General features: G+C 67.4%; 46 protein-coding genes and 3 pseudogenes (1 of these 49 only partly in view). 32 read left to right on the top strand and 17 right to left on the bottom strand.

Translation table 11 applies throughout. The features are described from left to right. Window positions 1-991: 991 nt before the first annotated feature. The 3 genes from ADL03_RS47480 to ADL03_RS27495 all read right to left on the bottom strand — a co-directional run bounded on the left by ADL03_RS47480 (window position 992) and on the right by ADL03_RS27495 (window position 3,469). On the bottom strand, window positions 992-1,303 hold the full coding sequence (locus ADL03_RS47480) for a hypothetical protein (RefSeq protein WP_157529354.1): 312 nt from the start codon (window positions 1,301-1,303) through the stop codon (window positions 992-994). 925 nt (window positions 1,304-2,228) lie between these two features. Continuing rightward, window positions 2,229-2,456, bottom strand: coding sequence for a hypothetical protein (locus ADL03_RS27500; protein WP_157529351.1), 228 nt, complete (start codon window positions 2,454-2,456; stop codon window positions 2,229-2,231). 383 nt (window positions 2,457-2,839) lie between these two features. Next, the gene (locus tag ADL03_RS27495) at window positions 2,840-3,469 is read right to left on the bottom strand and encodes a transposase (RefSeq protein WP_157529348.1); all 630 of its coding nucleotides are present in this window, start codon (window positions 3,467-3,469) and stop codon (window positions 2,840-2,842) included. A gap of 424 nt (window positions 3,470-3,893) precedes the next feature. Here ADL03_RS27495 and ADL03_RS27490 point away from each other — a divergent pair, with 424 nt between their 5' ends. Together ADL03_RS27490 and ADL03_RS27485 are read left to right on the top strand one after the other, a co-directional pair. Further along, entirely contained in the window at window positions 3,894-5,042 is a 1,149-nt protein-coding gene (locus tag ADL03_RS27490; protein WP_157529343.1) for a DUF6042 family protein, read from the top strand. A 534-nt stretch (window positions 5,043-5,576) separates the two neighbouring features. Next, on the top strand, window positions 5,577-5,765 hold the full coding sequence (locus ADL03_RS27485) for a hypothetical protein (protein WP_053736448.1): 189 nt from the start codon (window positions 5,577-5,579) through the stop codon (window positions 5,763-5,765). 174 nt (window positions 5,766-5,939) lie between these two features. Here ADL03_RS27485 and ADL03_RS27480 read toward each other — a convergent pair whose 3' ends face one another. The 3 genes and pseudogenes from ADL03_RS27480 to ADL03_RS27465 all read right to left on the bottom strand — a co-directional run bounded on the left by ADL03_RS27480 (window position 5,940) and on the right by ADL03_RS27465 (window position 9,516). Then, the gene (locus tag ADL03_RS27480; RefSeq protein WP_053736461.1) at window positions 5,940-6,374 is read right to left on the bottom strand and encodes an Imm10 family immunity protein; all 435 of its coding nucleotides are present in this window, start codon (window positions 6,372-6,374) and stop codon (window positions 5,940-5,942) included. A 585-nt stretch (window positions 6,375-6,959) separates the two neighbouring features. Then, window positions 6,960-7,824 (bottom strand): annotated as a pseudogene (locus ADL03_RS45840) (IS5 family transposase). A 231-nt stretch (window positions 7,825-8,055) separates the two neighbouring features. After that, entirely contained in the window at window positions 8,056-9,516 is a 1,461-nt protein-coding gene (locus ADL03_RS27465; protein ID WP_231642313.1) for an NF041680 family putative transposase, read from the bottom strand. 3,346 nt (window positions 9,517-12,862) lie between these two features. Here ADL03_RS27465 and ADL03_RS27460 point away from each other — a divergent pair. From ADL03_RS27460 to ADL03_RS50295, 5 genes are all read left to right on the top strand, one after another. Continuing rightward, window positions 12,863-15,319 (top strand): CRISPR-associated helicase/endonuclease Cas3, encoded by a 2,457-nt coding sequence (locus tag ADL03_RS27460; protein WP_053736444.1) that lies wholly within the window; start codon window positions 12,863-12,865, stop codon window positions 15,317-15,319. Beyond that, on the top strand, window positions 15,316-17,514 hold the full coding sequence (gene csx17, locus ADL03_RS27455; RefSeq protein ID WP_063798725.1) for a type I-U CRISPR-associated protein Csx17: 2,199 nt from the start codon (window positions 15,316-15,318) through the stop codon (window positions 17,512-17,514). Before ADL03_RS27460 ends, csx17 begins: the two co-directional genes overlap by 4 nt. Then, window positions 17,511-18,467, top strand: coding sequence for a type I-U CRISPR-associated RAMP protein Csb1/Cas7u (gene cas7u / locus ADL03_RS27450; protein WP_053736442.1), 957 nt, complete (start codon window positions 17,511-17,513; stop codon window positions 18,465-18,467). Before csx17 ends, cas7u begins: the two co-directional genes overlap by 4 nt. Before the next feature lie 4 nt (window positions 18,468-18,471). Then, the gene (gene csb2, locus ADL03_RS27445) at window positions 18,472-19,890 is read left to right on the top strand and encodes a type I-U CRISPR-associated protein Csb2 (RefSeq protein WP_053736441.1); all 1,419 of its coding nucleotides are present in this window, start codon (window positions 18,472-18,474) and stop codon (window positions 19,888-19,890) included. 943 nt (window positions 19,891-20,833) lie between these two features. Further along, a complete protein-coding gene (locus ADL03_RS50295; protein WP_255353413.1) occupies window positions 20,834-20,965 on the top strand; it encodes a hypothetical protein in 132 nt (43 codons plus the stop codon). A gap of 82 nt (window positions 20,966-21,047) precedes the next feature. Here the strand turns inward: ADL03_RS50295 and ADL03_RS27440 are convergent, their stop codons facing one another. Together ADL03_RS27440 and ADL03_RS47470 are read right to left on the bottom strand one after the other, a co-directional pair. After that, window positions 21,048-21,968 (bottom strand): hypothetical protein, encoded by a 921-nt coding sequence (locus ADL03_RS27440; RefSeq protein ID WP_157529341.1) that lies wholly within the window; start codon window positions 21,966-21,968, stop codon window positions 21,048-21,050. A gap of 59 nt (window positions 21,969-22,027) precedes the next feature. Further along, on the bottom strand, window positions 22,028-22,354 hold the full coding sequence (locus ADL03_RS47470) for a hypothetical protein (protein WP_157529339.1): 327 nt from the start codon (window positions 22,352-22,354) through the stop codon (window positions 22,028-22,030). Between the two features lie 406 nt (window positions 22,355-22,760). On the opposite strand from ADL03_RS47470, the gene ADL03_RS27435 reads away from it, so the two are divergent. Next, the gene (locus ADL03_RS27435) at window positions 22,761-23,792 is read left to right on the top strand and encodes a hypothetical protein (protein ID WP_063798727.1); all 1,032 of its coding nucleotides are present in this window, start codon (window positions 22,761-22,763) and stop codon (window positions 23,790-23,792) included. Between the two features lie 358 nt (window positions 23,793-24,150). On the opposite strand, the pseudogene ADL03_RS49815 reads toward ADL03_RS27435, so the two are convergent. The 3 genes and pseudogenes from ADL03_RS49815 to ADL03_RS27425 form a co-directional block, all read right to left on the bottom strand. Next, a pseudogene (locus ADL03_RS49815) lies at window positions 24,151-24,312 on the bottom strand (peptide-methionine (S)-S-oxide reductase); the annotation flags it as partial. A gap of 21 nt (window positions 24,313-24,333) precedes the next feature. Next, window positions 24,334-24,816 carry a hypothetical protein gene (locus ADL03_RS27430; protein ID WP_053736438.1) on the bottom strand — a complete coding sequence of 161 codons (483 nt, stop codon included), beginning with the start codon at window positions 24,814-24,816 and terminating at the stop codon, window positions 24,334-24,336. Between the two features lie 135 nt (window positions 24,817-24,951). After that, a complete protein-coding gene (locus tag ADL03_RS27425) occupies window positions 24,952-25,302 on the bottom strand; it encodes a toll/interleukin-1 receptor domain-containing protein (protein WP_053736437.1) in 351 nt (116 codons plus the stop codon). A gap of 67 nt (window positions 25,303-25,369) precedes the next feature. Between ADL03_RS27425 and ADL03_RS27420 the strand changes: the two genes are divergently transcribed. From ADL03_RS27420 to ADL03_RS27410, 3 genes are all read left to right on the top strand, one after another. Beyond that, entirely contained in the window at window positions 25,370-25,663 is a 294-nt protein-coding gene (locus ADL03_RS27420) for a hypothetical protein (protein ID WP_053736436.1), read from the top strand. 92 nt (window positions 25,664-25,755) lie between these two features. Further along, complete coding sequence (locus tag ADL03_RS27415) at window positions 25,756-26,160, top strand: hypothetical protein (RefSeq protein WP_053736435.1); 405 nt, start codon at window positions 25,756-25,758, stop codon at window positions 26,158-26,160. Between the two features lie 291 nt (window positions 26,161-26,451). Beyond that, window positions 26,452-27,198, top strand: a complete 747-nt coding sequence (locus ADL03_RS27410; RefSeq protein WP_157529337.1) for a hypothetical protein — start codon at window positions 26,452-26,454, stop codon at window positions 27,196-27,198. A 302-nt stretch (window positions 27,199-27,500) separates the two neighbouring features. Here the strand turns inward: ADL03_RS27410 and ADL03_RS27405 are convergent, their stop codons facing one another. Beyond that, window positions 27,501-29,132, bottom strand: coding sequence for a pentapeptide repeat-containing protein (locus tag ADL03_RS27405; RefSeq protein ID WP_197288693.1), 1,632 nt, complete (start codon window positions 29,130-29,132; stop codon window positions 27,501-27,503). Window positions 29,133-29,969: 837 nt separating this feature from the next. Between ADL03_RS27405 and ADL03_RS27400 the strand changes: the two genes are divergently transcribed. The 8 genes from ADL03_RS27400 (at window position 29,970) to ADL03_RS27370 (ending at window position 40,022) form a co-directional block, all read left to right on the top strand. After that, window positions 29,970-30,923, top strand: coding sequence for a hypothetical protein (locus ADL03_RS27400; protein WP_053736432.1), 954 nt, complete (start codon window positions 29,970-29,972; stop codon window positions 30,921-30,923). Window positions 30,924-30,951: 28 nt separating this feature from the next. Further along, entirely contained in the window at window positions 30,952-31,296 is a 345-nt protein-coding gene (locus tag ADL03_RS47465; protein ID WP_157529335.1) for a hypothetical protein, read from the top strand. A 243-nt stretch (window positions 31,297-31,539) separates the two neighbouring features. After that, a complete protein-coding gene (locus tag ADL03_RS27395; protein WP_053736431.1) occupies window positions 31,540-32,091 on the top strand; it encodes a hypothetical protein in 552 nt (183 codons plus the stop codon). A 68-nt stretch (window positions 32,092-32,159) separates the two neighbouring features. Beyond that, window positions 32,160-33,557, top strand: coding sequence for a triacylglycerol lipase (locus ADL03_RS27390; protein ID WP_053736430.1), 1,398 nt, complete (start codon window positions 32,160-32,162; stop codon window positions 33,555-33,557). 13 nt (window positions 33,558-33,570) lie between these two features. After that, on the top strand, window positions 33,571-35,493 hold the full coding sequence (locus ADL03_RS27385) for a hypothetical protein (RefSeq protein WP_231642311.1): 1,923 nt from the start codon (window positions 33,571-33,573) through the stop codon (window positions 35,491-35,493). 14 nt (window positions 35,494-35,507) lie between these two features. Further along, the gene (locus ADL03_RS27380; RefSeq protein ID WP_053736428.1) at window positions 35,508-36,422 is read left to right on the top strand and encodes a MoxR family ATPase; all 915 of its coding nucleotides are present in this window, start codon (window positions 35,508-35,510) and stop codon (window positions 36,420-36,422) included. A 4-nt stretch (window positions 36,423-36,426) separates the two neighbouring features. After that, on the top strand, window positions 36,427-39,702 hold the full coding sequence (locus tag ADL03_RS27375) for a tetratricopeptide repeat protein (protein WP_053736427.1): 3,276 nt from the start codon (window positions 36,427-36,429) through the stop codon (window positions 39,700-39,702). Then, a complete protein-coding gene (locus ADL03_RS27370) occupies window positions 39,675-40,022 on the top strand; it encodes a tetratricopeptide repeat protein (protein ID WP_197288692.1) in 348 nt (115 codons plus the stop codon). The genes ADL03_RS27375 and ADL03_RS27370 overlap by 28 nt, the downstream gene beginning before the upstream one ends. Before the next feature lie 169 nt (window positions 40,023-40,191). Here ADL03_RS27370 and ADL03_RS49810 read toward each other — a convergent pair. Together ADL03_RS49810 and ADL03_RS27365 are read right to left on the bottom strand one after the other, a co-directional pair. Continuing rightward, a pseudogene (locus ADL03_RS49810) lies at window positions 40,192-40,451 on the bottom strand (IS701 family transposase); the annotation flags it as partial. A 1,286-nt stretch (window positions 40,452-41,737) separates the two neighbouring features. After that, entirely contained in the window at window positions 41,738-43,126 is a 1,389-nt protein-coding gene (locus ADL03_RS27365; RefSeq protein WP_053736425.1) for a KamA family radical SAM protein, read from the bottom strand. Between the two features lie 129 nt (window positions 43,127-43,255). On the opposite strand from ADL03_RS27365, the gene ADL03_RS27360 reads away from it, so the two are divergent. Together ADL03_RS27360 and ADL03_RS27355 are read left to right on the top strand one after the other, a co-directional pair. Beyond that, window positions 43,256-43,720 carry an FxsA family protein gene (locus tag ADL03_RS27360; RefSeq protein ID WP_053736424.1) on the top strand — a complete coding sequence of 155 codons (465 nt, stop codon included), beginning with the start codon at window positions 43,256-43,258 and terminating at the stop codon, window positions 43,718-43,720. Further along, window positions 43,717-44,277 carry a GNAT family N-acetyltransferase gene (locus ADL03_RS27355; RefSeq protein ID WP_053736423.1) on the top strand — a complete coding sequence of 187 codons (561 nt, stop codon included), beginning with the start codon at window positions 43,717-43,719 and terminating at the stop codon, window positions 44,275-44,277. Before ADL03_RS27360 ends, ADL03_RS27355 begins: the two co-directional genes overlap by 4 nt. Window positions 44,278-44,306: 29 nt before the next feature. Here the strand turns inward: ADL03_RS27355 and ADL03_RS27350 are convergent, their stop codons facing one another. From ADL03_RS27350 to ADL03_RS27340, 3 genes are read right to left on the bottom strand one after another with little or no spacing between them, the layout of a single operon-like run. Then, window positions 44,307-45,578, bottom strand: a complete 1,272-nt coding sequence (locus tag ADL03_RS27350; RefSeq protein ID WP_053736422.1) for a glycosyltransferase — start codon at window positions 45,576-45,578, stop codon at window positions 44,307-44,309. 50 nt (window positions 45,579-45,628) lie between these two features. Continuing rightward, window positions 45,629-46,024 carry an SsgA family sporulation/cell division regulator gene (locus tag ADL03_RS27345; protein ID WP_053736421.1) on the bottom strand — a complete coding sequence of 132 codons (396 nt, stop codon included), beginning with the start codon at window positions 46,022-46,024 and terminating at the stop codon, window positions 45,629-45,631. A gap of 59 nt (window positions 46,025-46,083) precedes the next feature. Then, window positions 46,084-46,566, bottom strand: a complete 483-nt coding sequence (locus tag ADL03_RS27340; protein ID WP_157529329.1) for a DUF4232 domain-containing protein — start codon at window positions 46,564-46,566, stop codon at window positions 46,084-46,086. A gap of 93 nt (window positions 46,567-46,659) precedes the next feature. Here ADL03_RS27340 and ADL03_RS27335 point away from each other — a divergent pair, with 93 nt between their 5' ends. The 11 genes from ADL03_RS27335 to ADL03_RS27285 form a co-directional block, all read left to right on the top strand. Then, window positions 46,660-47,619: a TIGR03885 family FMN-dependent LLM class oxidoreductase gene (locus ADL03_RS27335; protein ID WP_053736419.1), complete on the top strand. Its 960-nt coding sequence runs from the start codon at window positions 46,660-46,662 to the stop codon at window positions 47,617-47,619. After that, on the top strand, window positions 47,616-49,124 hold the full coding sequence (locus ADL03_RS27330; protein ID WP_197288691.1) for an alpha-amylase family protein: 1,509 nt from the start codon (window positions 47,616-47,618) through the stop codon (window positions 49,122-49,124). The genes ADL03_RS27335 and ADL03_RS27330 overlap by 4 nt, the downstream gene beginning before the upstream one ends. 71 nt (window positions 49,125-49,195) lie before the next feature. Next, a complete protein-coding gene (locus tag ADL03_RS27325) occupies window positions 49,196-50,206 on the top strand; it encodes a hypothetical protein (protein ID WP_063798724.1) in 1,011 nt (336 codons plus the stop codon). Window position 50,207: 1 nt separating this feature from the next. Continuing rightward, complete coding sequence (locus ADL03_RS27320; RefSeq protein WP_231642296.1) at window positions 50,208-51,749, top strand: amidohydrolase; 1,542 nt, start codon at window positions 50,208-50,210, stop codon at window positions 51,747-51,749. Further along, on the top strand, window positions 51,749-52,501 hold the full coding sequence (locus ADL03_RS27315; protein ID WP_053736417.1) for a toll/interleukin-1 receptor domain-containing protein: 753 nt from the start codon (window positions 51,749-51,751) through the stop codon (window positions 52,499-52,501). Before ADL03_RS27320 ends, ADL03_RS27315 begins: the two co-directional genes overlap by 1 nt. A gap of 4 nt (window positions 52,502-52,505) precedes the next feature. Continuing rightward, a complete protein-coding gene (locus ADL03_RS27310) occupies window positions 52,506-54,077 on the top strand; it encodes a lysine 5,6-aminomutase subunit alpha (protein ID WP_053736458.1) in 1,572 nt (523 codons plus the stop codon). Then, window positions 54,070-54,822 carry an OAM dimerization domain-containing protein gene (locus tag ADL03_RS27305; RefSeq protein ID WP_053736416.1) on the top strand — a complete coding sequence of 251 codons (753 nt, stop codon included), beginning with the start codon at window positions 54,070-54,072 and terminating at the stop codon, window positions 54,820-54,822. Before ADL03_RS27310 ends, ADL03_RS27305 begins: the two co-directional genes overlap by 8 nt. After that, window positions 54,819-55,217, top strand: a complete 399-nt coding sequence (locus ADL03_RS27300) for a hotdog fold domain-containing protein (RefSeq protein WP_053736415.1) — start codon at window positions 54,819-54,821, stop codon at window positions 55,215-55,217. Before ADL03_RS27305 ends, ADL03_RS27300 begins: the two co-directional genes overlap by 4 nt. A gap of 101 nt (window positions 55,218-55,318) precedes the next feature. Further along, window positions 55,319-55,669 carry a GntR family transcriptional regulator gene (locus ADL03_RS27295; RefSeq protein WP_053736414.1) on the top strand — a complete coding sequence of 117 codons (351 nt, stop codon included), beginning with the start codon at window positions 55,319-55,321 and terminating at the stop codon, window positions 55,667-55,669. Between the two features lie 276 nt (window positions 55,670-55,945). Beyond that, entirely contained in the window at window positions 55,946-57,112 is a 1,167-nt protein-coding gene (locus ADL03_RS27290; protein WP_053736413.1) for an acyl-CoA dehydrogenase family protein, read from the top strand. Further along, window positions 57,109-57,671: the 5' end (the start) of an acetate--CoA ligase family protein gene (locus tag ADL03_RS27285; protein WP_231642294.1), read on the top strand. It continues 1,510 nt past the right edge of the window; 563 of the gene's 2,073 nt are visible here — the first part of the coding sequence; it begins with the start codon at window positions 57,109-57,111; the stop codon falls past the right edge of the window. Before ADL03_RS27290 ends, ADL03_RS27285 begins: the two co-directional genes overlap by 4 nt.

Raw genomic sequence — 57,671 nt, 5'->3', positions numbered from 1 at the left:
ATGGAAGGACCAGGCAGCAAGGTTGCGGCGCAACCATTCGCCGTGAATTACACCCTTGTGCATAGTCGAACGCAAACGACCCAACGCTCGGACGCGCCTTTGCTCGTCACACCTTCGGGTGGTTGTGGATAATTTTGTTGCGAACACCGGGTGAAACACTTCAGCAGCAACGGGGACTACCCGCCACAACGGGTGTCATTGAGTGCGTACGCAAGCGATAATGAGCATCACTAACGAAATTGGTTCAGCCATTACCGCGAAGTTATCCACAGGCTTCATGGTGATGCAAATCACAAGCTCCGGGTAACCTTTCGATACGTGGTCGCGGGAGCGCCCCAGCAGCTCCGGGTCTAGGCCCACGGCCCCTAGGTTGGGCTGTGGGCCTTAGACAGCCGGAACGGTAGGAACCTGCCGACTAGGACTACTAGGGGCGGAGGCTGAGGTAAGGACGGCGGCAGCCGGAGGGGCGATGTTGAACCGTCGCGGTGACCTAACTCCGGTTAGTGGTCGTGGCGTGTCTCCCCGCCTCCTGGGTAAGCGTCTGCTTTGGTCAACGCGCAGAAGCAGCGCGGGAGTCCAGGTGGGGAGAGCTCCCCACGCCGTGGCGGCCTCCCGCCGTCTCCCCTGATCGCTGAAGGGGAACGTAGGGTTGCCGAAGACGCTGCTTTGGGCCGCCACAGCGACATCGGCACAGCAGTCGAGGCAGGTGCGGCGTCATGCTGGCGCCGGAAGACGCCAACACCAAGTTCGCCTCAGCCACTGAGCGGTTGATCGCCCAGTGCGCTGCGCTGACCGACGAGGACAACCTGCCGCAGCGGTGATGCACGGCGGCGACTTGGCTCGATCTGCGCAGGTCAGGGGTATCCTCCGGATTCTTACTGGATGCTACGTCGACCCTTGTGGGTTGCCGGTGGTTCCGAGAGATCGGCCGCAGCTTCGGCGACGTCAGCGGGGATGCGGGCGCTGCGGCGGCGACGCGGACGGGCTCGGTTCAGCGCAGCAGCGTGGAGTCGAACGTCAGGCCAGGCATGTCCATGCCGGCCTTGCGACGAAACACGTCCTGCGCGGTCGGGCCGCCGAACACCTGGTCGATGACGTCGAGCGCCGGCCGGGAGAGAGCGTCATCGTTGATCTTGAAGCGTACGGGTGCGACCTCCCGGTTGGCCCACCGCTTGGCCGGATCGCCGACCTTGCCGGTGCGGTACTGGCGGCGGGGGTTGGCATCCGGTCGATCAGCCGGTACCTGTGCAGGAGGGGTCGGTGGCCCGCCAGGTGGCGCGCGCGATCCGGAAGACCTCCTCACGCGTCTCGGCGGTCACGAACACCCCCTGCTCGAGGTGGCGTGACGGAAACCGCCAGCGCAGGAACGACCGTCTGCGCCGCGGGCGGTTAAGAAGGTCTAAGCGCGACGGTGCTTTGTGAGCAATGACAGTCGCTCGGGTAGCGCGCGTTCCACTGCGGCGATGGTGTCATCGTCGAGTGGTCGCCTGGCGTGCCAGTGGCTGAGCTGCTGATGCAATCGCAGGTCCTCACCAGCTTCTCGCGGGATTCCCCATCGGAAGGTCCCTGTACGGATCTGCCACGCGCCATCGACCACCACCTCCTCCCCGGTGCGGTCGAGCCCGGAGGGGCTCGGTCCACCGTCACCGGATCCGTCGTGACGGGTGCCGGACAGGTGAGGAGGATCAGTTCGCGCTAGGCCGATCCGATCGAGAAGACTCTAACCGGTAAGCACATCCCCCAGAAAAACCAGCGGTCCCACCGAGAGCCCCGGCTGCGTCCTCCATTACGCCGATTCCAGCCGGATATCGGCAGTTCAGGGCAATTGGGGCCTGATGCCTACGTGGTGTCGGCGACTCTTCGGAGCCGATCATGTCGTGCTGAAATTTGGGCCATTCGAGTGGTACAACGCCGCGTCCCGCAGATCGACACCGGGGTTTCTTCACTCGAATGGCGCAAGAATGTTGTGCCCCGACCGAGGGCCGCCAGGTCGAGGTCACTGCCTTGATGGAAGGCTTGCGGCGGTACGTGCGCGGCGAGGTGCTTGTCTTGGCTCACCGAACGATGCACTTCCCCGCCTGAACGATCGGGGCGTGCCTTAGGTGTGCACTTTTGTCGTGTCGCGCATCCGGTGCGCGCCTGGCGCTGTGCGGATGGTCTCCCATGATCCAATGATCACCGTCGGCACTGTTGACGAGCGGCCGCTGTCGCACCCAAGTAGGTGAACTTCACGCGCGACCTCGATCCCCGCCGTGTCGGCGGCGCGCTGGGCGCTTCTGCTTCTGGGACAGGGGTGTCGGTGGTTCGGTGGGTTGCTCGGCCTGCTCGGCACTCGAGCTCTTCACGTCCATCTTGAAGACCTGACCGAAGAGCGAGACAGAGATGTCTTTGTCCGCGGGCATCTTCCGAAAGATGAGCCACGCGATCACGCACGGCACGGCGAAGATCCCGATCACCGCTAGAGCTGTGATCCGAGGACCAGCCGTCGCCACGAACTCCAGAAAAGTGGGCAGCACGCACGCGCACCTGTCCGGCAACTAGCCCGAAGTCCTAGCCACCTTGCCAGGTGGGTGGATTCTCGTTAGCCCTCAGGGCCTTCACCGGCTTACCGGCTGTGGGGCGAGGAGTACCGCCCCGTAGTGCTCCAACTTCGGGTGGCCCCCGCTGACGTAGAGGCCTTGGTGCACCGCCGTAGTCGATCTCGGGAGTCGCTATGGGCGCTGGGTCTGCTGCGTCCCCTTGGACGACTTACGCTATCCGCTGGCCGCTGGAGTCGCGGTTGATCGGCACTACGTGTCCGAGATGGTAGCAGACCGACTAGGGCGTGTCCTGCGGATCTTCACCGTAGGTGGAGCACGATGCAGGCCAGGATGATCTCGGCGCGGTGGTAGGCGGCTCGTTTCGCGAATCGGGTTGCCAGGCCGCGGAATTGTTTGAGCCGGTTGAAGCAGCGCTCGGCGACGTTGCGCAGCTTGTAGATGTCGGGGTCGAAGGCCGGTGGCCTGCCACCGGCCAAGCCCTTGATCTTGCGGCGGGCGATCTGGTCAACGCGTTCGGAGATGGTGGCTTTGATCCGCCGCTGCCGTAACCCGATGCGGGTGCAGGGGTGAGCGTAAGCCTTGTCCGCGATCACCCGCCCGACCCGTACTCGCTGTCCGTCGACATCGATGTCGCAGATGTCATCGAGCAGTGGCAGCGGTTGCGGATTGCCGCCGGCTGCCCTGGGGTGAGGATCACCGCGAGCGGCAGGCCGGCGGCGTTGACGGCCAGGTGGAGCTTGGTGGTCAGTCCTCAGCGGGAGCGTCCGAGGCATTCGCCGTCGATGGCGAGGTCGTCGATCCAGTCCGCGCAGCCCCTTTTCCGGGCACCGGTGGCGTGTTGGTGGGGCCCGGATGCTCGTGGAGTCGATGCTGACCACGAACGCGATGTGGTCCTCGAGTGCGCCGAGGGAGTCGTCCTTGACGATCACGTGCTCGAGGATCCGGTCTCAGGTGCCGTCCGCGGTCCACTTGCGCAGCCGCTCATGCGCGCTCTTCCACGGCCCGTAGCGTTCGGGCAGGTCACGCCGCGTAACCGGCCATCGGCCTCGCGGCCGGTCACTCGGCCACCGCGGTGCTGGTGATCGAGTTGGTCGGTGCTGGCCGAGCCGAGTCCAGATGTCTAGGCAAACCCGCGCGTCTGGGCGACTCGCGGGAGACGCGAACGTGATGCTGGTTTGGGGTGGCGCTAGCATGTCCGGCGGCAGAGGTACCTGCCTGTTCCCCGAGCTCTGTGCGGCCCACGCGGCCAGGGCGTTGACGGCCAAGAGTCTCTGACTTGTACCAGCGCGGCAGCACACCGGTGCCGTTGACGAACTCCTCCCCGCGGAGGCGTGGGATCCGCCGGAGGTTGTCGTGCGCCATGACCGTGCTCGCCAGCGGAAGATCCGGGTGCTCGCCGAGCGCACCGGGCTGCCGTTCGGTAAAGCCGCCCGGCTTCACGATGCCGGCGGGGTGAGTTGCACGCGGGCCGACTGGACGGCCTCGGGGTGGCACCGGCTCCTGCCACCCATCGCGTTCTCGCTGGAGATGCTGATCGCCACCGCGACCCAGGACGACGCAGACGGCGACCTGGACGACCTGATCGCCGCACATTCCGTGCTCGCCGAGCAGCTGCCCGATCGCGGCGCCACGCCACTGCGCTGGCACGAGGCGGGAAAGGAAAGCGTCGACCTGGAGCGCCGACGCGAGCAGGCCCGCGAAACCCTGAGTCACGCGCTCGCCGGCCGCGGTCTTCCAGTGCCCACCACACTGCGGGAACTAGCGGACCTGTTGGCCCAGTTGGGGGTCTATCACCACACCCGTGGCACCGATGGCCGCCACCGGTGGCGTGCGCTGCAGTTGCCCGTGGTGGACCTGCTGGACCTGCCCGCCGAGTGGCTCTGCGCCGAGAACGACGCCCGGTGGCTGATGGTGACCTCCATGCCTGCGGCGCGTCTGCACAGGGCGCTGGTGCACAGCGAGCGGGTGCCGACGATCCCCACTTCCATCGACCGGCTGGCCTCCGACGTCGACGCGACCGCGGCCGAGGTCCGGCTTGGTTTGGAGGGCCTGCTGTACCAGGGTGTGCTCTCCATCGAGCGGCGCGGCGCCGCACTCGACTCGCGGCAGGTGCGGGAGGTGCCGGGCCATGCGCGCATCGACCTGCGGATGGACTGGGAGCGAATCCCGGCACCGGACATCAGCACCGACATCGAACAGGAGATGACGTGCTGGAACGGCAGCCCCTGGTCGGTGTATCGGGCCGTGGCCGCGGATAGGCGCATCGCGAAAGACACGCTCGAGGTGCTGTCGTTCGTGCCGTTCGTGAAGAGCACTCCGGATGGCCGGATGTCGGAGACGTGCCTCGCAGAGTTCGCGGCTTCCAGCGGCGGCCCCATGTCGGATGTCGTCGAGTCCCTGTTCGCGCTGGAAGCCAGGGGGTTCATCCGGTGGAACAACAAGAAGCAGCGTGTCGAGGGCTACTACCTGCCGACGACAGCGGGCGAACCCGACGCGCTATGACGACGCCGCCAGCCCATCCACAGTGGGAGTCACGGGACGTCACCGTTCAGGAGGACGGTGACGTCTCGGACTACCTGCGGCAACGGTGCCCGAGGGGCCAGATAGGACAGTGACGCCTCCCCTCAACGCGCAGCACGTGATGCCCGCGGTCCGGGGATTTCGCTGCCAAGTCAGCGATCCAGGCGCCGTCCGCGGACCAACCCGCTGATGGCCGCCGGTGGGGTGGTCACCGGGTCCACTCCGACGGGCGACCGGTACGAGTCCATTCGGACGGGCGTGCGGGCCGGGGCGTGCGAGTGCGAGTGCGAGTGATCATGTCTGCCTTCTCGAGACGTTGTTGCTGTTCATCACCCGTGCGGAGCTGCGACGCTGCGTGAGCAGCCGCTCACAGTGGAAGGCTCCGCCGGAGTTGGGGGGTGTCAGCGTGCGCCGGCTTGACCCACGCTCGTGGGCTCTATGGTCTCTGCCGGGCGGGCTGCTGGCTTACCTGCTGGTCGTGCAGGCGGCGACGGCAGCCGTCGTGGTCGCGACCATGTGGCTGACCCCGATCACGTCGTCGGCCTGGTCGTGGTCCGGTGTGTGCTGCTGGCCGGGTCGGTGATCCACGCCGAGGCCGCCCAGAGCATCGAGCGGTACCGCGAGCGAGCCGCCGAAGGCGCGCCCTACACCCACCTGCAGTCGGTCTGGTACTTCGCGCGGTGCTGGTCCTGCCGGTGCCGTTGATCGCCCTGCTCGTCGCGGTCAGCTTCGTCTACACCTGCTGGCGGGTGCACAAGGGCAAGGTCCGCGTGTACCGGCGGGTGTTCTCCGCGTGCACCGTGGTGCTCGGCGCTGCGGCCGCCGTGCTGCCCGTCGCTGGGCGTCCTACATCCCGTCCGCCTTCGACGACCGGGAACCTCACTCCGGGAGGGGCGGGCCAGCAGCGCTCAGCCCGATCAACTCCGGTCGCTTCTCAGGAGCACCCCAGTCAAGGATCTCGCGGAGCCGTCCGGTCAGGTCCACGCCATCAACCCCTGAGCCGCTCAGGTCTACTTCCACAGGAGTCGCGACGTCCAGGACCTCCGCGTCCTCGACCGTGAACTGCAGGGTGAGCAGTGCGCCGGTCAATCGCACACTGCGCAGACAGCCGTACACCGTGAAGCCTCGTTCGGTCGAGACGCAGTAGGAGTCCATCCCTGACCGGACTTCCTGGTCATCGGGCTCATAAGTCGACCGCTGGATCGAGAACGACCTCCGAACACCGGCACCGTCGACCCCGGCGATCCCCACCTCCAAGGCCTCATCGTCCTCGTAGTCCTCGAAGAACCCGACCTCCGCAGCGGTCAGCCTCATGATCGGCAGCCTCTCCCCGCGACCCAAGGTCGCGCTCTAGCCTCGACTTGTAGCCCACCAGCTTGCCTGTCGTGGTCGTCCACCAGCGCCCATCGTAGGGGCGTTGCCCCGCGAACGAGGGACACCCGCGCACCGGCGCACGCTTCGAACGGCACTGACCAGCCCTCGGTTAACGCGATGCGCTTGCTCCCGCGCCCATCGGCGTACGCGAACTCAACCTGCTCAGCTGGCTTCCCTGCTGTTCGATCGCCGTGGCGCGCTCGGTCTCGCTCTGCTGCGCGGCCATCATCTCGTCCAGGCGCTTGGTCTTGCCGCGGTTCTCCCCGCGCGGTGGTCTTGGCCTTGGGCAGCTTGGTCTGCGTCTGCTCGTAGAGCGCCTTGTAGTCCGGCGCCGCGCCGGCGGCTAAATCGGTGCCGTACGGGGCGGGTGGCGGTTCTGGTGGGGTTCCGCCGTACAGGACGCCATCCCGGTTACCCGACCCTGGTCCGCCGACACGCATCGCGATCAACCACCGCCCCTGCCGGCCGCCACACCTCAGCAGCTATGCGTCGACCAGCACAAAAAGGCCCCAGGTCGTGATGCCCCTAGTGCCTGTCCTCAAAGCCAGAGGTGAGGGTGGCCAGGTCGATCATGGCTTGGTAGGACAGGGCGGTCTTGTCGTAGCGGGTGGCGATCGCACGGAATTGCTTGAGCCGGTTGAAGCAGCGTTCGACGACGTTGCGGCGCTTGTAGATCATCGAATCGAAAGCCGGTGGCCGGCCGCCCGCCCGGCCGCGGCGGGCCCGGTTGGCGCGTTGGTCGCGGCGTTCGGGGATGGTGGCCCGGATGCCGCGGCGGCGCAGGTGAGCGCGGATGGACTTGCTGGAGTAGCGCTTGTCCGCGATCACCCGCGCCGGCCGCGTCACGCCCGCCAGCACCGTCTCGAACATGGTGCAGTCGTTGATGTTGCCGCCGGTCAGCACCGTCGTCAGCGGGCGGCCGTGCCCGTCGCAGGCCAGATAGATCTTGGTGGACGGGCCGCCTCGGGACCGGCCGATAGCATGATCATCTGGTTCGGTCTGCCCGCCACACGACCCGCTCGCCCCCTGTGTGCGCAGACGTGCGGCCGCGGCGGGCGCCCGCCGCGTGCTGATGAGCGCGCACAATGCTGGAATCGACCGAGACCTCACGGTCCAGCTCGTCGATCGCCTCCGCGATCACCCGCACCTTCGACACCAGCATGGTCAGAGTGCCGTTGCGTGACCAGCGCCAGAACCGGTTGTAGACCGTCTTCCACGGCCCGTACCGCTCCGGCAGATCACGCCACGACACCCCGGTCCTCGCTTTGAACAACATCCCGTTGATCACCCGCCGGTCATCCACCCGAGGCCGGCCCTGCGCCCCCGAGACCGGCAACAACGGCTGCAACGCCTGCCACTGCTCATCAGTCAGCTCATGCCTGCGCACCACGACACAAGATCAAGTCACGTGAGAACAACCAGCTTTGAGGACAGGCCCTAGCTGCCTTACTTGGACCGTTCGACCTACGGCCCGACCGCACCATCCGTCTAGCGACGCCATCGTTCATCGCACGGATGATCGCGGCTCGCTCCGAAGGCTTCGTGCCACGCAAGGCAATCAAGAAGACAAGGACGAGGGTGACCGCGACACCAAGCAAAGGCGTTGCTGCTAGCTTGAGTTTTAACCAGTTCGGCGTGGTCGTGGGTTGCTGGGTTCGGTCTTCTTGCCGTGCTTGGGTTTCTGTTTGTTTGTTCTGGTGACGGTGTGGACGTCGTGGCGTGCTGCTGGGTGGTGGTTGGGTAGTCCCGCAGGGCGTCCTGGGTCGGGTCGTGAGGGTTTCGGGACACGGGCTGGACATGCCAGTTGTGGGCGCAGGTTCCGAAACCCGCGCCGGACCCTGGCCGGGGTGAGCCGCTGGGCCGGGCGGGGCTTTTCCCAGGGACGGCGCAGATCGATGGTGAGTTCGCGGGCGAGGCGGAGCTGGGTGTAGGCGGTGATCAACAGCCAGGTCCAGCGGTCGGCGGCCTCGGGTGAGCGGAGTTTCGGGGCGGTCCAGCCGAGGGTCTGTTTGAGCATGCGGAAGGTGTGCTCGATGTCGAAGCGGCGCAGGAACGCCTGCCAGGCCAGATCGACCTCGAGCTGGTCCAGGCCGATGCGGGAATGCCAGAGCCACACGGGTTTCGGGATTGCGCCGGAGGGCAGACGGTCGACGTGCAGCCGGATCACGGTGCCTTCCAGGATCGGCAAGTCCCCGTTGTGGGTGGCCCAGGCGATGCGGTGGGTCAGCCGTGGATGCAGCCGGTCCCAGGCCCGGACCGGCACCGGGCCGTAGAGCCGGGTCGTGGTCTGGACGGTGATGCCCGGCTCGCCCCAGGTCCCGGGATCACCGAAGACGAACTCGTCACCGTGGCGGCGGGGCCGGCCTTGTGTGATGCCGGAGATGTAGGCGGGTGCGGGGCGGCGCAGGACTCGATCCGACCGCATCCGCACCAGCACGGCGATCGGCAGGTCGGCCAGCACGTGCGCCAGCCGCGGTCCGTCGTAGCCGGCATCGGCGACGATCACGATGTCCGGATCCCCCGGTGACCAGTGTCCGGCGGCGATCAGCCGGGTCACGACGTCACGGATCTGCCGGGCGGTCACGCTGGCGGCGTCGTCGCCGGGTGCGAGCCGGACCGCGTCCAGCGGCGCGGTCCAGGAGTGACGCCCGGTCTCCAGGGCGACGACGATCGAGTAGGGCCAGCCCGGCACCATCATGTGCTGGTCCTTGCCTCGGCCGTAGGTGTGACACAGGATTCGCTGCGAACACGTGTGTGCTTCCGGGCGCAGCCAGCACGTCACATCCACCGCCAGCACCAGTCGCCCGTCCGCGGCACGAGGCAGGGACACCGCCGTCAGCGCGATCCGTAATCGATCGACGTCGAGGTGTCCGCGTGCCAGCGCGGCATAGCCGCTGCCATGGCCACGGCGATGTTCACCGGTCAGGGACAACTCCGCGATCGAACGCACTGGACCGTCCGCGCACAACACAGCATCGGTCAGCTCGAACAACGCGTCCGCCCGTCGCGTCAGGCACCGGTGGAACTCCTGACGCAACGCCGACAACTCCCCGGACGCCGCAGCATCCCGGGCATGGTGCACACTGATCAACTGAAGCCCTTGGTCTCGATCTTCGTCTGTCGCAAGAAGAAGAATCGACCAAGGGCTTCACTCGTGATCAACCGGGGTCTCGCCCAGCCACTCTGAGGTTAAAACTCAAGCTAGAGCAACCTCGATCGGTACGGGCATGGCGGCATCCTTGTCTGGTGTGGAGTAGCGGTTGGTGCCGGATCCTCCTCCGATGGCGCGCCAGAACACACTGCACCTAACCGACCGGTCCGTTCCCTTCCAGGTGCTGAGGCTGCGCGAGTGGATCCAGAGAATCCAGGCGTTCCGTCCCGCGATCCCGAAACGTGACGCTGTCCGGTCACCCAGACAGCGGCTGGCCGCGCCACAGGAGCGCAACATTCGCCGATATGAATCGAGCCTGAGCCCCGGCCTTGGTGCCGCGATTCACCGGCCGACCGAGCATCCGTAGGGGGAGGCATAGTCCGAGTGACGGGCTTAGCCGTCGCTGCAACACCTCAACGGAGCCCGGTCGTACCGACCGGGGTGACGTAGGATGCTCGCGGGCCTGTTGCATGCCTTGTTGGCCTCAACGGAGCCCGACCGGGGCAACCGGTGCCGCTGGCTCACTGGGCGGCGGACTCCCGTGGCGCGCCTCAACGGAGCCCGGCCGCTCGGACCGGGGCGACCGCGGTCGTCGGTGAGGATGACCGTGCCGGTGTCGCCTCGACGGAGCCCGGCCCTTCCGACCGGGGCGACGCTCTACGCGATCAAGCGAATCCTACGCGGCATAGGCACGCCTCAATGGAGCCTGGTCGTTCTGACCGGGGCGACGCGTCGAACACGGAACCGAGGTTGGGGTCGATCTGGGAGCCTCAACGGAGCCCGGCCGTTCCGACCGAGCAGTGTGCTCGCTGAGCTCGATGGCCGAGCGGTTGCGTTGCCTCAGTGGAGCCCGGTCGTTGCAACTGGGGCGACAACGAGCTGCAGGTGGTGCTCGCCGCGACGTCGGAGGGGCCTCAACGGAGCCCGGTCATTCCGGACCGGGGCGCTGACATCCTGTCCGCGCCAGGACCGGTGGTGGCCACCTCGCCTCAACGGAGCCCGGCCGTTCTGACCGGGGCGACCCATGCACGCGCTGGGCTACACCAGCCAGGAGCTCTACCTGCCTCAACGGAGCCTGGCCGTTCCGACCGGGGCGACTTGGCCGCGACTCCCGCGCTCGGGTTCCTGGTGATCGTGCCTCAACGGAGCCTGGCCGTTTCCGACCGGGGCGACAGGTCGCGCGCCGACTACCAGAAACCTGGTAGCTCATAAGGCCTCAACGGAGTCCGGCCGTTCCGACCGGGGGACGACGACGTCCTGGCGCTGCGCCCACCACCGCTGCCGCCGGCCTCAACGGAGCCCAGTCGTTCCGACCGGGGCGACCGTACGCCAACCCGGTGCTGGTGGCGCAGGAAGTCCTGCCTCAACGGAGCTTGGCCGTTCCAACAGGGACGACCGCGCCCTCGTGGTCGAGAAGGTGCGCAGGCTGTTCGCGCTTCAACGGAGCCCGGCGGTCCTGACCTGGACGACGCTGTCGAGCTGCTGATCGAGCACGACACGTGGCTGCGGCCTCAACGGAGCCCGGCCGTTCTGACCGGGGCGACCAGATCCAGGCGCTGTGGCCCACGACCGGGAACATCATGCCTCAACGGAGCTGGGTCGTTCCGGCCAGGGAGCCAGGGGTCGGAACGACCGAGGCGACCAACTCGGATCCGAGCCGTGTGGGCGTCTACTTCACGCCTCAATGGAGCCCGGTCGTTCCGACCGGGACGACGGTGGATGTGGGTGCTCGCGAGCATCGCCGCCGCCATGCCTCAACGGAGCCCGGCCGTTCGGACCAGGACGACACGGTAGGGGGCCTGGATCGGGGGTACGGGCTGTGAGGCCTCAACGGAGCCCGATCGTTCCGACCGGGGCGAACCGTCGGCGACTATGACAGCACCGAAGAGCTCTACTGGCCTCAACGGAGCCCGGCCGTTTCCGGCCGGGATGACTCTGTGAATAAATGGACGCGCTTCGCGCGACGCATCGAAGCCTCAACGGAGCCCGGTCATTCCGACCGGGGCGCCTAGCTCGGCAACTGCTCGCCGTTGATCAGCGCGTCACGGCCTCAACAGAGCCCAGTAGTTGCGACCGGGGCGGCCGCCGCCGAGATGGACGGCTATCCGCTGATCATCACGCCGCCTCAACAGAGCCCAGTAGTTGCGACCGGGGCGACATGTTTCCCCTGTTCGCAGGCCTGAGCGGCATGGGCTGGCCTCAACGGAGCCCAGTCGTTCCGACCGGGATGACACACGGCTTCGCTGCATCGAGAGAACGCTCCACCCTGCCGCCTTAACGGAGCCCGGTCGTTCCGACCGGGGTGACTCGATCTACCGCCAGGCACGCGGACTGCGCGACACCGTGGCGCCTCAACGGAGCCTGGGTCGTTCCGACCGGGGCCACGATGCTGCGTGGTGTCGATGGCATCCCTCTCGCGATGCCTCAACGGAGCCCGGTCGGTTCGACCTGGGCGACATACGACCAGGCCCCCACGCCGCCATGTTTCGACGTGCCTCAACGGAGCCCGATTGTTCCGACCGAGGCGACACTGGCCTGTGCCAGGACATGACGTCGGACGGTGCGCCTCACGGGGCCCGGTCGTTCCGACCGGGCGACGGCGATCGCGGACGGCACTGTCGTCCTGCACTTCATCGACCCGCCTCAGCGGAGTCCGGTCGTTCGGATCGGGACGACCTGCGGTTGTCTAAAGCGACTAGCTGGGACGGATGGCCGATCAGGGCCTGCTGATCGAGAAGCCTCACGTCGAGGCGGTAGGCGCCTCAATGGAGCCCGATCGTTCCGTGACCGGGGCGACGACACCGTACCGACGAGCGCACTGCCACCGCTGGCGATGCCTCAACGGAGCCGGTCATTCCGACCGGGACGACGTGGCGCGCAGTCGGTGGCCGGGTTCGGACCGGACTCGGTGTCTCAACGGAGCCCGGCCGTTCCGACCGGGGTGACTCCAGGCCGCCGGGCTGTCCATCGACCTGGATCGGTACGCGCCTCAACGGAGCCCGATCGTTCCGACCGGGGTGCCCATGGGCCCGGACATAGTGTGGGCCATGGCTGAGCAGCCTCAACGGAGCCTGGTCGTTCCGACCTGGGTGACTGCTCGTTGTATTCGTAGGGTGTGACCTGGGGATTCTAGATCGCTGTCCGACCGGCTCTGATTCGATTGCTGGACGGGCCGCCTGGGGTCGTGGGCCTGTTGTTCACTCGATCGGGTGATGTGGCGTCGTGGAGTCGGTCGGATGGGCCGAAATTGTCAGACCCCGTCGTAACACTGCGGGCTATGTCGGCAGAGAAGGAAGTGACGGTGCGTCCCAGGGTCGGATGCAGCTTCGATGAGTTCGTGGCGCGGGTGTGCCGGAACGGTCCGGATGAGGATCCGTTTGTGCCGTACGACTATCAGCGTCGGCTGGCGGTGAACGGGTTGCCGGAGTTGTTGCGGGTGCCGACGGGTACGGGCAAGACGCTGGCCGCGGTGTTGCCGTGGCTGTACCGCCGGCGCTTCCACCAGGACGAAGAGGTTCGTGAGGCCACGCCGCGTCGTCTGGTGGTGGTGTTGCCGCAACGAGCGCTGGTGGAACAAACGGCGCGTTCGGTGCGGGCGTGGCTGGTCGGCGCGGGACTGGCGAGCGAACCGGATCTCCTAGAGGAGCTCGATGACGCGGTCGGGTTGCATGTGTTGCTGGGCGGGGCGTCAACCGATGACCGGTTGTGGAAGATGTATCCGGAGCGTGAGTCGGTCATCGTCGGTACTCAGGACATCGTGTTGTCGCGGTTGCTGATGCGTGGGTATGCCGAGCAGCGGGCGTCGTGGCCGGTGGCGTTCGGGTTGCTGCACGCGGATACCCAGTTCGTGTTCGACGAGGTGCAGTTGATGGGGCCGGCATTTCCGACCTCGTTGCAGTTGCAGGGGTTGCGGTCCCGGTTGGGGACGGTGTTGCCGGTGCGGTCGATGTGGATGTCGGCGACCGTGGACGAGACCGCTCTGGCCACGGCCGACTACAGCGGCCCTTCCTCTGTCGTGGACTTGGAAGATGAGGATCGGGCTGGGCCGTTGCGGGTGCGGCTGGAGGCGACGCGGCTTATTCGCCGCGGCGAGGTCGGTGATGATCCCGCGAAGTATCCGGCGGAGCTGGCCGCGTTGGTGGTGGCACAGCATCGGCCTGGCACGCGGACGCTGGTGGTGCTCAACACCGTGGAACGGGCCCGGCAGGTGTTCGCCGCGGTGAGCGCGCTGGCGCCGGCCGCGGAGCTGGTGTTGCTGCATTCGCGGTTCCGGCCCGCTGATCGGGCCCGCCAGACCGAGCAGGCACTCGCTGCACCCGATGCCGCCGGCCGCATCGTGATGGCGACGCAGGTTCTTGAGGCGGGTATCGACACGACGTCGTCGGTGCTGGTGACCGAGGTGGCTCCGTGGTCTTCGATCGTGCAGCGTGCGGGCCGCTGTAACCGTGATGGTCGGGCCGGGGACGCGACGGTGATCTGGGTGCGTCCGGCGGGCAGGAATGCCGCCGCGCCCTACGCCGAGGAGAATGTCCAGGCCGCGGAGGAAACGCTGCGGGCGCTGGAGGGCATGCGGGTCACGAGTGCCGAGCTGACGCAGCGGGGGACTGAGCCGTTTCGGCCGGTGTATCCGCAGCTGCGGTTGCGGGATCTGCGCGGGTTGTTCGATACGGCGGCGGACATGTCGGGCAACGACCTGGACGTGAGCCAGTGGATCCGTGACGCCGACGAGAACACGGTCTCGCTGGCGTGGCGCACGATCCCGCGCGTGCTCGACGACTGGAGTTTTCCGGCGCGGGAGGAGTTGTGCCCGGTGCCGGTAGCGAGTCTGCGTGCATGGCTGCGCACCCACGCCGTGTGGTGCTACGACAATGCCACCTCGCGGTGGCGGCCGGCTCGCGGGGCCGATATCCGGCCGGGTGCAACGTATATCGCTGATGCCGCGCAGGGCGGGTACCTGGCGGAGCAGGGCTGGTGCCCCGAGTCGAAGGCCCCTGTTACACCGGTCGCGACTCACGACGATGAGCGCTCCGACGGTGCCCGCGAGGACCGGTCCACCACGGTTGGCCGGTGGGTGACGCTGGCTGAGCACCTCGATGATGTGGAACGTGAGGTCGCCGCGTTGTGGGGCAGGCTGGCGGGAGCCGATCTGTCCGAGCAGTTGCGGCAGGCTGCGGTGCTCGCGGGCCGCTACCACGATCTGGGCAAGGCCCATCCGGTGTTTGACGCGTCGTTGCGCGCGATCGCGGGCGATGCGTGGCCGGGGCAGGGGCCGTGGGCGAAGTCCGGCACGCGCCAGCGGTTGCGGCACGGTCGCGACTATTTCCGGCATGAGCTGGTCAGCGCGTTGATGCTGCTGGATTCCGGGGCGGGTGTGCTGTCCGGGGCGAGTGAGCCCGAGCTAGTGACGTATCTGGTGGCCGCGCATCACGGCAAGGTGCGCGTGACGGTCCGGTCGATGCCCGATGAGCAGACCACCGTGCTCGGTGTCGGTCATCCCGACGACGGCCCGACACTGCCGTTCACCCTGACCGACGGCACCGTGATCCCCGAGATCAAGCTGGATCTCGACCGGTTGCAGGTAGGGGCGCACCACGGCCCGTCCTGGACGGAGCTGGCCGCGCGGCTGCGCGACCGCGCGGATCTCGGCCCCTTCCGCCTCGGCTTTCTCGAGGCACTGGTGCGGGTGGCGGACTGGCGGGCCAGCAGGTCCTACGAGCAGGAGCCGGCCGCGTGAACCGCATCGCCTTGCCCGGTTGCCGTACCGAACCATTGGGCTCCTACCTGCAGGGATTGGGTCTGTGGCGCTGCCTGACCAGGCTGATCGACCCACATGCCCGTGCCGGCTGGGAATCCGGGCACCTCGTCCTCACCACGGCCGCCGTGTCCGATGTGGACGAACTAGCACAACGGTTGGTGGCGGGGTTCGAGCCGCTGCCGATCGTGTCGCCGTGGAACGGCGGCTCCGGCTTCGCCGGTAACGGCAAGAGCGCGACCGCCGAACGGACCCTGCAGGCCATCCGTGACTCTCATGAACCACGGCTCGCTGGAGTGCGGGCCGCGGTGGTCGCGGCGGACACGGTCGTGGCCGAAGGCCGGCGCCGCGGCTGGGGCGGTAGCAAGGACGAGCTGTGGGACAAGGCCCGCAAGCCCGACGTGCTGACGCTGGCGCGTAACCGGCTGCCGGACGAGGCGCTGGCGTGGCTGGACGCCGCGGTGGTGCTGGGCGCCACGGGCGATCCGGTGTACAGCAGGCTGCTGGGCACCGGCGGCAACTTCGGCCGCCAGGACCTGTCCGCGACCTACCTGCACCGCGCCCTGGCCATCGTGGAAACGCCACGCCGCGACTGGTTGCACGCCGCCCTCACCGGCGCGGAGAACGTGCCCTACGAACGCGACGCCGTGGGACAGTTCGACCCCGGCCGGGCCGGGGGCGTGCAGTCCTCCCCGTTCGAGAAACTCGACGACAAGGGATTCGTCAACCCCTGGTCCTGGCTTCTGACCGTCGAGGGCACCCTGCTCTTCGCCAGCGCGGTCGTGCGGCGCCTGGGCGCGGACACCAGCCAGGCCGCTATTCCGTTCATGGTGCGTTCCAGCCCTGTCGGCTACCCCAGCAGTGCCGCCGCGGAGAACGTCATGGGCGAGATGTGGGCACCGTTGTGGAACCGTCCCGCCGCTCTGACCGAGATTGAGCAGCTGCTCGGTGAGGGCATGGCGGACTGGTGCGGTTCCGCCGCGCGCACCGGGCTGGACTTCGTCCGCGCGATCGGCGCACTCGGTGTCGACCGCGGCATCACCGCCTTCGTCCGGCACGTGTTCGTCGAACGCCTCGGCCAGAGCCCCCTCGCCGTGCCCGCCGGTCGGATCCAGGTGCGGGAACGTCCGGAAGTCATGCTGCTGGCCCCACTCGACACCTGGACGGCACGACTGCGCGGCGACTCCTCAGCCGCGGTGCAGACCGCGCTACGCGAACTGGACACCGCCCAGTTCGCACTGGGCACCGGCCAGCCACACGCGGCACCACGAGTCCTCGTCGCACTCGGGCGGCTACACGAGACCGTCGCTCGGTCCGGCGCCGCCCGCGCGGCCACCGGCACACCACTGGTGCTGCCCGGCGCCCGCGAGTGGCTCACCGCGGCCGGAACCGGCCTGCCCGAGCTCCGCCTCGCTGCCGCACTCGCCTCCGGCCGCGACAAGACCAGGCCTGGTCTCACCCTGCGAGCGCTGTTCATCCCAGAGGAGACTAAGCCCCGGCACACGCGCCCACAGTGGACCGATCGGCCGTCGCTGGTGTCGCTGGGTGCGGGTGCGATCGCTGCACTGGCCGCCGCTCATCGCCGCCGCGCGCGAGCCGTCCCCGAGCCCGACGGGGACATCGATCCCGCGGTCGGCGGCGTGCTCAGCACGTTTCGCTACGCCGTGCGGGCGCCGCTGGACGACGTGACCGCCCTGGCCACCGGCCGCGTCGACGAACTCCTGCTCGGCGACTACCTCAAAGCCCTGATCCTGCTGGACTGGAGCGACACCGCCGGGATACGTCTGCCCGCACCACCGCACGTCGGGCTGCTGCCCGCGGTACGGGCACCACAGGAACTACGGGTGATCGCCCCGTTCTTCAGCGCTGATCCGCTGCAGCTGCGGCTGCGCGAGGACCAGCCGCTTCCCGCACCGGTGCCGCTACGCCCCGGCCCCGACTGGATCCCCCAGCTCGAAGCCGGCCGCGTCAACGCCGTCGCCCAAGACGCACGGCACCGTATGCGGATCGCAGGCATCCGCTGCCTGCCCGGCCCGCCCAGCCACCTCGACGGCCACCGCGTTGCCGCCGCACTGCTCGTCCCTCTCGCTCCGGCGACGCGCGAAAGCCTCGTGCGCGCCGTCGCCGACCTGCCCCCGAACCCCCGCGTTGTTGCTGTTGAAGGAGAAACCGCGTGAGTCCCCACCGACTCGTCTATGACGTCGACCTCGAACCCTTGCTGGGCAGCACCTTCCAGCCCACCGGGTTTCCCGATCTCGGCGCGGCCACCTTCGACCGCTTCACCGGCACCACCACCGAGCCCGCACTGCTGGTGGAGTCGGTCCAGTCCATGGCCAACCGGCTCGAAGCCACGGCCTGGGATAGCGGCACGCACCAACCCCACACTGCCGTCACCGGCCTGCCGCATGTGCGCGTCGAACGCGCCGGAACCGGTGAGTTCCTGACCTCCAGCCGGCTGGAGGCCCACCGCCTGGCCTCCCCGTTCGTCCGCGAGGCCATCCTGGAGGGCACTAAGATGACCCAGGTCATCGCGCAGCGCCTCGGCCTGGCCAAGGACACCCCGCTCAACTTCCCTCACATGGCTGCCGCCCTGGCAGCCATGGACCCGTTCTGTCTGCTGCACGGCGTGTTCTTCGCCCACAAGGAATGGCTGGGCCAGCCCCGCTTCCCCCGTGCGACCTCCGCGGTCATCGAGGCCCGCAATGTGCGCCGCGCGCCCTCAGGTGGCCGCAAGGCCGACCGCGTCCGCCACCAGCTCGACAAGGACGGCACCGGCGGCACGTCCGAAGGCTACGGCTCCGTTCCCTTCCATCGGCTGGAATGGACCGCCGAACGCATCGTCGCCTCGTTCGTCGTCGACACCGCCCTGCTGCGCTCCTACGGACTGCCAGACCCCGCGGTGGCCATGCTGGAAACCCTCGCGCTGTGGGAGATCCGCTCCCTGCTCACCGGCGGCCTGCGCCTGCGCACCGCCTGCGACCTCGACCTCGCCGGCGACATCACGCCCCGCCGCAACACCCCGGCACTGCCCGACCTCGACACGCTCACCGACCAGCTCGCCAAACACATCACCGACGCCGCCGACACCCTCGGCACCGGCGAGCCGATCGTCGTGCAGTGGAAGGGCTGAACCTTTGGCCACCACCCTCGTGGTCCGATTCATCCTGGGCCGCTACCACGCCACCCCCTGGGGCAGCCACGTCAACGAAGGCGCCGTCGAACTCCCACCCTCACCCTGGCGGCTGCTACGCGCTCTGTACGCGACCTGGAAAACCCGCCTGCCCCACCACCTCGACGACACCACCGTGCACGGCCTGCTCACCGCCCTCGCTACCCCACCGACCTATTTTGTCCCCCCGCACCAGGTCAGCCACACCCGCCACTACTACCCCGACACCAAACACCGCACCGGCGCCGCCAGCACCGACCGCACCCTCGACGCCTTCGCCGTCCTCGACCCCGACGCCGAACTCGCCATCCGCTGGAACACCACTCTCACCGAAGAACAACACAAAGCCCTGACACAGCTCGCCGAAGCACTGCCCTACCTCGGCCGCGCCGACAGCCTCTGCGACGCCCGCGTCGACCCCGACTGGCAGCCCACCACCGACCATCACGTCAGCTCCGCCTGCGACATCAGCGACTTCATTCCCGACAGCATGGACACGATCTCCCTGCTGTGCCCCGACCCCGACGTACCGCTGGACTTCGAACAACTGCTGGCCCGCCCGGTTGACATCCGCGCCGGCAAACTGCTCTACCCGAGATCCACCAAGCTCATCGCCTACCTGCAATCCCACCCGATTGCCCCGGCCACCCCCACCGCGCTGGCCCCCACCAGCTCCCCCGAGCCAGTCACCACACTGCGGTTCGCCGTGCTCGACCCACAGGCGCCTTCGATCACTGACACGGTCGTGCTGACCAGCCGGCTACGCGCCACCGCGATCAAAGCCCTCGACAACCACCCACAACTACGGTTGTTCGCCGGCAAGAACGATGCCGGTGGCCATCTCGAAAACCACCAGCACCCGCACTACCTCGCTCTTCCAGACAAGAGCGGCCGCGCCGCCGAACTGGCCATCTGGATCCCCCAAGGCTGCGCGGAGGACGTTGTAGCGTTGCTGCACAAAGAAGTCCGGCGACTCTACGGCCCTCCCGGTGCGCCCGGCCCGGACACCACCAGGATCACACTTACCGGCTACGGCACCGCCGACAACCTCCTACCCGAATACACCCGGCCGAGCCGCACCTGGATCTCAACCACACCCTTCCTGCCCACCGGCCACCTAAAGAAGGACTGGCACTGGTTCGTCCGCAACCGCATCATCAAGGAACTCGCTTACCGAGGACACCCCCAACCATCCACAGTGGAGCTCCTACAGGACCCACAGTTCCGCTTCACCACCCACCGTCCCGGCCAGAAACGTCACCACGGTGCACCACCCGCCTGGGTCCGCATCACGTTCCCTCAGCCCACTCACGGTCCCATCGCGCTCGGCGATCTCAGCCACTTCGGACTCGGCCTCTTCCAGGCCGACCCAGCCCGCCAATGACACCAAGCCGACCGGCAGCACACATCTGCAACGGCGGTGAGAAACAGATCCACTGAGCCGTGCCGTCGGTCTCGTCGCCGGTCGGCACGGCTCAGTGGACCTGCCTACCGCAGCCAATCCTCGGCCATCGCCCGCAGCGACCTCTGTGGAAGAGGCGGACGCGGTGCGTCGTGGGCGCTCACCGCGCGGGGATCGCCTGTTCGCTGACGCCGTCGCCACCACCGCATGAGCCCCACGGTAGAGCCCCGTGAACATGAGGAGGCCCGGCGCGCCTGGGGGTGCACACCGGACCTGCTCCCAGCATCGCACGGCCCGCTCCACCTGTTACACGAACCCGCGCGCTGCGGCAGCCGTCAGGCGGATCCCGCCCGCCGCTGAGACACTGCCCTAATGGCGAAGCGGCAGGTAGGGGTCGTGCGAGTGGCAGCGTCGTCGTTCGGGCGCTGCTGGATCTGCGGGCTTTCCGCAGTCAGCGGAGAGAAGCTCCCTGGCCGCCGTCACAAGGTGCGGCTGCTGTGCCGCCGACACGATGAACTCACCTTCGGCACGGCTACCCAACCTCCGGCCAGCTCAACGTGAAAGCGGTAAGCCACGCCATCAGGTTCGCTGGTAGAAGCGTCGTGGCCAGGCGCGGAGCGTGAGCTTGTGTCCGCCGCTTTTCTGGAACAGCTACGCGCGTTGCGTGCCGACGCCGTGCGCCAGCGGCAGGACCTCGTACTCCGACGCGACCTGATTCTCTGCCGTCAGGAGCAGGCGTTGATCGACACTGAGGTTCGGGTCGGCCAAACGCTAGTGCGCGTTCCTACTCCTAGGGCTCGCAGCCGACCCAGGTGACGATCGCGACTGCGTCAGCGACGATCGTGGAGAGCGCCACCCTGGCGCCGGAGTGTGCAGCCTTGTCCACCATCCTGGCCTCGGCTCGGTCTTCGCGGCCGGGAGCGTCATGTCGCTGTCCGCCGCGGTGTTGTCGTTGCCGTGCCCGACCTGGCTTCCGCGCACCGCCGCGCCGTTGCCGGCCGCGGTCTGCGAACCGACCGCATGGCGGTTGTACGACCTGCGCTGCGGGCGTGGCTGACCATCCGCCGGGTCCGATGTGGACTTCGCAGCCGTACCGGTGTTTCGTGTTCTGTAGGCGCCGGCGTCGCGAGCGGGCGGGCCTACACCGTGTAGAGCTCGTCGACGGCGGTGATGGTGCGGGCGACGCCGGCGTCGTGCATCGCGCGGCCGCGGTGTTGCCCGTTGCCGTAGGAGAGTCGGCCGTTGTCCTCGTGCTCCAGGACGATCGGGTCGAGGAACAGGCTCTGCACGGCTTGCCGCTGCCAGCCCGTGATGCCCGCCGCGTCCACCGCCTCACACAACTCCACCGGCCATTCGCCGGGATCTGCGCTGGTCATTGGTGTGGTGGCGAGCAGGCGCAGCGCTGTGGCGTTCGCGGTTCGCCAGTCCCCGCCGTGATACCAGCAGCAGCTTGCCGGTGCCGGTGCAGGCCGTAGGCGGGCCAGCAGGTGCCGCCATCGCCGATGTCGCATCGGGGGCATGCACCTGCGAGCGCGGAACGGCTTTCCCGGTGGGAAATTCGCGACTGGCGTGATGATGAACTTCGTGCGGTAGACCGGCTTCGAGGCAGGGGCAGGGCGTTGACCACGCCTCAGGTCAACGTCGGCACCGACGAGCCGCTGCAGGTCGGTCGGGTCAATGACGTCCCAGATGGCGTCGGACAGGGTGTAGTCGGTGCCGACGTCGAAGGCGACAAGCGCGAGCATCGTGGAGTCCTGCATCTGCATGTTCTGCACCCACAGCGGCGGTTCGGCGGCCTTAGTGAAGTGAGTACGCCAGACGCTGGCCGCGTACCGCTCCGCGCCGTTGACCAGCGAACACCCTTCGCTGGTCGCGTCCTGGGTGACGATCACGACCGGCCGCAGCCCGTCGGCGGTGTAGATCTGCAACCGGAACGAGCCCAACCGCCTGTCCCTGACCGTCACCTCGTGCACTGGCACATCGAGGACACGGGTGCGCGCACCCGCGTCCTCGGCGAGTACCTGGCGCGAGCGACGGTGTGTGCGGGCGCGATCGGTCACGGCTGATCCCCCCTGCGTTGTCGGCATTCGTCCGGCAAAACGCGGCTCGCTTTCGCCGGCTATATGCGCGGCTCGGCCGGAGGTGTTGGCTCCCCGCCGATCGCAGGTGGTAGTCCTTGTTGGCCCGGTCCCGGTTGTGCAGGCGGGCTCATTTGGTTACCACCGGACGGCGGCCCCTGCCAGAAGATGTCTACGAGCGCTCGTGCCAGTCGACCCGGAAGCTGTGCTACCTCGATGAGCGTCCCGGTGACCAGCTCGCGCAACGCGAGCATCACGATCTTCTTGCCTTCATCAGAGTCGGTGCCTCGAAGCACGATCGCGAGAAGCACGCCGAGTCCGGCGAAGACACTAAGCAGGATGGCGCAAACGCCAAAGACAATGACCACAAGTGCAGTCTATGCGGACAGACCTCTTCCCCAGAGTTGCAACTTTATCATGCCGAGCCAGTTGAGGCGTTCTCTTTCACCCCATCGAGCGACCATTCCTCTCTAGACATGCCCTAATGGGTGACATGCAAATTCGCCATCAAGTGCTTTACCTGGTTTTTTCAGCTAGTCCGCTTCGATAGGAATATGCGGAAAAAAAGCGATGTGTCGCTGGTCACATAGTCGCCGATCTCCCGTGGCGGCCACGGCAAACGGTGCCGCATGTCGCGTGGCGAGGCGCGGTCGACGGCGCCGTCAAGGATCGCAGAGGAACTCGGTCGTCATCTGGTTACGCGGTTTCGGGCTGTTACATGGCGCCGGGTGCTGGCGACTCCCTCTGTGGATGGTGCGGGTGGAAGGGGTACTGGTGGCCTTGTTCGAGATGACGGCCGATGCGTTGCAGGCGATACCGCCAACGGATTTCACCGCTGAGGGAATCTGGGAACGACGCGATCTACAGCGCCTGCTACGCGACAACATCGCCGCGGTCGACGAGAGCCTCCTGGTTATCGCCGAGGAATTCGGCGACTTCGAGGGGAGCGACCGGCGCATCGACCTGTTGTGCATCGATCGCGACGCCCGCGTCGTCGTGGTGGAGCTCAAACGCACCTACCACGGCGGTCATATGGATCTACAGGCGTTGCGATACGCCGCCATGGTGTCGTCCCTGACGTTCGACCAAGTAGTAGACGTGTTCGAGCGGCATCTGGCGCGCGTGAGCCCCGATCGGCAAGGACAGGGGCGGCAAACCCTGACCGACTGGCTCGACGACACCGACGAGCTGTCCGGAGACGTGCGCATCGTGCTGGTATCCGCCGGATTCGGCGCAGAGATCACCACAACCGTCCTGTGGCTCACCACCACCTACGCCCTCGACATCACCTGCATCAGGCTGACACCGCACCGAGTAGACGACCGGATCCTGCTGGACATCACCCAGCTGATCCCACTGTCCGAAGCTGAGGAGTTCACCATCCGGCTGCGCCACCGTGAACAAGCAGCCCGCACGGCGAGCAGCGGACGAGACTGGGCCCAGTACGTGATCGCAACCCCGCCCGAAGAGTCGAAACCGCTTCGGAAACGCTGGGCCATCCTCGAACTGGTGCAAAGACTGCACTCGGCCGGTGTGCCGATGACCGCCATCGCCGACGTCATACCTGGTTCACGGATCATCTCGGCGCCAGGGATCCTCGACGGCCCCGACCTCATCGAGCAGTTCACCCAGAAGTACAAGAGTTTCGGCAACAACATCCACAAATGGTTCACCGACCACCCGATCCACGACCACGATGCCACCTGGCTGGTCTCCAACGCCTGGGGCCGGCAAACCGCCCCCACCCTCGACCGGCTCGTCGAACTCGCACCCAACCAAGACTTCAGCTACCGAGCAGCGCCCTAACCACCTCGGACAGTGCCACGCCACGAGGACGCCGTACTGCTGATCGATGGCCCACGCCAGCGCCAACCTCGACGCGCTCAGGACCTGGGTTCCGCGTTCACACAGGCCGATCGCCGAGTACGTGAACAGCCGCCAGTGGGTGTTCTTCGGCTGACGGCCGGTCTTCGCATGTTCGGCCGAGGTGTGCGGCTGCATGTACGCCCGGATGTCGCGGCGGGGCGCGCCGGGGCCGTAGTCGAGTGCGGGAGTGGGGTTGCCGTACTGGTCTTCGAGTCCTAAAGGCGGATGGCGGCGAGGTCGTGGTGGAACGCCACACCGTCCCCTTCTTCCAGATCGTGGGGGTGAGACGTGGCGTTCTCTACCTCTCGCCGAGCTGCCATTCCGGCCTCACGTGGTGGCACGTGTAACCGTTCGGGTACCGCTCCAGGTTGCCCTGGTGCTCCGGCTCGGCCTCCCAGAGTTAGGTGGCCTGGAGCACCTCCGTGACGACCTTGCCCGGCCACGTCCCGGAGTCGTCGACGTAGGTGCGCGATCCTCGGCGCTAATTGATCAGTCGGTGCAGCGTTGGGCTGATGTCGTGCACCTTCACACCCCCGAAGGTTCGGCTCGTCCCGACAAGCCCCTGGTCCTCTAGATTCCGGAGCAGCTGGTCGACGATGAGCTCGTCTGTAGCTGCCTGTGTGGCAAGGTCGGCCAGTGCGCTCCGGTCTTTCGGTGGGTCATTGATGAGCGCCGCGATGATTCGTTTGTGCACCTCGTCGATGTCCGGCACCACCGCAGTGATCCCGATGGTGTAGCCGAAGCGAGTGAGCTCGTAGTGTGACACATGATCGTTGGCGCGGAGCTGGACGTTCACATAGTCGGCCCGAGCAATCGCATCCAGTGACTCCATGAGGGCTTCACCGGTGAGGCCGGCCTGGCTGACGCGCGACTTCACGGCTGTCCAGTCCAACGGCAGGGTGTACCCCGTGTTGATGGCCTCGCGGATCGTTTCCGCGAGGAGCAGAGTGTCGGCGGGGGTCAAGCCGCTGATCGCGATGGTCGGCGTGCTGTAGGCGGGCCGCGGAGCAACAGCCGGACGCGGATCATGATCATGGATCGTGTGGGCGATGCGCTCCGCGGTTAGCTGAATGCTCGCAGGGGTTCGCTCTGCATTCAGTCAAGCCAGGTGCAGCAGTGGTGCCGGCATCTCGACGTCGTCGAGTCGGATGGGGATGAGGCGAGTGCCTTGCGTGATCCGTCGCACGGCCGCGTTGTCAAGTTCCTCGCGCACCCAAGGCTTGGAGACCGACAGAGCCGAGACGATCACGATGACTGCCTGGCTCCGTGCCAAGCCCTCGTCGAACAGCTTTTGGATGAGGCTGTCGCCGGGCTTGATCTCCCACTTGTCCAACCATGGCTGGACACCGCGTCGAGCCAGCTCCCGCGCGAGCGGCTCAGCGAAAGTGCTCTTGTCCTCGCTGGCGTGGGACAGGAAGGCAAGCGGAGCGCCAGCGTTTACATCGGTCACATGGCAAGCATGACGGACGCCGCCCGGTACCGACCTCGGTGAATTCGCGCCACCAGAACCGGACCCGATGATGGCCAACTTCATCGGGCGTCTGGATGGCAACGGCGAGGAACGAACGATGATCTATCGCCGCCTCAAGGAGGTAGCCCACAGCTTCGGCATCACGTCCACCACACCGGAAGGTCCGGCGAACCTCCTGGAAGACGCGCGCGAGATGTTCGCGCTGTTGTTCTACCGATACAAGATGCTCACGACAGCGGCGGCCGCCCCGATTTTCGCGGTTGAGGACGCGCTGAAGCTACGGCTCACAACAACGAGTCCTTCCACGCGAACATCCAGCGGGCCGAGCAACAAGGCTTGATCAGCACCGAGAAGGCCGATGTGGTTGATGCCGGCCGCCAAATCCGCAACAACTACATCCACGACTGAAAGTGCCCCCAGTGGAGTTTCGGCATGGCCTACCACGGCATCGGCGCGTCGTACCGGCTGGTGAGTGAGTTGTCCCGGAGCCTGCGCGTCCGGACGATGCTTGAGCCGACGCCCTCAGGTGAACTTGGTGCCCGGTGCAGGCGAGCCCAGGCCTACCTCGACCTCATCGAGACCGGCCACGGCGCCCGGCTCGACATCGAGCTGACCGGCTGGTCGTTGTCCGTCGGCGAGGTGCGCATCCCCGTCGGCCCGCTGTCCGCCGCGTTCACTCTCCGCCGGATCACCGACGCCGCCGAGGTCGTCGCGGCCCTAAAGGTTGGCAACCAGCTCGTGCCCGTGGGACATCGCTCCCATACCCGGATCCACTGTGCTCAGCCGCCAAACCCCTTTCTCCGAACCCTGACCCCGGCACGCGTTGAGGCCAGGTGACCTCGTGATGGGGTCGCAGCACTGGCACCCACCGACCACGTGTGCATGACCGCGCTTCGGCGGCGCCACCGTGGTCTTCGAAGCGGCCGCGCGATTGACACGCAGTGCGGTGCGGTTCGGCGCGGAGCCTGGCCGTGCCCGGCGTCCCTGATGCCGGCATTCGCCATGTCCCATGGCACGACGACGTTCACGCCGACCTCAAGTCTGCGGTGACGTGCTGGCCGACCAGTTTCTGTCGGTGGCTTGCGGTACTACTGCCCCATCGCGCTCACTGCGGACAAGGAGAGCAGCATGCTGCGCAGCGTTGCCGACCAGGCAGGACGACGAGCACGGGCATCGGAGCAGGGACGCCTGCGGCTGCAACGAGCCGCCGAACTGCGCCGCGACCGCGACTGGGCGTGGCTGGCCGCTGCCTTTGGACAGCCGTTTCGGGGATGGAACGACGGCCAGGACCTCTACCTCGATCGGTTGATGCAGTTCTGGGACAAAGGAGAACTTGCAGTCGGCCGGATCGACGTCGGCAGCAGGCCAGGGCCGGACGCCAACCGTGCCGGCAACCAGGCCGCACTCAATGTGCTGTCCGAGTTCGACGCCGACTACCCGGACGACCCGCCCGGCTTCTCCGCGTTCGTCGATCCCGACCAGCGCCTCGACCCCTACGGGGACGGCTCGTTCCGCTGGTCCGGGGAGATCCAGCTCGGCATTGGCGTCCCCAACCGCCCCCAGGCCGCGGCCTGGGCGCACATCGGCCCGCTGGGGGAGGGGATGACGGTCCCGCTGGAGATCGGGCACACCGACACCCAGACCACCTACATGCATCTCGTGCAGGGCATCGGGCTCGCACGCTGGGCCTACGGCTCGGAGGAAATCGTGCTGCTCGTGCCGTCGACCTTCGTCCGGGAGGCCTCGCTCGCGGACGACCCCGCGGTCCGCTGGAAGCCGGACCCCATGCAGCGTCCCTTCGGCGCCTTCGTCCGCATGCTCACGGCGGCAGATTCCCCGAAGCCAGCAGATCAGCAGGAACCGGACCGCGGGTAAGGCGCGCATTCGAAGGCCGCTCCTGGCTGGGCTGACATCGCCACGTCACCCTCGTCTCGGTCGCGCAGGCCATCTGCACGCAGCTGCACCGCACCCCAAAAGCCCTCGCGCGGGGGTGACCCTCTACACCGTCCTGCGCGAACTCCACCCCTCACTCGCAACCTGGGCCGGCGTCTGCCATACCTGCCGACAACCCGTTCAGGCCAAACGAGAGCCACCCCAGATCACCTGGCCGCCCAGCTGAGGTGCAATACGGCCTCCGCAGGCTTGCCGGGAAGGTGTCGGTGAGAGGCCGCGGCGGCTTACCGCTTGACTCGAGCGCGGATGGCCAGCGCGGCGAGAGCGATTAGCAGTGGCCCGAGCAGCCTCCCGCTGTTCACCGTCCACCGGCCGGCGGTGGTGAGTTGCTGGTCGGTGTCGCGGAAAACCACCGACCCGAGAGCGACGCGCGCGGCCCGCTCGGCTCGGTCCAGGGTCCAGAGCCGGTCGGGCGGAGGTAGGAGTATCGGTGGTGTGCGCACCTCGACGACGAGTTCGCGAGGTGCGTCGGCAGCATGAGCAGGTTGCAGGGTTCCCGTCATCCGCTGGGCAGGACCGGTGGTATCGGGCAGCCCGAAAGTCATCAGCAGCACGGTAAGTACGGTGACCAAGGCGAGCAGCCAAGCCAGTGCGCGTCCGGCGCGCAACCCGTAGCCGGACAGCACTCGATACAAAGTCAGGACGAGCCGTTCAATGATCGTCTGTGTGCCGCGCTTCCGGGCGCCGCGTCGGCGTGCTTCCATCTCGCCGTAGTAGAAGTCGCCGGCGCCGGGTTCGTCCTTGGCGTCCTCCCGGGCTTTGCGCAGCGCCCGGTACAGCACGGCCACCTGGTCGTCGGTGGCTCGTCGACTCGCCGGTCCGCGGGGATCCCGGTCGGTGCCCAGCGCCTCGGTGGGTCCGAGACGGGCGACCAATTCATCGAGCAGCATCTCGCGGCCGACCGGACGGTCGCCACGGGAACACCACCGCCACAACGCCTGCCACCACCTCGGCGTGCGTGGTTGCCAGCGTGCGAGACGGTGGCGTTCGGGCCGGGCGAACGCCACCGTTCCGCCCATGCGGAGCTGGTCCAGGTTGATCGCGCCTGTGAACAGGCAGCGCCCCAGGTCCACATCAGTGACGGTGAGGTCGGCGACGTCGGCATCGGCGAGGGACAGCAGCCGCGGCAGGTCGGCACCGCGACCGGCGGCGGTTGCGGTGCTCACCGCCGTGCCGTGATCGACGTGCGGGATGTCGCCGGTGACGGTGGACGGCGCGCCGAGGCGGACGCCGGTCAAACTGAGGGTCGACACCAAGGCTGAGCAGTGCAGCAGCCGCACGGCCACCCCGTCGTCGAAGCGAGCGTGGTCGGCAATGCAGCTGCCCGCGATGTGCACGGTGGCCCGCTTGACGAACTCCGCCTGCGCCAGGTCCAAGCTGGGGGTCGTGATCGGATCCAGGTGAGCCGAGCCGGAGAACGTCGCGCCGGTGAGGACCACGGCCGAGCTCGCGGCCACGTCGTGGAAGTACGCGGAACCGGTGAAGGCTGCGTTGTTGAACGACGCCGTGCCGTTGAACCGCGTCCCCAGGAACCAGGCGTCGTGGCCGAACTCGACCTGGTCAAAGCTCGCGGTGTCGAACCGAGTGTGCTGGAAGAACACTCGACCGTGGAAGCGTGTGCCGGTGAACACCGCATCGGCTTCGAAGCGCGCGTCGGAGAGGTCGACGTAGTCATCCTGGGGGTGGTTGAAGCCCCCGAAGACCTTCGCGGAGAAGTTGGCGTGACCGGTGAAGACGCACTTCCGGAGGGACCAGCTCAGCGCTGGCGCGTCCTCGTCTGGCAGGTATTGGAGCACCAGCCCGAAGGTCTCGTTGAGCAGCTGCTCGTCAAAAGTCGTGCCGCGCAGGTCGACCACGACATGAGCACCGGTCAGCGTCACCGTCAGCGTGCGCAGCATCGATTCGATCGCGGCCTTGCGCGCTTCCTTGTCGCGCAGGTGGCGCAGGCAGTACCCGTCCTGGTTACGGCGCCCTGCCGGGACCGCGTCGCACCCGTCGCGCAGGCAGGTGTGCTGCCACTGATCGGGCAGTCGCCGGTGCAGGCCGTGGGCGAGTCGGAGGGAGGACTCCCACGGGGCGCTCACCGGTGCCGCTCGCCCTCGTCGGCGCCGACCTGCTCCGGCGATCCGGCCATCATGGCTTCCTCTGTGCGGTACGGCCACGCGACGTGCTCAGCGAACCGTGCGACGCCGCGCACGGCCGGGCCTTTCCGCCTGCACCCGGCCGGGTCGGGGCTACCAGCACTCGGGTTCTCCGTCCACCTCGTGCACGCGGCCCTGGTATTCGACTCGTTCGCGTGCGCTGATCGAGTCCAGGGTGAACACCCACCGCGTACCGGTGACGGCCTGGCGGCCGGGGCTCGGCGGTGGTGGTGCTGGTGCGGGGTTGCAGCATCCCGCGCACGAGTCAGCTCGGCTGCGAAAGCCGAGACGGAGCCTGACGTGCACGTTCATCGACGTTCCTGTGTCGGCGGTAAGAGCGGTTCTGCACCAGTAACTGCGCTTCTCGACCAGACACGAACCCCTCACCCCGAGAAATCTTGACCATGATCGAGGCGAAGCGCGCGTCGTGCTGCCAGCTGTCTCGGCTCCTCCGTCGCAATGAGTGACAATTCCGCATCTTCTAGACCTTTCGGTGCAACGTTATAGCCTATCCGGGCGATGAGCCGGTATGGGTGATCAAACGAGTACACGATGAGCGCGCCGGCCGGGCCCGCACCGGCCGACACCAGCGACACGGCGCTCTATCAGCTGAAACGGTTCTCCGAGGCTGCGGACAAGATCCGATCGAATGCGACGACCGCGGCCAAGACGCTTGGCGGGCTGGGTACTGCGGGCATCGCGGCGGTAGGGGTCGCCAAGTTCAGCGACGTCTTCCCGCTGCCCGGCGGCGGTGACAGCCGGGCTGTCCTACTCGGCATCGCGGTCATCGTGGGTTTCGCCTTGATGCTGGGCGCCGTCCTGCTGCTCACCGGCAGGATCTGGTACGTCAGCGAGCCGGTCTTCACCACCTCCGACATCGGCACCATGGTGCGCTTGGGATCGGTGACTGAAGGCGAACGCCCTTTGGTTGACGCGGTCTACAAGGAGACCGTGGACCTCAACTTCACGCCCACCGAGCCGGTGCGGTCGCTCAAGGCGTACGAGGCCAAGGCGATCGACCTGGAGAGGGAGGCCGCCGGGAAACCGGTGGCGGAGCGACCGGAGCTGCTCGCCCAGGCGACCGCGATCCGCAACGACATCCGCGCCACCCAGGCACGCGCGGCCACGCTAGTCATCCGGAAGCGGGCGGCGGCCATCGGGACCGTGGCCAGGCTGAGCGCGCCGGTGATCTTGTTCGCGACCGGCCTGGCGATGGCCAACCTCAGCGCCGACGGGCTCGACGCCTGGAGGGCCACCGACAAGAAGGTCGCCACGGTGAAGGCCTGCGCCGACGCCGTCGAGGCACTCACGAAGAACAAGATCTCGATGGACGAGCTGCCGCCCGGCTGCGGCAAACCGGCGCCGTCCGCCGCCCAGACCGCCGACATACTCACCGGCCTGATGACCCGCTACACAACCCAATGCGTCAACGCCACCGCCGGCACACAGGACTGCGTAGCGGTCTTGGACGCGATCGGCAAGGCGGCTGCCAACGCCACGCCCTGAGTTACACATTGCCGTGCACCCTTCCGACGTGCACGGCTCCGCCGCCCGGCCGCTGATTCGTGGCGGCACCAGTGCCCGCATTGGCAGGCGCAAAGGCTGGAAGCGCCGCACGATCGCCGACGCGTCGGCAGCCGGGCTGACCACGATGGCGCTGACGGCGTTCCTCGCGCGCCCGGACCTAGTCGTCACGATCATGACGGTGCGCCTAATTCTCTCTAGTTGCCGTGATATGGCTGGTTCGCAGGGAGTCGCGCAAGAACGGCACATGGCCTGGCTTACGCAGGGCCAGGTGTCGGGCCCTCGCACGGCTGATCGACGACGCCGACGACACGGCTGGTTGACGCTGGCGCCCGCTTCGTGGTCACGCTGGTGAGCGACCCCAACCGCAGCCGCCGCGGCGGCTGCGGTTCGGCCGGGGTGAGTTCGTCGCGGCCGGGCAGTACGGAGTCCGTACCGAGGTGCTTGCAGGTGCTTGATGCGACTTTCTTGGGCTGCAGGAAGATTTGTCGTATCAGTTGAGTAACGGCCGCTACGTTTTGGCGTCGTACGCCGATCGAGCTTATGTTGCTGAACATGCCGTCAGGCGATCGTTCTCGACTGAAAGAAGGATCTATCCGTGGCGGACCGCTTGCCCGCGCTGATCGCCGTCTACCAAAGCGACCGCGCCGACCGCGTTACTACTCTCACCGTCAGCCTCGCCACGATGGGGGCCGCGGTCACCTATCTGGTCGGCACCATCGCCTTCTACGACAAGCTGGACCTGCTCGGCTGGGCGCTCAGCCTGCTGCCGTTCCCTCTGGTCTGCATCATGGCGTTCCACTCGCAGCTGCTCAATCTGGCGGCTGTCCGCGCTCGGTCCATCCTTACCCTCGAACGTGAAATATTTTGTGGTGGTGGGCCCTCTGGTGTCGGTGTCACCGCGACCGAATTCGCCATTAATGTCCACACGGCGCCCGCGCCGCATCGCATCTCCACGCTGATCGCCTATGGTGGCGTCGGGTTGATCAACATGACCTATCTCGTGCTCATGCTCGTCAAGGCCTGTAGCCACATCCACGGCTGGGTCGCGGTGCCCGCACTTCTCTACGCCGCGCTTCTCGTGCCGATCGCGGCTGCCTGGCGACTCAGCGCCATCAACCTGGATCCCCGGGAGATCGTGACGGACTGAGCGAGCCTGCGTGCCGCAGAGTCGTTTGTTGCCTAAGATCTGTCGTTCAATGCGAGAGGTAGGACAGCATGGGGGACAGGTTGCCGTTCAGGGACCTGGTGGTGGTGCTACCAGGCATCGGAGGGAGCGTCCTGGAATCACCGGCCGGGCCGCTCTGGGACCCGTCCTACGGCTATGCCGGCTCGTTGCTGCGTGGACATCACGACCTGCTGGAAGCGCTGGCTGGCGAACCCGAATCTCTGGACGACCCCGAGCATCCTGGTGACGTCACGGCGAGCCGGCTGATCGGCACCCCGGTGACCCTCCCGGGACTTGCGAAGATCAACCAGTATCGGGCGCTGCGGAAGGCGCTTACAGATGCGTTCGATCTCGTTGAGGGTGATCCGCGAGACGACGAAGGTGCTCCGGCCAACTACTTCGAGTTCGCCTACGACTGGCGACGCGACAACAGGGTGTCGGCGGCGCAGCTCAAGCAGTTGATCGACCGCGAACTCCCCAAATGGGAGTCAGGGCTGGCCTCCGGCAGGGCGAAAACTGTGCTCATCTGCCACAGCATGGGCGGCCTCGTCGCAAAGTACTACCTGGACGTGCTCGGTGGTTGGGACCGATGCCGTGCCCTGATCACCTATGGCACACCGTTCCGCGGAGCGATCAAGGCACTGTCCTTTCTTTCGGACGGGTTCAAACTTCTTGGCCTCGAGATCCGGCCGGTGACCGAACTACTTCGCCGATACACCTCCGTCTATCAGCTACTTCCCCGGTACGAGGCGATCGATGTCGACGGCACTCGTCGCCGCCTGGCGGACATCACGCACGACCTTGGGGGCCTCGATGTCGCCCGGGCGCGCCGAGCCTACGAAGACTTCCACCTGCCGCTGGGGAGCCCCGGCGACGCCCGGATCATGCCTGTGGTCGGCTACGGGCACCGCACCTTGCAATCCGCCGTCCTCAGAGCGGCAGCGGTGACTTGCGGGTACGAGGCGCTGTCCCCGGAAATTCCGGGAGGAGACGGAACGGTGCCCGCAGTCTCCGCCCTCCCCGTCGAGCTGTCGGAGGCCGGACCGTGGAGGTTCCAGAACAACAAGCACTCTTCCATGCATACCAAAGCGACGGCCTTGCAACGGCTGGTCCAGACGTTGTCCCTGTACTCGGGAAATGCGCGGTCACTGCAGAATCCGGACGACGACAAGGTCACTCATCAAAGCGCGATACCGGACGGGCCATCGGTCGACCTGCGCATGGGCGACGTTCACCTGGTCGGCGAACCGGTGCGGTTCGAGTGTGTGCTCAGCGATCCTTCGGTAACCGAACCACCGCGCGTGACGATGAGTGGAACTGCAGAGGTGGTGAGGACTGAGACCGGTGAGGGCTACGCCTACACCGTGACCGGGCTGAGACCAGGGGCGTACGAAATCGCGGTGAACTGGGCAGGCTGCTCCGTCTCCGACGTCCTCGAGGTCTCCTGAAACGGTGGCCGAGATGAACAGTTGGCAGACGTGGAACAGGGCAGAGCCCTTGCGTTTGGCGCGCTACGTAGTGTCCAAAGCAGTTCAAGGGCACTTCGGTGCACCGCTGCCTAGCTTCGACCAACGCCAGGCTGATCGGCTCGCCGTGGTGCGGATTGCATACGAGCACCTGCGCAAGCAGCGCATCCTCTACGACACCGCGGAAATCGACTTCCAGAACCACAGTCCGGTCATGCAGGTCATCCGCGAACCTGGTCAGGTCAAGGGCGGGAGCGGCAACTGCCTGGACCTCACGTTGATCTTCGCCGGCCTGTGCCAGTGGATGAAATTACGGCCTCTAGTGGTCCTGCTGGAGCGCCACGCACTGCTCGCGGTGATGCTCGATGCCGACGTCGAGTCCGTCATGGAGGGCAGGGGCGGCGGCAACGACTACCAACTCCTCCACCAAGGGCTGCTGGCACCGAACGCATCCACCGACACCCTGCGTCGGTGGGCGGATGAGAAGAAATGCGTACTCATCGAGTGCACTGGAATCACGGACTCGTCGAGCTACGGGCGCGACTTCGAGGCCGCCGTTACAGCCGGTGAGGACGCGATCAGACGTGGCGACGTGCTCAACGTCGTGGACGTCTCTTTCTGCCACAAGAACGGCCACACACCGTATCTGACAACTTCCGGTCTTCAGGTGACGAGCGAGCTGGCGCTTGGGCCGGTAGCCGTCCATCACCTTCGTAGCCGCATGGCCCGCGTGAATGTGGTGGAACCCTCGCAGTGGCACTGCCAAGCGTTGCGCGCGGTAGAGACAACCGATCGTCGGCTCAGGGAAGAGCTCGCCAACCTGGAGCGGGCGCTGAGCGCCGCGGAGTTCGCAAAGGAATGGCTGGGCAATGAACTCACCAGCCGCCGCCTGCGTTCGGTGCTGTGGCTGCGATCCAGGGTCGAAATGCCGACAGAGCAGGTCATGGCATGGCAGGACTACTTCGCACACGTTGCACTGAACCACCCGTCAACCGAGACCAGCGGCTGTGCGATGGTCGGCTACGTACTCGCCTTGGGGCTCGACGTCGGCCGTAGGAGCGACGACACTGCATTCAGTGCCTGGGCCGAGTCCGTACTCGACGCGGCGGTCGTAAACGATGTGCGGCTGAGAATGGACCAACGGCATCGTCAAGCCAAACTGCGACTATTACTGGTCCTGGACGCCTCGCTGACCGACGAGTGGCCGGAGCGAGTTGACGCGTGGCTGCTCGACGGAGACGAGTTGCGGGAGCAAAACTTCGGCAAATGTCAGCCCACCCAGTACGACGTGGAGACCGTTGTCAACGACCTGGTCGACTGGGCCGCGCTCCTGGTGGAAGAAGTCTCCGAGACGTTGCAGCGCGTGGATATCGCCATGCCGACGGCGTTGCTCACGCGGTGGCTGCCTGAGGAGATCGGTCCTGGCGGTCACCTAGGTAAGCAGCACGACGTGGTCGTACGCTGGGGAACGCGGTTAAACCCGCCCAGGCATCTTCGCGTTCGGAAGAGCGAGATTCGCGGTCGCTGGAAGATCATCGAGGAGCAGGGCCCTTCCGCGATGTGGTGGCTGGATCACGAACAGGCCAGCGATCTCAACGTGGTGGACGTGACGTTGCGCACACAGCACATGGGTGGCATGGGCCTGAGATTCACGCCAGACAGTCATGCCCACCTGCTGGAGCTGCTCTTGAAATACTCGCCGGTACTGCTCTGGCCGAATGCGGACTTGTGTGCCTGGCAAGGCGTCGAGCCCGAGCTAGAACGGTACTGGGTCAGCCTGCCCACCGCGCTCGCGGAGGCCTACCGCAAGAGGTGGCAAGGCATCGACGCACCGCTGGCAACCATGCGCGCGGTGTGGGACGACCCGGAGTGGCTCACGTTCTGCCACAAAGCGCAAGGCCGGGCGGGGATCGCGTGATAAGGGAGACTGAGATGGAGTGGGCGCCGTACTACCGGGGCGACGGATCGGACTACGAGGTCGACCTGCCGGACCCGCCGCCATGGCGCTCGTTCTCCACCGCGGAGAGGCAGGTCAACGACACGTTCCAGCCGCCGCCAGGGCTGGTCGACGCGGTCAACGCGGCGATCTGCCTGTGCCGGCCTTTGCTGATCACCGGCCCACCCGGCTCCGGCAAGTCGTCAGTGGCTGACTCCATCGCCTCAGAGCTGAAACTGGGCAGTGTGCTGCGCTGGCACATCACCTCGCGCAGCACACTGACGGATGCCCTGTACCGCTACGACGCGTTGGGCAGGCTGGATGCCCACAAGCGCGGTGTGGAAGCCGGACTCGGCCCGTTCATCGAACTCGGTCCGCTCGGCACAGCGCTGCTGCCTTCTCAACGGCCTCGTGTCCTGTTGATCGATGAGATCGACAAAAGCGACATCGACCTGCCCAGCGATCTGCTCAACGTGCTGGAGCGTGGTGAATACAACATCCCCGAACTGACACGCCAACGGCAACGCGATGTCCGGGTGCGTCGGTGGAAGGCCACGGTCACCGCCAAAGTCCACAAAGGACATGTTCGATGCACGAAGTTCCCACTCATCGTTATGACCAGCAACGGCGAGCGCGACTTTCCGGCACCCTTCCTGCGCCGCTGCATCCGCTTCACCATGCCGAAGCCGGACGCCGATCAGCTGACCAGGATCGTCACCGCGCATCTCGGTCCCGACGACACGAAGGCGGCCGAGGAGATGTTGCAGAAGTTCGCTGAGGACATCGAGAACCACAAGCCGCTAGCGACAGACCAGCTGCTGAACGCGATCTTTCTCGCGACCAGGGCACCGGACATGACAGGAGACCACCGCAAGCGGCTGACGGAACTGCTGCTGAAGGTGTTGACCTGACGCCGTGCTCAAGCGCCTGATCCAATCTCTCGGCGACGCCGCATTCGACGTGGACGCGACGTCGATCGCCGATGCGCTCTGGTTGTTGCGGCACATGGACGTCGAGTCCTCAGGGATGATCTCAACGCCAACGGCACCGTCGTCGCGGCAGAGCGAGACGAACGAGAAACCACCACCACAGGTCAAGGAAGAGGCACCCCCACACACTTCCGATGATGATCAGACAGGTCTGCATGCCCTGACCGAGGAGACGACAGGGCAGCGGCACGCCGTGAAGACGTTCGCATCCACTGGACGTGGTCTGCCGCAGGCGCTGGAGCTGGCGAGAGCTCTGCGACCCTTCAGGACTCGCTTCCGCAATCCAGCGCAGCACGAACTGGAGGTCGACGCAACGATCGAGCGGTACGCCGAGACCGGCACGCTCACGCCTGTCCTGACACCCGTGCGTGAACGCTGGTTCAGCGTTGATCTAGTGGTCGACAGGTCCGTGTCGATGTCCCTGTGGGAGGACGTGATCGCGGAAACCAGGTCGCTGCTTCGACAGACCGGCGCTTTCCGGACCATCGAACAGTGGTATCTCGACCCGGATTCCTGCGAGCTGCGCACCATCGACGGCGTTGTGGTGCCGTCGAAGCGGCTGCGCGACCCGCAGGAACGTAGGCTCGTCATCGTCGTATCGGACTGCATCGCCGGCGGCTGGCGGGATGACGCAATGTGGCAAATGATGTGCACCTGGGCTAGCTCCACCCCCACCGCGCTCGTCAACCCGTTGCCCCCGAAGCTCTGGCGCCGCACAGGACTTGACCACCCAGCGGCACGTCTACACGCCGGACGCCCCGGTGCGTCAAACCCGTCCCTGCGACACACTCTGCCGCCATTGCTGGTTCTCGTCGCGCCAGGTGAGCAGTGGCTACCGCTGCCTGTCGTGCGTCTGTCGCCCAAGTCGATCGCCCAGTGGGCGGGTGTTCTGATGAGCATGGACAGCGCTGGGTGCGAAGGAGTGTTGTTGCCGTCGTCGGGCCGTCTGACAGCGGAGGACGACGACGAGTGGAGCCCGGACGACCGCGTGCACTCCTTCCGCCTTAGCGCCTCGCCGCTCGCATGGCGGACCGCTGTTCTCTCCTCCGTGAACGACCAGTTTCCGCTGCGGCTACTGCGGTTGATCCAACGTGAATTGGTGCCGGACGCCGAGTTGTCGGACCTGGCGGAAGTCGTCGTCAGCGGCCTGTTCATAGAGGTCCGCGGCGCCGATCTAACGGAGCTGACCCTCAAGTTCCGCGAGGGCGTCGCTGGAGAGCTGCGCGAACACCTGTCCAAGAAGGACGAGTGGGACACCGCCGAGGTGCTGACCAGCTTCCTCGACGACGAACGGGCGTCGCCCGCCGGGCAGGTCGCCGGCTTGGTAATCCGGGAAGGGGGAGAGTACCTCCTTCCAGACCGGCTGCGGCCCTACGCTCACCTCAAGGGTGCGTATGAGGGCCCTGCGGCCCAACCGCATGAGCTGCCGCTCACGCCTCTGCAAACGCGAGGTGCGTTGTTCGGAGTCAGCTTCAACAACAGGCCGTTCGTCCCCATGCTCGCGAACCTGCTACCCGATTTCAGTCACACTACGCACGCCGACCTCACCAAGAGAGAGGTGCTAGAGGCACTTGGAGGACTGGCAGAAACGTCTCTTGACGGTCCTCTCGTCATCGCCTGGAGCGGACACTGGACAGACGGCGTTGACCTGCTGATGCTGGAGACGGCGGATCACGCCTACGTCCGCGTGGAAGAGCTAGTGAAGGCCGGTATCGCGTCGGGCGCGCGTCAGATCCTTCTCCTGCTAGACATCGACTACTACATGTTGCACAGCGGTCCGAAGGTCGAACCGGACCGCTGGCCCAAGCTTCGGGGCAACACCGAGTGGGTCGGAGTGGTCAAGTCCCGGGAACTGATCGTTTCCGAGAAGGCTGCGGCCGGAGAATTCGGCCGCAGCGTCAGCGCACTGCTCACTCAAGGACCAGATGGCGACGAGAACCGTCTTTGGTGGCTGTGGAGTGACGTCGAAGTAGACGGTGCCCAATTCATCGCCGCACTTCAGCCCTCACATGGCGGCGAACTTACGGTCCACCAGTACGGAGTGCCGCAGCCGATGCTGCCGAACCCGCTGCGGGGTTTTCGCAGAACGCCGCGTGTCGACGATCATCTGCTGGAGGCGGCTCGGGGCGTGTCTTCGCTGCTGCCCGACCTCCCAAACATCGACAACTTGGTTGAGTGGGTGCGCTCGGGTGAGTGTGGGGTGCACGCGGTCATCGGCCCACCAGCAGTCGGCAAAACGATGGCAGTCGGCTATCTCGTGAGAATGTCGAATCCAAGCGAGCGTGCGTCGATGCTTGAGTCGGCTCGTCTGTCGTCAAACATCAATCTTAGCGTGAGATCCATTGACGCCAACCTTTCCGTTGCCGGCATGAGCGTTGACGACATCGCCGAGAGCATCGGAGAGCAGATCCTTGAGCGATCCTGGACAGTGCGCAGCGGTACCGCCGCCGACGCATTGCTACACCTGGCAGATGTCCTCGCGGACGCGAAGGGCACGCCACCGGTCATCGTGGTGGACGGACTGAACGAGTCGTTAGACGTGCGGTCCACGGCTCAGTTCTTGGCCGCCCTTGGCGAGCGCAGCACGATGATTGTCACTTCTCGCGAACTCATCGAGGAGCTCGACGCACGAACCGTGCTGCACTTCGGTCCGGTTAAGCCGCTCGCGATCGAGGCGAGCGATGGCAGCGGTGGCGTCGGTTTCGGGCGGCACATCGAGCTTTCCGTCAAGATCGCCAGTCCACCGCTGTATCCGCTGGTGCTGCGTACGCTCATAGCTGACCTCCTGAGCGCCGGACGTCTTCAGCAGGCTGCCGATCATACGCAGAAGCTCGGGACAAGTTTGCAGGAGTTGGGTCGGCACGAGGAGGCGTTGGGCGCCTTCGAGGAAGCGGTCATGATTCTCCGGCGGCTGGCTGAGAGGGAGGCTAGACGCCACCTCCTTCCCGACGTCGCTGATTCGCTGAACAGCCTCGGGGTCACCTTCGCTGAGCTGGGGCAACGCGAGGAGGCGTTAGGCGCCTTTGAGGAAGCGGTCATGATCCGCCGGCGGCTGGCTGAGATGGAGCCGAGCCGCTACCTTCCCGGCCTCGCCCAGTCCTTGAACCGCCTCGGAGGCACCTTGGCTGAGTTTGGGCAGGCACCTTGGCTGAGTTTGGGCGGCGCAGGGAGGCGTTGGGCGCCTTCGAGGAAGCGGTCATGATCTGCCGGCGGCTGGCTGAGATGGAGCCGAGCCGTTACCTTTCCGACCTCGCCCAGTTCTTGAAGCGTCTTGGGGTCAGTCTGGCTGAGTTGGGGCGGCGCGAGGAGGCGTTGGGCGCCTTCGAGGAAGCGGTCATGATCTGCCGGCGGCTGGCCGAGAGGGAGCCGAGCCGCTACCGCGCCGACCTCGCTGATTCGCTGAACAGCCTCGGAGTCATCCTGACGAAGCTGGGGCGGCACCAAGAGGCGTTGGAGGCCAACGAGGAAGCGGTCAGGTTCGACGGTGATGAAGGTCGTGCATCGAGTCCGTCCTGGTGTTAGTACGACAACGACAGATCGTGATGTCCGTGCTTACCATGGTGGCTAATGCTGGCGCGGGTTTGGCTTGCTCGTCGGCAGGTCGACCAATGCAGGACGTGGTCCGCAGTGTAGGCGAAGCGGATGACGATCTGGTTCCAGAGTCTGCGGATCTCGTTAACCGACAAAGAGATCAGCGCGTGGCGGCGCCGAATGCGGGCCCCCCTTTTTTTTTGTGATCTCGCGGGTGATCACCAAAGCCAAGTGCAGTCATGGACAGTGTGATGCGTCGATACCACGCCTTGTAGCCACGTACCTGGTAGTGGTCCAGCCCGGTCTCGTTCTTCGCGTCAGGAAGCACTCCTCGACTGCCCACCGCGCTCCCGCAACGCCCACCAGCCGTTGCAAGGTGGTGTCGGCCGAGCCGAAGCGGATGTAGTGAGCGATGTCGGACCGAATCGGAGAAACTGCACCTGGCCAAGGACTAATGACCCCACCCCGGCCAGCGCAACGGGCGGATGTCGAACGCAGGATCCGCACCCGCTCACACGCTCGGCTTTGGCACCAAGCGGACGGCTGCTCGCGGTGAAAGGACAATCGGGAGCCGAACACGCTGTTGCGGGCGATGATGCAGGACTCGGACGGGATCAAGCAGCTCGCCCAGGTCGCCTACGACGGGTGGGCGGGACGCGTGCTCAAGGTGTTATCGCGCGGCGGGCGCCGCTCGACATCCTCGGGGCCGAGGCTGCGGACCTCGACGAGCGGGCGCTGTGTAACTCGGATCCGAAGTAAACAGATGGGCGCCGTTCGGCACATCTGTAGCTCCTACCCATCCGGCTGGATAAGCCGCATTCATGCTAGGTGGTGACGTCGCCTGGTGGCGGGGGCCTGCCAGCGCAGCCTCGATCTAGAACGTGAGCCTGGGGCCGGACGCGTGACGTATCCCGTGTTGTGTAGTAGCTCGCTGTTACTGCTAATCTCCCCGCCATGACTTCCTGTGTTCAGATGAACACGGGATCTGTCCCGGGTTTCGGTGTTGGAATTGTCGTACTAAGAGCAGTTCACCCGCCTCGTCACCGCCGCACAACAGATCTTCGTGCTGCCCGCTGCGAACGACGGGACCTTTCGGGAAGTCGCGTGGCTCAAGAACGACGCCGGTGTCAAGGATGTCCGCCTGTCGGCTGCGCCTTCCCTGTTCGGGCGAAGTAGATCTACGCCAGCCATTCGCTCAGTCATCCTATCGCCAGCGCCAGCGCCAGCGCCAGCGCCAGCCACTGCGCCAGCCACTGCGGCTCAGCGGTGTGAACGGAGGGCGATCGTCGCACGCGTCCAGGAATTCCGACGGAAGGTTCAACAGATCGGCGTGCCGCGCTCTCCGGCCTGACTCGAAGTGAGCCGCCAAATCGAAGCATTCCGGAGCGCGAGTGGTGTGCGGACAGCAGCCACAAACACGAGTCGGATGTCGCTGGGCTTGGCGACTTGACTGCTCCGCGTGGAGGGATCGCTGTCGCAGGGGACTGCGTCTGCCTGACGGTAGGAGAGGCGTCACCGCGTACTAGACCATTGACGGACCAAGTGTGTCCGCTGTGGACTGTGAAGACCGTCTATTTTGGACTTTCTGGGCCCCTTCTGGGCCCCTTGTCGTCGAGGCTTAACGAGTCACAATGAGTCTGAACAGGCAAAACGTGGCGATGGGGCCGTCTTCGGGGATGTCCCGAAAACGGCCCCATCGTGACCCGTCAGGCCTGGTCGGACCACCACTTCTGGCCGGTCTCGCCGAGCGTGGAGATCGGGTCGTAGTAGGGGTAGCGGCGGTCGAGTGCTTCGGGGTCTTCGAGCTCGATCCCGGTCCGGTAGTTCTTGGTCCAGTACGAAATGCCCAGCTCACGGTCGTATTCGGCGAGCTGGTTGACCCACCGCTTGCCGACGTACGGCACGTCGCACACGATCCGCGGCGTCGCATACCCCGGCAGGTAGCCCATGATCGCGTGCTGCAGCTCCTGCGCCTCCCACACCGACACCCGCCAGTGCTCGGCGTTGGGGATCATGTCGCACATGTAGAAGTAGTACGGCAGGATGTTCGCTTCCCCTTGTAGGGCGAAGCAGAGGTCGAGCAGGTCGGCCGGCGTCGCGTTGACGCCCTTCATCAGCACGCCCTGGTTGCGCACGTCCCGCACGCCGACCTCGAGGGCCGTCCGCGCGGCCTCGGCGACGAGGGGTGTCACGGACTGCGCGTGGTTGACGTGGGTGTGGATGGCGAGGTTCACGCCGCGGCGGGAGGCGGTGCGGGCGACGCGTTCCAGGCCCTCGACGACGCGGGGCTGGAGCCAGTGCTGGGGGAGGCCGGCCAGTGCCTTGGTGGCCAGGCGGACGTCACGGACGGTCTCGATGTCCAGCAGGCGCATCAGGAACGACTCGAGCTGGGGCCACGGGACGTTGGCCACGTCGCCGCCGGAGACCACGACGTCGCGGACGCCGGGGGTCTTCTTCAGGTAGTCGATCATCTGGTCCTGGCGGTCGACGGGCTTGAGCGACAGCTTGTGCTTGTCGATCAGCGGGGTCGAGTTGCCGACCAGGTCCATGCGGGTGCAATGCCCGCAGTACTGCGGGCAGGTGGAGACCATCTCGGCCAGCACCTTGGTGGGGTAGCGGTGGGTCAGACCCTCGACGACCCACATCTCGGCCTCGTGCAGCGAGTCGCGCTGGGAGTGCGGGTGCGACGGCCAGCGGGGGTCGCGGTCGGAGGACACCGGCAGCATGTAGCGGCGGACCGGGTCGGCGAGGAACGCCTCGGTGAAGGCGTCGGGGGAGAGGTCCGCGTCCACCGCCATCGTGTTGAACATCTGCGGCGGGATCAGCATCGACATCGTCGCGAAGGCGTCCATGTCCTTCGCGAGGTCGTCGTAGAACCTCTCGGTGAGCAGGTCGCCCGCGACCTTGCGGAGCTGCTTCACGTTCTTCACGCAGTTCACGCGCTGCCACTGGGCGTCGCGCCACTGCGCCTCGGTCACGTGCGCCCAGCCGGGGAAGCGGCGCCAGTCGGGTTCGACCAGCTCGCGGCGGACGTACGTGTACGGCTGGCGGTCAAGCCGCTCCAGCGCCGTGGGGGCGTCGTGCAGCGCAGTCATCCGTACTCCTCAGCGTCGAGGTCGCGTAAAGATATCCTGTCACACCGCTAGGCTGCCGTAAATATTTCGGCTCCAGCGCTGGTGGAGGCGGCTGGGGAGCATCTGGGGGCGTTCGTGCGTTGTGCGGGTATGCCCCTCTTCGCTTTGCTGCTCGCCGGGATGTTCGCCGAGATCGCGGTGATGGTCGCCGTCGGCAACGCCATCGGTCCGCTGGCGATGATCGCGTTGCTGCTCGTCGGCACCGTCATCGGTCTCGCCCTGGTGCGCAAGCAGGGTGCGCAGACGATGGCGGCCTTCTCCGAGTCGGTGTTCAAGCGTCAGCAGCCCCACCAGGAGATGGCCGACGGCGTGCTCATCGCCGCGGCCGGCGCGCTGATCATGGTGCCGGGCTTCGTCAGCGACGTGGCCGCGCTGTTCCTGCTGTTCCCGCCCACGCGCCGGCTCGTGAGCCGTCGCATCGCGCGCAAGGCGGAGGCCACCGCGCTCAAGTTCGAGCACGAGCGCCGCTTCGGTCCCGGCCAGGTGGTCGAGGGCGAGGTCATCACGGTCGACGCGGACCCGGTCGTGCTCACCGAACGCCGCCAACTGCCGTGATCCGCGCGTACCGGCCCGCCGACCTCGACGCGCTCTACGACATCTGCGTCGACACCGGCAACGGCGGCCGGGGCGCGCGCCACCTGGTCGAGGACCCGCGTCTGCTCGGCCACGCCTACGTCGGCCCGTACGTCGCGTTCGAACCCGACCTCGCCTTCGTGGCGGAGGACGACGACGGCGTGTGCGGCTATGCCATCGCCACGGCCGACAGCGTGGCCTTCGAGGACCGCATGGACCGCGACTGGTGGCCCGACCTGCGCGTCCGCTACCCCATGAAGCCCAGCGCGAACCGGGTCGTCCGCCACGTCCACGACCCGGCCCGCGTCGACCCGATGCTCGCCATCGACTACCCGGCGCACATGCACGCCAACCTGTTGCCGCGCGCGAAGGGCAAGGGGTTCGGCGGTGCTCTCGTGCGCACCGTGCTCGAACACCTTGAGAAGGGCGTCCACGTGCACGTGCGCCGCCACAACACACACGCGATCGGCTTCTGGCAGCACCTCGGGTTCCGGCAGATCGCCGCGGAGGAGAAGCTCGTGCTGGGGCTACGGCTCTGAGTCCGGCTGGTCCGCGGCGACCGGACCGCTCAGGCCGCCACGCACACCAGCGCCTCGACGTGATCGGCGCTCAGCTCACCGGCGTCGTGCTCGCGGTACTCCGCGGCGAGCTCCCACGCCCGCCCGCGGAACGCGCTGCCGCCGAGCACCTTCTGCACGGCCGCCCTGATCGCCTTCTCCGACGGGGTGGACGTCCGCAGGTTCACCCCGGCGCCTGACCGTTCCACCCGTGCCGCCACCTCCGGTTTGTCCTCGGTCATACCCGCCACGACCAATGGCACGCCTTCGGCCAACGCGAGCTGCACGCCACCGAACCCGCCGTTGGTCACCATCACCTTCGTCAACGGCAACAGCTGCTCGTACGGCAGGAACGGTGCCGTGTACACGTTGGCGGGCAACGGGCCGAGGTCGTGCGAACCGGTGCTCGCCACCACCACGACGTCCTCATCGGACAGCGCGCGGATGGTCGGCCGCACGAGCTCGCCGAGGTTCGTGTCGGCGACCGTGCCCTGGGTGACGTGCACGATCGGCTTGCCCACCGAGGCGATCCGGCCCCACCACGACGGCAGCGGCGTCGACGGCACCGGGTCGACCAGCGCGCCCACGAACCTCACCTGCGGCGGCAGGAACTCGCGCGGGTGCTCCAGCCCGGCGACCCCGTTCTGCAGGTGCAGGTGCGGCGACACGGATGACAGTCCGCGCGGCCCGAGCGGCGCACCGAGTTCCCGCAGGATTCGGTCGCGATGCTGGTACACGGGCTTGAACACGCCATTGTCCAACAGCGCGCGCACGGTCGTGTTGCGCAGACGACCCAGCGAACCGGAGCGGTACCGCAGACCCGGACCGAACGGCGGCACGTCCGGCGCGGGCAGGACCATCGGGGTCACGCCGACCGTGACCGCGCGCGGGCCGCCGAGCGACTCCAGCACCGCCGCCCCGAGATGGGCGCTGTCGTGCAGGACCAGGTCGGCCGGCTGCGCGTCGAGCGCCCGGCGCAGATCGGCGACCTGGGCGGGGATGGGGTCGAGGAAGAGCGAGACCAGGTCGTGGCGCAGCTTGGCGACGCCCGTGAGCCGGGCGCGTTCGGGGAAGAGGTCGGACACGTTGCGGCCGTTGTGGTCGATCGCCGGGTCCATCGCCACGAACTCCGCACCCGTCGCGACGACCCGCTCCTCGAACACCCGGCCGGTGCACCACCGCACCCGGTGCCCTCGCGAGACGAGGGCACGGGCGATGGGCAGCAGCGGAACGACGTGGCCGGGCATCGGCACGGTCGCGAACAGCAGGTCCAGAGAGCGCATGCCGGTTAAGAGATCAACACACCCCCGCCGATACCTCCGCGGGCGGTTCGCTACGCCAGCAGGTCCTTGAGCAGCAGCTCGAAGTCGATGACCTCGTACCCGGCGGGCACCACCCCGTAGGTCGACTGCAGGAACCGGCGCAGGTCCTCCGCGGCCAGGTGGAACACCGCGTGCGAGTCCTCGCTGAGCAGTTCGAGCACCAGCACGTCCCCGGTGCCGGGCCGCAGCCGCACGTCACCGAGCCCCGCCGGCGCGAGGAGCCCCTGCGAGAGCACCTCGCGGCCGACGAGCCAGGTCGACTCCTGGTCGCGGGCGTGGAACCGCATCGTCACCGCGTGCGGGTCGTCGGTGCGGTAGTGGAGGTCGACGTCCATGGGTTCGACCGAGCCGTCCGGCCGGATGAACCGGACAACGGTCGCCGTCCCGACTCGGGTCTCGTTGTACATCGCCGATCCTCCTCCGCTCCGAGGTGCTGACGTTCACACGGGCACGGTGCGGGATCGGTTCAACTGACCGGCGACATGATGATGCCGAACTTCACCGGACCACCGACCGGGGACGGCCAGGCGATCTTCACGGTGTCGCCGCTGGTGCCGTCACCAGGAAGGATGAACCGGATGTGGTCCACCGGCTGCGGCACCGCCTTCTTGGGCGCACTCATGTACACGACGGCCTCGTGGTCGCCGTCGACCGTGATCAGCTCGGGCCACTGCTGCGGCTGGCCGCCCGCGATCGGCACGTCCAGCTCGGTGTCGCCCCGCAGGAAGCGCACCTCGCTGAGCAGGCCGCGGATGGTGCACGGGCCGGGGCCCGCGGCACGCAGGTGGATGGCGAACAACCGGTCGGACGCGACCGGCGCCCTGCCCTCGCCGACGGTGATGCGCAGGTCCCGGCTGCTGCACCACCCGGCGGTGTCGGCACTGGCGACGGCCGGGCTCGCGGCCGTGGCGAGTGAGAGCGCGGCCAGTGCGATGATGCGCAATGTCATCGGACAACTCCCCTGAGTGAGTGGATCTCATCTCGGGAACGCGGGAAACGCCGCGGAGGTTGCCTGGATCTTCGTCCTGGGTACCGATGTCGCATGACCGTTTACGGCATCCATGCGTCCCATGAGCAGATACACCCGACCGAGTTGCTCGCCGCCGTGCGCAGGGCGGAGGAAGCGGGCTTCACCGCCGCGATGTGTTCCGACCACTTCTCGCCGTGGAGCGAACGGCAGGGCCAGTCCGGGTTCGCGTGGTCGTGGCTCGGCGCCGCGCTGCAGGCGACCGCGCTGCCGTTCGGCGTGGTCACGGCCCCCGGCCAGCGCTACCACCCGGCGATCACCGCGCAGGCGATCGGCACGCTCGCCGCCATGTACCCCGGCCGGTTCTGGGCCGCTCTGGGCACCGGTGAGGCGAGCAACGAGCACATCACCGGCGACGGCTGGCCGCGCAAGGACGTCCGGACGCGGCGGCTGGAGGAGTGCGTCGAGGTGATCCGCGCGCTGCTCGCCGGCGAGGAGGTCAACCACGACGGTCTGGTCCGCGTCGACCGCGCACGGCTGTGGACCCTGCCGCGCGAGGCCCCGCTGCTGATCGGCGCCGCCGTGAGCCCGGAGACCGCGCGCTGGTGCGCGTCCTGGGCCGACGGGCTGATCACCGTCAACGCCCCGCTCGACCGGCTGCGCGAGGTCGCGGACGCCTACCGGGACGCCGGTGGCCGCGGCAAGCTGCACCTGCAGGTGCACCTGAGCTGGGCGCAGACCCAGGAGGCCGCGCGGCGGATCGCGCTCGAACAGTGGCGCACCAACGTGTTCCGGCCACCGGTGTGCTGGGACCTGGAACTGGCCGAGCACTTCGACGTGGTCGCCGAGCACGTCACGGCCGAGCAGGTCGAGGCCGTGGTCAACGTCTCCGACGACCTGAAGTGGCACGCCGAACGCCTGAACGACTACGCCTCGCTCGGGTTCGAGGAGATCTACCTGCACCACGTCGGCCAGGACCTGACCCCGTTCGTCGACGCGTTCGGCGAGCACGTGCTGCCGGAGGTGACCGCGTGATCCGCAGCTCCGACGTGTGGTGGAAGAACGCCGTTCTCTACTGCCTGGACGTGGAAACGTTCTCCGACAACGGTTTCCGCGGCGCCACCGAGCGCATCGACCACCTGCACGCACTCGGTGTCACGTGCCTGTGGCTGATGCCGTTCTACCCGACGCCCGAGCTCGACGACGGCTACGACATCACCGACTTCTACAACGTCGACCCGCGGCTGGGCACGCTCGGCGACTTCGTGGAGTTCGTGCGCGCCGCACGCGACCGCGGCATGCGGGTCATCGCGGACCTCGTCGTGAACCACACCTCCGACCAGCACCCGTGGTTCCACGACCCCGACAAGCGCGACTGGTACGTCTGGGCCGACGAGCCGCCCGAGGACGGTCCGAAGGGGATCACGTTCCCCGACAAGGAGAACTCGCTCTGGGAGTACTCCGAGGAGGTCGGCAAGTACTACCTGCACCGCTTCTACAAGCACCAGCCCGACCTGAACGTGGCCAACCCCGCCGTGCGCGACGAGATCGCGCGGATCATGGGCTTCTGGATGGAGCTGGGCCTGAGCGGCTTCCGCGTCGACGCCGTCCCGTTCCTGTTGGAGCGCCAGGAGCGGTCCGACGCGATCGAGCTGCCCGACCCGCACGACTACCTCACCGACCTGCGGGCGTTCCTCAACCGCCGCAACGGTGAGGCCGTGCTGCTCGGCGAGGTGAACCTGCCGTACAAGGACACGATGGCCTTCTACGGCCAAGGCGTCGGCGACGAGCTGACCATGTGCTTCGACTTCGTCGGCATGCAGGCGATGTACCTGGCGCTGGCACGGCAGACGAGCGGCCCGTTGACGAAGGCGCTGCAGGAACGCCCGCTGCCGCCGCGTGACGGGCACTGGGCGACGTTCGTCCGCAACCACGACGAGCTGACGCTGGACAAGCTGCCGGTCGACGAACGCCAGGAGGTCTTCGACGCTTTCGGGCCCGATCCGGACATGCAGCTCTACGGCCGCGGTCTGCGCCGCCGGCTGCCTGGCATGCTCGACGGCGACCAGCGCCGCATCCGGATGGTCTACAGCCTGCTGTTCACGCTGCCGGGCACGCCGGTGCTCTTCTACGGCGAGGAGATCGGCCTGGAGGAGGACCTGTCGCTCGAAGGCCGGCTCGCGGTGCGCGTGCCGATGGACTGGGAGGCGGCGGCCGAGCAGCGCCACGACCCCGACTCGCTGCTGTCGTGGATGCGCCGTCTGGTCGAGCTCTACCGCGAGGCCCCGGAGTTCGCGTGGGGCACCGCGGAGGTGCTCGACGTCGGCGACCCGACCGTGTTCGCCCACCGCGCGGACTGCGACGGCGGCACGGTGATCGCCGTGCACAACTTCGCCGAGCAGGACATCACCGTGCGAATCCCGGCCGACGGAGTGCTCACGGACCTCGCGACGGGCGGCACGGTGAAGCCCGCGAAGACCGGTGCGAGGGTCGACCTGGCGCCCTACGACTGCCGCTGGTTCCGTGTGAATCCCGAGTGATGCTTGCGGGATCTTGGCGCTTCACGTGAAGATATTGCCGAGACAGCGTCGTCGACCGAAGGATTTTCAGGGTGAGCGCGTACGGACTGCACCGTGTCCTCGAACCTGCGGGTGTGCTCCCGCAGCAGGCGTGGCGCCTGGACGCGGCACCCGTGCCCGCCGACGACGAGGTGGTCGTCGCGGTCGAGCGGCTCAACCTGGACGCGGCGTCGTTCCGGCAGCTCAGGGAGGCGCACGGGTCACCGGACGCGGTCCGGCAGGCGGTGCTCGACATCGTCGCGGAGCGCGGCAAGATGCAGAACCCGGTCACGGGCTCGGGCGGCATGCTGCTGGGGACGGTCCTGGAGGTCGGGCCGTCCTCGCCGCTCGGGCTCAAGGCCGGTGACCGGATCGCGACGCTGGTCAGCCTCACGCTGACGCCGTTGCGGATCACCGACGGGCTGCAGGACTGGAGCGGCGAGGACGAGCAGGTGCCGTGCCGGGGGACCGCCGTGCTGTTCGGGCGGTCCATCGCGGCCGTGCTGCCCGACGACATGCCCGCCGAGCTGGCCCTGTCCGTGCTCGACGTGTGCGGTGCGCCGGCGCTGACCGACCGGGTCGTGCGCCGGCATCCGGGCGGGTCGGTGCTGGTGCTCGGGGGCGGCGGCAAGTCCGGGTCGCTCTCTCTCGCGGCCGCGCGTCAGGCCGGTGCGTCCCGTCTGGTCGCATTGGTGCCGACGGAACGTGAGGCGGCACAGGTTCTGCAATCGGGCCTCGCGGACGAGGTCGTCATCGCGGACGCGCGCAACCCCGTCGCCGTCGCCGAGGCGGTGGGCAAGCAGGTCGACGTCACGGTCGTCTGCGTGGACGTGCCGGGCTGCGAGCACGGCGCGATCCTCGCGACCGCGGACGGCGGCACCGTGATCTTCTTCTCGATGGCGACCTCGTTCAGCGCCGCCGCGCTGGGTGCCGAGGGTCTGGCCGCGGACGTGGAGATGCTGGTCGGCAACGGCTATGTGCCAGGTCACGCCGCGTTCGCACTGGACCTCGTCAGGACCTGGCCGGGTGTGCGGGCGCTGTTCGAGCAGAGGCAGACTGCGTGACGTGAGTACGCAACTTTTGGTCGGCGGTCGCATCTACGCACCGGATGCGACGGCGATGGCCGTCACGGACGGCGTGATCGTCTGGATCGGACAGGACTCGGTCGGCCGCGCCCTGCACCCCGACGCCGAGGTCATCGAGCTGGACGGCGCCTTCGTCGCACCCGCGTTCGTCGACGCCCACGTGCACGCCACGAGCGCCGGTCTGCTGCTGACCGGCGTCGACCTGACCCGCACACCGTCGCTGGAGGCGTTGCTGGACCAGGTCCGCGACGCCGAGGGCCCGCTCGTGTGGGGCCATGGGTGGGATGAGACGCGTTGGCCGGAGAACCGCCCGCCGACGCGTGCGGAGATCGACGAGGCGGCAGGCGACAAGAGGGTCTACCTGTCACGCATCGACGTGCACTCGGCCCTCGTGTCGTCGAACCTCGTCACGGCCGAGACGCGCGAAGCCGACGGCTACTCCGACGAGGGCCCCCTCGCGCGCGCCGCACACCATCACGTCCGGCGCATCCCACGCGACGCCATCACGCCCGAACAGCGCCGTGCGGCACAACTCGCGTTCCTGCACCACGCGGCGTCCATGGGCATCGCGGCGGTCCACGAGTGCGCCGGCCCGGACATCTCCGGTGAGGACGACCTGCGCGAGCTGCTGGCGTTGGGCGAAGGCCCGCAGGTGGTCGCCTACTGGGGTGCCCACGACCTGCCGGACGTGCCCGTGCAGGGCCTGGCCGGCGACCACTTCGTCGACGGCGCGATCGGCTCGCGCACCGCCGCGCTGGCCGAGCCCTACGCCGACGCGGACACGACCGGCGCGCTGTACCTCGACGGCCAGCAGATCGCCGACCACCTCATCAAGTGCACCTCGCTGGGCGTGCAGGCGGGCTTCCACGTCATCGGCGACGCCGGCATGGCGGCCGTGGTCGAGGGCTTCGCCATCGCCGAGAAGACCCTCGGCACCCCGGCGCTGGCCTCGGCCCGCCACCGCCTGGAACACGTCGAGATGGTCTCGGCCGAACAGGCCCGGCAGCTGGCCGGGTGGGGCGTCATCGCCTCGGTCCAGCCGCTCTTCGACGCCGAGTGGGGCGGCCCGGCCGGGATGTACGTCCAGCGGCTCGGCGCCGAGCGCGGAGTGGGGCTCAACCCCTTCGCACGCCTCGCCTCGGCCGGTGTCGTGCTGGCGTTCGGCTCGGACACCCCGGTCACCGCCATCGACCCGTGGGCAGCGGTCAAAGCCGCCGTGCACCACCACACCGAGGGCTTCGGCGTGTCCCCCCGCGCCGCTTTCACCGCCCACACACGCGGCGGCTGGCGTGCGGCGGGCGTGGACGACGGAGTGACCGGCACCCTGCAACCCGGCGCCCCCGCGACCTACGCGGTGTGGGAGACCGGCGACCTCGTCGTGGCGGGCTCCGACTCCCGCGTCCAGCGCTGGTCCACCGACCCGCGCTCGGGCGTGCCCGGCCTGCCCGACCTCACCGGGCCCGCCCCGGTGTGCGTGCGGACCGTGCTGAACGGCCGGACGATCTACCAGCGGGAGGCCTGATGAAGGTCTTCATCTCGTGGTCTGGGCCTGCCACGAAGGCGTTTGCCACCTTCTTGCGCGAGTGGCTGCCACTCGTCATCCAGTCGGTGAAGCCGTGGATGTCGGACAGCGACGTCACCAAGGGCAGCCGCAGCATGCCCGAGCTGGGCAAGGAACTCGAGGGCACGTCGTTCGGCATCGTTGTGCTCACCGCGGCCAACCAGACCTCTCAGTGGATCAACTTCGAAGCGGGAGCGATCTCGAAGGGCGTCGGAGACTCACGGGTCATCCCGTTGCTGCTCGATCTGACCAAGAGTGACGTGGTCGGCCCGCTCAGCCAGTTCCAAGCCGTCGATGCTGCGGACAGGGCCGAGGTCAAGCAGCTCCTGGAGGCTCTGAACAAGGCCCTGCCCGACCCGTTGCCCGACCAGGCGCTGGCACACGTCTTTGCTCGCGAGTGGTCAGCGTTTTCTGACGAGCTTGCGCGTTTTCGGGAACAACATGAAACCGACGAACGTGTGAGTGCGCGTGGCGACCGGGAGGTCCTCGACGAAGTGCTGGTCACCGTTCGGCAGATCAGCCATGACTTGTCGAGCCAACTGGGCCGCAGGACGTCAAGCCAGCCAGCCCGGGCTTCCTACTTCGACGACGCCCTGCTCCGCGCCGTCCAGGACGTGGACTTCCTGCGCACCCACGACGCTGACTCTCGCCAGGTTCTCGTGCACCGGTTGGAGCAGCTCTTCAAGGACAACTACGAACCAGAAGGGAAGTGACTTGATGGCGTTGCTCGACCTCGACCCGAGGGTCGTCGCCACCGCGCGGGAGCTTGCCGCGCGGGCGGCCGAACCCGTGGTGTCCATCGCGAAGGCGCACACCACGGTCGCGGTCGAGCGCGCCACGCTGCGGCTGGCCGGCATCACCGGCGCGGACTCCACCCACCGCGCCGGTGACGTGCCGTGGGTCAACCGCGTCATCGACACGGTCCGCGAGCAGTGCGGCCTGGAGCACGGCGTGGTGCTCCCGGCGTTCCACGCCCTGAAGCAGCACAACCTCGCGAGCCTCACCGAGCTGGCCGAGGCCTCGGCCGCGGGCCAGGTCCAGTTCACGATCCCCACCGGCAGGGACCTGACCGCGGCGAAGAAGGCGGCCACCTCCGCGGTCGCCAAGGGGCTGAAGACGGTCGACCGGAACCGGGCCCAGCGGGACAAGCTGGTGCAGAAGTGGGGCGATCCGGCGCAACGCCCGTGGATCTACCTGATCGTCGCGACCGGCGACATCGACGAGGACGTGGTCCAGGCGCAGAACGCCGCCCGCGCCGGTGCCGACGTCATCGCGGTGATCCGCTCGACCGGGCAGTCGCTGCTGGACTACGTGCCAGAAGGCGCCACGCACCACGGGTTCGCGGGCACCTACGCCACGCAGGAAAACTTCCGGATCATGCGGGCGGCGCTCGACGACGTGTCGAAGGAGGTCGGCCGGTACGTGCGGCTGACCAACTACGCGTCCGGCCTGTGCATGCCGGAGATCGCCGTGCTGGCCGGGTTGCAGCGGCTCGACATGATGTTGAACGACTCGATGTACGGCATCCTGTTCCGCGACATCAACCCGATCCGCACGTTCGTCGACCAGCGGTTCTCCCGCCAGGTCCACGCACGCGCCGGCATCATCATCAACACCGGCGAGGACAACTACCTCACGACCGCGGACGCCGTCGAGGCCGCGCACACCGTCACGGTCTCCCAGCTGCTCAACGAGCACTTCGCCCACGAGGCGGGACTGCCCGACCACCTGCTGGGTCTCGGCCACGCGTTCGAGATCAACCCGAAGGTGCCGGACTCGTTCCGGCTGGAGCTGGCGCACGCGCTGCTGGCCCGCGAGCTGTTCCCGGACGCGCCGCTGAAGTGGATGCCGCCGACCAAGCACATGACCGGCGACGTGTTCAACGGCTACCTGCTGGACGGGTTCTTCAACCTCGCCGGTGTCCTGACCGGACAGTCCATCCTGCTCGTCGGCATGATGACCGAGGCGGTCGTGACGCCGTTCCTGTCCGACCGCGACCTCGCGCTGCAGAACGTCCGGTACGTGCTCAACGCGGCCGGCAGCCTCGCGGAGGACTTCCGGCCCGCGCCGGACGGGTTGATCGTCAAGCGCGCCCACCAGGTGCTCGGCGAGGCGGTGGACCTGCTGGAGCGCATCGTCGACGACGGCCTGCTCAACGCGATCGCCGACGGCACGTTCGGCCTGATGAAGCGGCCCGCCGACCGGGGCAAGGGCGCGGACGGCGTGGTCGAGAAGGCCGAGACCTACTTCAACCCGGCTTCGGACCTGCTGGAGGCCACGGATGTCTGACGCCAAGAGGTACGTGCGGCCCTACGGCGACACCACCGGTGACGGCATGGTCCAGACGTCGTTCACGCTGCCGATCCCGTTCGGTCCCAAGGCCGACGGCGCCGCGCAGCAGCTCGCGAACAGGATGGGCATGGACCCCGCGATGGTGGTCCACTCGCACCCCATCGGCGCCGACTTCACGTTCTTCGTCGTCTACGGCTCGGTCAAGCACCTCGTGGACCTCGACGAGGTGAAGGTCGTGGAGCGCGAGTACCCGTTGCTCAGCCCCACCGAGGTCAACACCACGGTGAAGAAGATGCTGCGGCGCAAGCTGGTCGTCGTCGGCGGCTGCATCGGCACGGACGCGCACACGGTCGGCATCGACGCGATCCTCAACATCAAGGGCTTCGCCGGCGAGAAGGGCCTGGAGTACTACCGCGAGCTGAAGGTCGTGAACCTCGGTGCGCAGGTGTCGGTACCGGAGCTCGTCCGGCGGGCGCGTTCGGAGAAGGCCGACGCCGTGCTGGTGTCGCAGGTCGTGACGCAGCGCGACGCGCACATCCTGAACACGCAGGAGATGTCGGCGGCGTTCCGCGAGGCGATGGGGGACCGGCGACCGCTGCTGGTCGCCGGCGGCCCGCGGTTCGACCCGCTGATGGCAGGGGAACTGGGAGTGGACCGGGTGTTCAGCCGGGGTACCACCCCCGGTGAGGTCGCGAGCTACCTGGTGCACGCGATGCAGGAGAAGAAGGGGGTCGCCGCGTGAGCGGGGCTTTGGTCGAAGGTTTCTCTGTCACGCACCGGCGCTACGTGCCGCACTCGCACGCCCACTACGGCGGCAACCTCGTCGACGGGGCCTATGGCCTCGGCATGTTCGGCGACGTCGCGACCGAGCTGCTGATCCACACGGACTCCGACGAGGGCCTGTTCGCGGGCTACAGCTCCGTCGAGTTCGCGGCACCGATCCAGGCCGGTGACGTGGTCGAGGCCGTGGCGACGTTGGTGCGCATCGGAAAGCGGTCGCGTGAGATCGAGTTCGAGGCCCGCGTGGTGTGCCGTTCCGCGCCCGAACGCGGGCCCTCGGCGGCGGACGTGCTGGCTGAGCCGATCGTCGTAACGCGTGCCCGCGGCACGGTGGTGGCGCCGAAACCCGCGGAGTAGAACACCAGCCAATCTCGTGTCGCGCCGAATAAACCCGCAACCTCTGCCGTCCTCGACCGTTGGTCAACACAGAGGTAGCTACAAGCGGGGAGGACGGCGCAGTGAAGATCGACCACCACGGGGAGACGCCCCCGTACGAGCAGGTGCGTGTGCACTACGCACACGCCATCGCAAACCGCGAACTGCCGGTCGGCGCCAAACTGCCCACGGTGCGCGCGCTCGCGAAAGACTTGGGCCTTGCGGTGAACACGGTCGCTCGCGCCTACCGCGAGCTGGAGGAAGCCGGTCTTGTCGAGACACGAGGCCGGGCGGGCACCGTGGTCAGCGCCAACGGCGACAGCAACCGCGAGCGCGTGCGGTCGGCGGCGCACGCCTACGCGTCGATGTCGGCGGAGCTCGGGTTGTCGCGGGAGGAAGCGCTGGAGATCGTGCGGGCGGCGTTCCGCTCCTGACACGCCGGCAGGCGGCCGGGACGCGCGTGGACGAACCGTTCCCGGTGCCGGCTTCGTCGCGCGCGGGTGCTCCGCCCCGGCCGACTCGATGTCGTCGTCGAACGCCGCGCGGCGGAGTACTCGTATGTGTGTGCCTGCCTGCTCCAAGCAGGTGATCGAGACCCCCACGAATGCCCTGATTACTCACCCGTTCGGTACCCCTCACCAGCGTCTTCACGCGGCTAGGCTGCCCGTGGACCGCAGATAACTGACTCGTCAGTCAATGAGGGGTGGGAGATGGGGCGGACCGTCCGGGACGGCCTGCGACGCACGGCCGAACAGGCGCAGTTCGTCGAACTGGCCGCGGACTTCGCCGCGGAGGTGATCCGGCCGCGCGCCCGTGCCGTGGACGAGGCGGACATCGAGTCGCCGCTCGACGTGTGGGAGAAGGCGTCGGAGCTCGGGCTGACGACGTTCATGATCCCGGAGAAGCTCGGCGGCGGCGGGGTCACCGACCTGACCACCCAGGCACTGGTCCAGCAGGAGCTCTGCCACGGCGACATCGGCATCGGCAACCTGATCACCTCCAACGGCTTCTTCAGCGCGCCGATCGAGCAGCTCGGTAGCCCTGAACAGCAGGAACGCTTCCTCGGTCCACTCGGAACCGACCTGCCGCCGCTCACGGCCGTCGCGGTCACCGAGCCCGGCTCCGGCTCCGACGCGGCGAGCATCCGGACCTCCGCGCGGCGCGACGGCGACTCGTACGTCCTCAACGGACAGAAGACCTGGATCTCGAACGCCCCCTACGCCGCGATGTTCGTGATCTTCGCGACGGTCGACCCGTCGCTGCGGTCGCGCGGCGTCACGGCGTTCGTCGTGCCGCGGGACACCCCCGGCCTGAGCGTGGGGCCGCCGTTCCGGAAGATGGGGCAGCGGGCGATCGTGAACGCCGAGGTGTTCCTCGACGACGTGCGCGTGCCCGTGGAGAACCGGCTCGGCGAGGAGGGGCGGGCGTTCTCCGGGCTGATGCGCACGTTCGACGCCTCACGGATCCTGATCGGCGCGGCGTGCACCGGCCTGGCGCGCGCGGCGCTGGACTTCGCTTCCGCTTACGCCGCAGAACGCGTGCAGTTCGGCGTGCCCATCGCGCGCCACCAGGCCGTGGCGTTCCGGCTCGCGGACATGGCCACCCGCGTCGACGCGGCACACCTGCTGACGCTGCGCGCCGCCGCCCTGTACGACGCGGGTGAGGCGGTGGCCCAGGAGTCCGCGATGGCCAAGCTGGTCGGTTCCGAGAACGCGATGTGGTGCACGCACGCGGCCGTGCAGACGCTGGGCGGCTACGGCTACTCGCGCGAGTACCCCGTCGAGCGCTGGATGCGCGACGCCAAGCTGGAGGAGATCGAGGAAGGCACCTCGGACATCCAGCGCCTGGTGATCTCCCGGGGACTCGGTGCGCGGTGATCTTCTCCGATCCCGTGTCCGTGGCCGTGGTGGGCGCCAGCGACGACCCGGCCAAGTGGGGCCACTGGCTGGCCCGCGGCGCTCTGGCCGGACGCGGCCGCCGCGCCGTGCACCTGGTGAACCGCGGCGGCGGCGCCGTGCTGTCGCAACCGACCGTGCGCACGCTGTCGGAACTGCCCGAGGCGCCGGAACTCGTGGTGCTCGCCGTACCCGCGGTGCACGTCGCGGCCGTCGTGGACGAGGCGCTGGCGTTGGGCACGCGTGGCTTCGTGGGCATCCCGTCCACGATCGAGGACCGTGTGATCGCACGCATCCGTGCGGCGGGCGCACGGCTGCTCGGCCCGAACTGCCTGGGCGTGTACGACGCGGCGACGTCGTTGCACCTGGCGTGGGGTCGCTTCCAGCCCGGTTCGCTCGGTGTCGTGTCGCAGAGCGGGCAGGTGGGGCTGGAGATCGCTGGACTGGCCGGCGCGGCGGGCCTCGGGGTGTCGCGGTTCGTGTCGGTCGGCAACCAGGTGGACGTGACGGCGGCGGAAGCGTTGCTGGAGCTGGTCTCGCA

Source organism: Nocardia sp. NRRL S-836 (assembly GCF_001279525.1).
GTDB lineage: Bacteria > Actinomycetota > Actinomycetes > Mycobacteriales > Pseudonocardiaceae > Lentzea.
This window is presented reverse-complemented; position numbering and strand designations above follow the sequence as displayed.

Excerpts from the sequence above, each read along its gene's own strand:
- ADL03_RS27480 (WP_053736461.1), bottom strand. The coding sequence starts at position 6,374 with ATGAGGCTGACCGCTGCGGAGGTCGGGTTCTTCGAGGACTACGAGGAC.
- ADL03_RS27460 (WP_053736444.1), top strand. The coding sequence starts at position 12,863 with ATGTCGGCAGAGAAGGAAGTGACGGTGCGTCCCAGGGTCGGATGCAGC.
- ADL03_RS50295 (WP_255353413.1), top strand. The coding sequence starts at position 20,834 with ATGTCGCTGTCCGCCGCGGTGTTGTCGTTGCCGTGCCCGACCTGGCTT.
- ADL03_RS27420 (WP_053736436.1), top strand. The coding sequence starts at position 25,370 with ATGATGGCCAACTTCATCGGGCGTCTGGATGGCAACGGCGAGGAACGA.
- ADL03_RS27415 (WP_053736435.1), top strand. The coding sequence starts at position 25,756 with ATGGCCTACCACGGCATCGGCGCGTCGTACCGGCTGGTGAGTGAGTTG.
- ADL03_RS27410 (WP_157529337.1), top strand. The coding sequence starts at position 26,452 with ATGCTGCGCAGCGTTGCCGACCAGGCAGGACGACGAGCACGGGCATCG.
- ADL03_RS27400 (WP_053736432.1), top strand. The coding sequence starts at position 29,970 with ATGAGCGCGCCGGCCGGGCCCGCACCGGCCGACACCAGCGACACGGCG.
- ADL03_RS27390 (WP_053736430.1), top strand. The coding sequence starts at position 32,160 with ATGGGGGACAGGTTGCCGTTCAGGGACCTGGTGGTGGTGCTACCAGGC.
- ADL03_RS27385 (WP_231642311.1), top strand. The coding sequence starts at position 33,571 with ATGAACAGTTGGCAGACGTGGAACAGGGCAGAGCCCTTGCGTTTGGCG.
- ADL03_RS27380 (WP_053736428.1), top strand. The coding sequence starts at position 35,508 with ATGGAGTGGGCGCCGTACTACCGGGGCGACGGATCGGACTACGAGGTC.
- ADL03_RS27365 (WP_053736425.1), bottom strand. The coding sequence starts at position 43,126 with ATGACTGCGCTGCACGACGCCCCCACGGCGCTGGAGCGGCTTGACCGC.
- ADL03_RS27360 (WP_053736424.1), top strand. The coding sequence starts at position 43,256 with ATGCCCCTCTTCGCTTTGCTGCTCGCCGGGATGTTCGCCGAGATCGCG.
- ADL03_RS27350 (WP_053736422.1), bottom strand. The coding sequence starts at position 45,578 with ATGCGCTCTCTGGACCTGCTGTTCGCGACCGTGCCGATGCCCGGCCAC.
- ADL03_RS27345 (WP_053736421.1), bottom strand. The coding sequence starts at position 46,024 with ATGTACAACGAGACCCGAGTCGGGACGGCGACCGTTGTCCGGTTCATC.
- ADL03_RS27340 (WP_157529329.1), bottom strand. The coding sequence starts at position 46,566 with ATGACATTGCGCATCATCGCACTGGCCGCGCTCTCACTCGCCACGGCC.
- ADL03_RS27335 (WP_053736419.1), top strand. The coding sequence starts at position 46,660 with ATGACCGTTTACGGCATCCATGCGTCCCATGAGCAGATACACCCGACC.
- ADL03_RS27315 (WP_053736417.1), top strand. The coding sequence starts at position 51,749 with ATGAAGGTCTTCATCTCGTGGTCTGGGCCTGCCACGAAGGCGTTTGCC.
- ADL03_RS27310 (WP_053736458.1), top strand. The coding sequence starts at position 52,506 with ATGGCGTTGCTCGACCTCGACCCGAGGGTCGTCGCCACCGCGCGGGAG.
- ADL03_RS27305 (WP_053736416.1), top strand. The coding sequence starts at position 54,070 with ATGTCTGACGCCAAGAGGTACGTGCGGCCCTACGGCGACACCACCGGT.
- ADL03_RS27290 (WP_053736413.1), top strand. The coding sequence starts at position 55,946 with ATGGGGCGGACCGTCCGGGACGGCCTGCGACGCACGGCCGAACAGGCG.